This window comes from Geofilum rhodophaeum, assembly GCF_002210225.1.
Taxonomy (GTDB): domain Bacteria; phylum Bacteroidota; class Bacteroidia; order Bacteroidales; family Marinilabiliaceae; genus Geofilum; species Geofilum rhodophaeum.
This window is the reverse complement of the sequence record NZ_MWUJ01000007.1, coordinates 115344-173014: the sequence shown is the minus strand read 5'-3', so window position 1 is coordinate 173014 and position 57671 is coordinate 115344. Positions and strand designations below refer to the sequence as shown.

40 protein-coding genes (2 of these 40 cut by a window edge) are annotated in these 57671 nt (G+C 51.0%); 28 read left to right on the top strand and 12 right to left on the bottom strand.

Annotation, left to right across the window (positions count from 1 at the left end; all coding sequences use genetic code 11):
• Positions 1-478, top strand: partial view of an endonuclease/exonuclease/phosphatase family protein gene (locus tag B4W65_RS08750; RefSeq protein ID WP_240509522.1) — the 3' end only. It extends 572 nt beyond the left edge of the window; the window shows 478 of its 1050 coding nt (coding positions 573-1050); its start codon lies off the left edge, out of view; the stop codon is at positions 476-478.
• Between the two features lie 43 nt (positions 479-521).
• Here the strand turns inward: B4W65_RS08750 and nadD are convergent, their stop codons facing one another.
• The 3 genes from nadD to B4W65_RS08735 form a co-directional block, all read right to left on the bottom strand.
• Positions 522-1100 (bottom strand): nicotinate (nicotinamide) nucleotide adenylyltransferase, encoded by a 579-nt coding sequence (gene nadD / locus B4W65_RS08745; protein ID WP_088654764.1) that lies wholly within the window; start codon positions 1098-1100, stop codon positions 522-524.
• A 62-nt stretch (positions 1101-1162) separates the two neighbouring features.
• Complete coding sequence (gmk, locus tag B4W65_RS08740) at positions 1163-1738, bottom strand: guanylate kinase (protein WP_088654763.1); 576 nt, start codon at positions 1736-1738, stop codon at positions 1163-1165.
• Positions 1739-1828: 90 nt separating this feature from the next.
• Positions 1829-2701, bottom strand: coding sequence for a YicC/YloC family endoribonuclease (locus tag B4W65_RS08735; protein ID WP_205741242.1), 873 nt, complete (start codon positions 2699-2701; stop codon positions 1829-1831).
• 239 nt (positions 2702-2940) lie between these two features.
• Here B4W65_RS08735 and B4W65_RS08730 point away from each other — a divergent pair, with 239 nt between their 5' ends.
• Positions 2941-3825 (top strand): fasciclin domain-containing protein, encoded by an 885-nt coding sequence (locus B4W65_RS08730; RefSeq protein WP_088654762.1) that lies wholly within the window; start codon positions 2941-2943, stop codon positions 3823-3825.
• 94 nt (positions 3826-3919) lie between these two features.
• The gene (locus B4W65_RS08725; RefSeq protein ID WP_088654790.1) at positions 3920-4813 is read left to right on the top strand and encodes a MerR family transcriptional regulator; all 894 of its coding nucleotides are present in this window, start codon (positions 3920-3922) and stop codon (positions 4811-4813) included.
• Positions 4814-4905: 92 nt separating this feature from the next.
• On the opposite strand, the gene B4W65_RS08720 is transcribed toward B4W65_RS08725, so the two are convergent.
• Positions 4906-6237, bottom strand: a complete 1332-nt coding sequence (locus tag B4W65_RS08720; protein WP_088654761.1) for an MATE family efflux transporter — start codon at positions 6235-6237, stop codon at positions 4906-4908.
• Positions 6238-6455: 218 nt separating this feature from the next.
• Here B4W65_RS08720 and B4W65_RS08715 point away from each other — a divergent pair, with 218 nt between their 5' ends.
• The gene (locus tag B4W65_RS08715) at positions 6456-7937 is read left to right on the top strand and encodes a DUF3078 domain-containing protein (RefSeq protein WP_088654760.1); all 1482 of its coding nucleotides are present in this window, start codon (positions 6456-6458) and stop codon (positions 7935-7937) included.
• Between the two features lie 522 nt (positions 7938-8459).
• Here the strand turns inward: B4W65_RS08715 and B4W65_RS08705 are convergent.
• The gene (locus B4W65_RS08705; protein WP_088654758.1) at positions 8460-10163 is read right to left on the bottom strand and encodes a DEAD/DEAH box helicase; all 1704 of its coding nucleotides are present in this window, start codon (positions 10161-10163) and stop codon (positions 8460-8462) included.
• A 337-nt stretch (positions 10164-10500) separates the two neighbouring features.
• Between B4W65_RS08705 and B4W65_RS08700 the strand changes: the two genes are divergently transcribed.
• The 11 genes from B4W65_RS08700 to B4W65_RS08645 all read left to right on the top strand — a co-directional run bounded on the left by B4W65_RS08700 (position 10501) and on the right by B4W65_RS08645 (position 26444).
• Positions 10501-11508, top strand: coding sequence for a GntR family transcriptional regulator (locus B4W65_RS08700; RefSeq protein WP_088654757.1), 1008 nt, complete (start codon positions 10501-10503; stop codon positions 11506-11508).
• 40 nt (positions 11509-11548) lie between these two features.
• On the top strand, positions 11549-13021 hold the full coding sequence (locus tag B4W65_RS08695) for a xylulokinase (RefSeq protein ID WP_088654756.1): 1473 nt from the start codon (positions 11549-11551) through the stop codon (positions 13019-13021).
• An 18-nt stretch (positions 13022-13039) separates the two neighbouring features.
• Positions 13040-14368, top strand: a complete 1329-nt coding sequence (gene xylA / locus B4W65_RS08690) for a xylose isomerase (RefSeq protein ID WP_088654755.1) — start codon at positions 13040-13042, stop codon at positions 14366-14368.
• A 196-nt stretch (positions 14369-14564) separates the two neighbouring features.
• Positions 14565-15959 carry a D-xylose transporter XylE gene (gene xylE / locus B4W65_RS08685; protein ID WP_088654754.1) on the top strand — a complete coding sequence of 465 codons (1395 nt, stop codon included), beginning with the start codon at positions 14565-14567 and terminating at the stop codon, positions 15957-15959.
• A 331-nt stretch (positions 15960-16290) separates the two neighbouring features.
• The gene (locus tag B4W65_RS08680) at positions 16291-17835 is read left to right on the top strand and encodes an alpha-N-arabinofuranosidase (protein ID WP_088654753.1); all 1545 of its coding nucleotides are present in this window, start codon (positions 16291-16293) and stop codon (positions 17833-17835) included.
• A 554-nt stretch (positions 17836-18389) separates the two neighbouring features.
• Entirely contained in the window at positions 18390-19445 is a 1056-nt protein-coding gene (locus tag B4W65_RS08675) for a glutamate ligase (protein WP_240509521.1), read from the top strand.
• A 340-nt stretch (positions 19446-19785) separates the two neighbouring features.
• The gene (locus tag B4W65_RS08665; RefSeq protein ID WP_158522812.1) at positions 19786-21189 is read left to right on the top strand and encodes a glutamate--cysteine ligase; all 1404 of its coding nucleotides are present in this window, start codon (positions 19786-19788) and stop codon (positions 21187-21189) included.
• 12 nt (positions 21190-21201) lie between these two features.
• On the top strand, positions 21202-22953 hold the full coding sequence (locus B4W65_RS08660; RefSeq protein WP_088654749.1) for an ABC transporter ATP-binding protein: 1752 nt from the start codon (positions 21202-21204) through the stop codon (positions 22951-22953).
• A complete protein-coding gene (locus B4W65_RS08655) occupies positions 22950-24716 on the top strand; it encodes an ABC transporter ATP-binding protein (RefSeq protein ID WP_240509520.1) in 1767 nt (588 codons plus the stop codon). The genes B4W65_RS08660 and B4W65_RS08655 overlap by 4 nt, the downstream gene beginning before the upstream one ends.
• A 14-nt stretch (positions 24717-24730) precedes the next feature.
• Complete coding sequence (gene yaaA, locus B4W65_RS08650) at positions 24731-25501, top strand: peroxide stress protein YaaA (protein WP_088654748.1); 771 nt, start codon at positions 24731-24733, stop codon at positions 25499-25501.
• A gap of 232 nt (positions 25502-25733) precedes the next feature.
• The gene (locus tag B4W65_RS08645) at positions 25734-26444 is read left to right on the top strand and encodes a hypothetical protein (protein ID WP_088654747.1); all 711 of its coding nucleotides are present in this window, start codon (positions 25734-25736) and stop codon (positions 26442-26444) included.
• A gap of 514 nt (positions 26445-26958) precedes the next feature.
• Here the strand turns inward: B4W65_RS08645 and B4W65_RS08640 are convergent.
• A complete protein-coding gene (locus B4W65_RS08640) occupies positions 26959-27531 on the bottom strand; it encodes a PhnA domain-containing protein (RefSeq protein ID WP_088654746.1) in 573 nt (190 codons plus the stop codon).
• Positions 27532-27655: 124 nt separating this feature from the next.
• Between B4W65_RS08640 and xyl3A the strand changes: the two genes are divergently transcribed.
• Positions 27656-30274 carry a xylan 1,4-beta-xylosidase gene (xyl3A, locus tag B4W65_RS08635; protein ID WP_240509519.1) on the top strand — a complete coding sequence of 873 codons (2619 nt, stop codon included), beginning with the start codon at positions 27656-27658 and terminating at the stop codon, positions 30272-30274.
• Positions 30275-30431: 157 nt separating this feature from the next.
• On the opposite strand, the gene B4W65_RS08630 is transcribed toward xyl3A, so the two are convergent.
• Positions 30432-31190 carry a superoxide dismutase gene (locus B4W65_RS08630; RefSeq protein WP_088654745.1) on the bottom strand — a complete coding sequence of 253 codons (759 nt, stop codon included), beginning with the start codon at positions 31188-31190 and terminating at the stop codon, positions 30432-30434.
• 154 nt (positions 31191-31344) lie between these two features.
• On the opposite strand from B4W65_RS08630, the gene B4W65_RS08625 reads away from it, so the two are divergent.
• From B4W65_RS08625 to B4W65_RS08615, 3 genes are read left to right on the top strand one after another with little or no spacing between them, the layout of a single operon-like run.
• Positions 31345-33426 carry a beta-galactosidase gene (locus B4W65_RS08625; protein WP_088654744.1) on the top strand — a complete coding sequence of 694 codons (2082 nt, stop codon included), beginning with the start codon at positions 31345-31347 and terminating at the stop codon, positions 33424-33426.
• A 47-nt stretch (positions 33427-33473) separates the two neighbouring features.
• Positions 33474-35912, top strand: coding sequence for a glycoside hydrolase family 2 TIM barrel-domain containing protein (locus B4W65_RS08620; protein ID WP_088654743.1), 2439 nt, complete (start codon positions 33474-33476; stop codon positions 35910-35912).
• A 27-nt stretch (positions 35913-35939) separates the two neighbouring features.
• A complete protein-coding gene (locus tag B4W65_RS08615; protein WP_158522811.1) occupies positions 35940-36650 on the top strand; it encodes an FkbM family methyltransferase in 711 nt (236 codons plus the stop codon).
• Between the two features lie 77 nt (positions 36651-36727).
• On the opposite strand, the gene B4W65_RS08610 is transcribed toward B4W65_RS08615, so the two are convergent.
• A complete protein-coding gene (locus B4W65_RS08610; RefSeq protein ID WP_088654741.1) occupies positions 36728-37297 on the bottom strand; it encodes a YceI family protein in 570 nt (189 codons plus the stop codon).
• 430 nt (positions 37298-37727) lie between these two features.
• Here B4W65_RS08610 and B4W65_RS08605 point away from each other — a divergent pair, with 430 nt between their 5' ends.
• From B4W65_RS08605 to B4W65_RS08580, 6 genes are all read left to right on the top strand, one after another.
• Positions 37728-38720: a hypothetical protein gene (locus tag B4W65_RS08605; RefSeq protein WP_088654740.1), complete on the top strand. Its 993-nt coding sequence runs from the start codon at positions 37728-37730 to the stop codon at positions 38718-38720.
• A gap of 72 nt (positions 38721-38792) precedes the next feature.
• Entirely contained in the window at positions 38793-39689 is an 897-nt protein-coding gene (locus tag B4W65_RS08600) for a DUF4349 domain-containing protein (protein WP_088654739.1), read from the top strand.
• A gap of 313 nt (positions 39690-40002) precedes the next feature.
• Positions 40003-42843: a TonB-dependent receptor gene (locus B4W65_RS08595; RefSeq protein WP_088654738.1), complete on the top strand. Its 2841-nt coding sequence runs from the start codon at positions 40003-40005 to the stop codon at positions 42841-42843.
• Between the two features lie 21 nt (positions 42844-42864).
• Positions 42865-44052 (top strand): phytase, encoded by a 1188-nt coding sequence (locus tag B4W65_RS08590; RefSeq protein ID WP_088654737.1) that lies wholly within the window; start codon positions 42865-42867, stop codon positions 44050-44052.
• Between the two features lie 135 nt (positions 44053-44187).
• Positions 44188-44544: a hypothetical protein gene (locus B4W65_RS08585; RefSeq protein WP_088654736.1), complete on the top strand. Its 357-nt coding sequence runs from the start codon at positions 44188-44190 to the stop codon at positions 44542-44544.
• Positions 44545-44613: 69 nt separating this feature from the next.
• Complete coding sequence (locus B4W65_RS08580) at positions 44614-49419, top strand: RecQ family ATP-dependent DNA helicase (protein ID WP_088654735.1); 4806 nt, start codon at positions 44614-44616, stop codon at positions 49417-49419.
• 92 nt (positions 49420-49511) lie between these two features.
• Here B4W65_RS08580 and B4W65_RS08575 read toward each other — a convergent pair whose 3' ends face one another.
• Positions 49512-52559, bottom strand: a complete 3048-nt coding sequence (locus B4W65_RS08575; protein ID WP_146697754.1) for a DEAD/DEAH box helicase — start codon at positions 52557-52559, stop codon at positions 49512-49514.
• Positions 52560-52678: 119 nt separating this feature from the next.
• On the opposite strand from B4W65_RS08575, the gene B4W65_RS08570 reads away from it, so the two are divergent.
• From B4W65_RS08570 to B4W65_RS08560, 3 genes are all read left to right on the top strand, one after another.
• The gene (locus B4W65_RS08570) at positions 52679-53611 is read left to right on the top strand and encodes a DUF3137 domain-containing protein (protein WP_088654733.1); all 933 of its coding nucleotides are present in this window, start codon (positions 52679-52681) and stop codon (positions 53609-53611) included.
• A gap of 129 nt (positions 53612-53740) precedes the next feature.
• Positions 53741-54307: a LemA family protein gene (locus B4W65_RS08565; RefSeq protein ID WP_088654732.1), complete on the top strand. Its 567-nt coding sequence runs from the start codon at positions 53741-53743 to the stop codon at positions 54305-54307.
• A 32-nt stretch (positions 54308-54339) separates the two neighbouring features.
• Positions 54340-55308 (top strand): DUF3137 domain-containing protein, encoded by a 969-nt coding sequence (locus tag B4W65_RS08560; protein WP_088654731.1) that lies wholly within the window; start codon positions 54340-54342, stop codon positions 55306-55308.
• A gap of 9 nt (positions 55309-55317) precedes the next feature.
• Here B4W65_RS08560 and B4W65_RS08555 read toward each other — a convergent pair whose 3' ends face one another.
• The 3 genes from B4W65_RS08555 to B4W65_RS08545 all read right to left on the bottom strand — a co-directional run.
• Positions 55318-56556 (bottom strand): DNA recombination protein RmuC, encoded by a 1239-nt coding sequence (locus tag B4W65_RS08555; RefSeq protein ID WP_088654730.1) that lies wholly within the window; start codon positions 56554-56556, stop codon positions 55318-55320.
• Positions 56557-56787: 231 nt separating this feature from the next.
• A complete protein-coding gene (locus B4W65_RS08550; RefSeq protein ID WP_088654729.1) occupies positions 56788-57282 on the bottom strand; it encodes an outer membrane beta-barrel protein in 495 nt (164 codons plus the stop codon).
• Positions 57283-57440: 158 nt separating this feature from the next.
• On the bottom strand, positions 57441-57671 hold the end of the coding sequence (locus tag B4W65_RS08545) for a hypothetical protein (protein WP_088654728.1). The gene runs 318 nt beyond the window's last position; only the last 231 of its 549 coding nucleotides appear in the window; its start codon lies off the right edge, out of view — the gene reads right to left on this strand; the stop codon is at positions 57441-57443.

Sequence of the window (57671 nt, the reverse complement as noted above, 5' to 3'; positions counted from 1 at the left end):
GTCGCGCGGCAGAGGGGGGGAGGACTTTCGGGAACAGGCCGCTAAGCTGACCCGCAGTCTCAGCGACTCCATTCTGGCCGAAGATCGTAAAGCACGTATCGTCATCATGGGCGACTTTAACGACGACCCCACCGATTTAAGTATGCAACATTTTTTGGGTGCCGCCCTGGAGCGTGACTCGCTTGGTGACAGTCGTCTTTTCAATGCCACCGCTCCGCTATTTGCCGAAGGACAGGGCAGTTTGAAGTACCGGGGTAAGTGGAACCTGTTCGACCAGATGGTGGTGAGCAAGGGTTTGTTGAAGGAGCGCTTCAGAGGGTATTACTACCATTCGGCCCACATCTATGGTCCCGATTACCTCTTGCAGCAAGAGGGCGATTATGCCGGATATACCTGGCGCACCTACGTGGGCAATTGGTACCATGGTGGTTACAGCGATCACCTGCCGGTGTACCTGGTTTTGGAGCGCAAGCGCTGAAAACATAAGCTGCAAGCGGGTAGGGGAGTAAGCAGGCTGAATTTTACTTGTACCACCCCCTGGCTGCAATCAGGTCGTACACCCCGTGCGGCAGCAGGTAGCGCAGGTTTTTCCCCATTCGGAGACCCTCTCTGATTAAAGTTGCAGAGAGATCGAGCAGTGGCGCATCCACCACCTGCAGACCTTTTGTTTGGGGCTGCGCCTCCAGGGAATAGCCCGGACGGGGATAAATCAGCAGGCGATATTGTTTTAGAAGTCGCTCCGGCTCCTTCCACTTTTCGATGGCCAACAGATTGTCGGCGCCCATAATCAAACGAAAATCATGCTGCGGGAAAGTCGCATGCAGCTTGTCGAGCGTGTCGATGGTGAAAGAGGGACGGGGCAGCATAAATTCAAAATCGCTGGCCTTAAAGCGCTGCTCCTCCTGAAGGGCCAGCTTGAGCAGCTCCAGGCGGTGCGCCTCATCCAGTAAATCTCCCTTCTCCTTAAAAGGGTTTTGGGGGGTAAGCACAAACCAAACTTCATCCAGTCCGGCATATTCTGCCAGGTAGTTGGCCAGCACCAAATGCCCGATATGTACCGGATTAAAGGAACCAAAAAGCAGTCCGATGGTTGTGCTCATGTGCCTGGTTATTTTGATGTTTGTTGTCGGGTAGCCCAATGGGCCCGCATGACTTATGTGATTTAGTTTTTATCTGTGACAAAGTTGTGCACCACTTTTTCCGTTTCAATGCAGGCCCTTTCGAGTTGGTCGTTGACCACCACCACGTCAAATTCTGGGGCATAAGTCAGTTCCAGGGTGGCCTTGGCTACGCGTTTTTCAATGACCTCGGGGGCGTCGGTAGCTCTTAGCTCCAGTCTTTTACGCAATTCTTCCACCGAAGGCGCCTTAATGAAAACAGCCAAGGCCCTGTCGCCATAAAATTTCTTGATGTTGACACCGCCCACCACATCTACATCAAACACCACATTTTTACCTTCTTGCAGCAGGCGTTCCACTTCCTTTTTAAGCGTGCCGTAGCAGGTGCCGGGGTAGACTTCCTCCCATTCGAGAAAGGCGTTTTCCGATACTTTTTGGGCAAAGGCTTCCTGACTCAGAAAGTAATAATCGACCCCGTGGCGCTCCTGTCCGCGGGCAGGGCGACTCGTAGCCGAAATGCTGAAAGCCAGATTCAGGTCTTTTTGCAAAAGATACTTTACGATGGTGGTTTTGCCGGATCCTGAGGGGGCAGAGAAAATGATGAGTTTGCCTTGCTGCATATTGTTTGGATTTAAGTCGCTAAGCGCCGGATATCTTTAAGCTGCTTTATTCAAAAGTTTTCGTGACAGGCAATTAATGAACAATGCCAGTTAAAGCACGTTGAGCATTTGCTCCTTTATTTTTTCCAGTTCGTCCTTCATGCGGATTACCAGGCGCTGGATATCGGCATCGTTCGCTTTAGAGCCCATGGTGTTGATTTCCCTGCCCAGTTCCTGGGTGATGAAGGCCAATTTCTTCCCCACAGGTCCCTCTTCTGAAATGCATTCCTTAAAATAGTCGATGTGGTTTTTAAGGCGCACTTTTTCCTCGGTGATGTCCAGTTTTTCGAGGTAGTAAATCAACTCCTGTTCAAAGCGGTTTTCATCTACATTTTTCAGTTTTAGGTCGTCGAGATTTTCGCGAATGCGCTCCTTAATGCGTTCGAGGCGCTGTTTTTCGTAGGACTGGACTTCCAAACTCAAGCCGGCGATGGTTTCGACGCGTTGCAGGATGTCTTTTTGCAAGGCGCTGCCTTCCTGGTTGCGAAAGTCGATGATGGCTATCAGGGCAGCATCCAGGGTCTTTTCCAGGGCCAGCCACTCGGCTTCAGCCAATTCGGCCTGTTCGGTCTTCAAGACTTCGGGCAGTCCCAGTATGGCCCTCAAAAAGTCGCTCTGTTGGCCCAGGTTCAGTTTCTGAGCCATGCCGCTGAGTTGCTGGTGGTAACGTTCAAAAACAGCTTCGTTGATTTGCGGAATGCGGTCGGCGACTTCCGACTCCAGTTGGATGTTGACTTCCACCTTGCCCCGTTGCAGGCGGTCGGCAATACGGTTGCGCATTTCCAGCTCTTTTTCGCGATAGATTTGTGGAAGACGCAGGTTCAGGTCGAGCTGTTTGCTGTTGAGGGATTTGATCTCTACATGGATTTTTTTGCCGGGCAGCTCACCACTTGCCTTGCCAAAACCGGTCATCGATTGTATCATAAGAAGTCTGCTAATAATTATTACAGCGCAAAAATAAGCTTTTTTGACCGGAACGCCCCTGTTCTGGTGAAAGGATGTTGCGCGTCGCAGGCTTTGGAATTTGCCGGGCTTAAAGTAGTCCCACCCCCTGACAAAGGAAGATTGTTTAATAATTTCATTAAAAGAATGAACAAAAAGAATCTTGTATGGTTTCATTGCTACAAAACCGATTGTATCAATAACCTTAAAAATTGAGTAGTATGAAAACAAGAATGAGTTTCCGTCTTTTGGCTGTTTTAATGATGGCCGCCTTTGTCTTTGCTTCCTGTGATGACGACGATGACGACAACAAGGTTGAAACGCCACAAAGTATTGTAGATGTAGCTGTGTCAAACCCCGATTTTTCTGTGCTGGTAGCTGCTGTTCAAAAAGCGGGTCTGGTTGATGCACTTGCTGATCCCAATGCCGATTTAACCGTGTTTGCTCCCACCAATGCCGCCTTTGAGGCCTTGCTGGAGCAACTCGATTACGCCACTTTGGATGAGGTGCCTGTGTCCGTGTTGACGCCTGTTCTGCTTTATCATGTTTTGGGTGAACAAAAAACAGCCAGTCAACTCGCAGATGGTTATTATTCCACCCTTGCCGCGGGACCAGCTGAGGGCAGCCTTCTGTCGCTCTACAAAGCAGGTGCTGATTTGAATGCGTCTGCTTCCATTACGGATACAGATGTGATGGCCGATAACGGTGTGATTCACGTGATTGATGCGGTTTTGCTTCCTCCCAATATTGTTGATGTTGCCCTGGCCAACCCCAATTTCTCCATTTTGGTAGAAGCGGTTTTGAAGGCCGATTTGGCTGGTGCGCTTAGTGCTGAGGGCCCCTTTACCGTATTTGCGCCCACCAATGCTGCCTTTGAGGCTTTGTTTATCGCTTTGGAAGTAAATGGGGTGGAGGACCTGGATGTAGAGACCTTAACGGCTGTTTTGCTTTCGCACGTGGTTGAAGGTAATGTGTTGGCTGCCGATGTGAGCAGTGGGTCGGTACCTACCTTAAATGCCGAAAAGCAGCTTTTTATAGGGTGGTGTGTGCCAAGCGTTTTAAATTTGTGCCTTTGTTTTGAACAAAAGACCTTGGCCACGGTTTAAAGGACGTTGAGGCAGCCATTGAACCAGGTAGTTGTGCAGGGTGTCTTTAAGCGCCGGCTACCGTATGAATTTGTTGCAGTTACCTTTGTTTATAATGGGAAAGTATTCCATCAAAGATTTGGAAAAGATTTCGGGTATTAAAGCACATACCATTCGTATGTGGGAGCGTCGTTACGGCCTTATAGAGCCGCAACGTACCGAAACCAATATCCGTTTTTATTCCGATTGTGATTTAAAGCGTTTGTTGAATGTTTCCATCCTTAATCATAACGGAATTAAAATTTCGCATATCGCAGGACTCACCGATGCAGAGATCAAGAATCGGGTGCTCGACTTGTCGATAGATGGGCGCAGCAGTTCGGTGCAAATTGAAAGCTTGATGGTGGCCATGCTGGAGCTGGATGAAACCAAGTTTTTGAATGGCCTGTCCTCCTCCATCATTAAGCTGGGTTTTGAGGTGAGTGTTGAAACGGTGCTTTTTCCCTTTTTGGAGCGCATTGGCGTATTGTGGCAGGCCGGGACCATCAATCCGGCTCAAGAGCATTTTATTTCTAATTTAATTCGCCAAAAGCTGTTTGTGGCCATTGATAATGAAATGCAGAGTCCCGTTCAAAACGGTCCCCGCATCATTATGTTTTTGAGCGAGCATGAGCACCACGAAATTGGTCTGCTCTTCTACAATCTGCTGGCCCGAAAGGAAGGTATGAATGTGGTTTACCTGGGCGCCGGAGTTCCCCTTGAGGACCTGAGTCTGGTGCACCGTCTGCGTCCGGCCGATGTGTTCATGACTTCCTTTATCACGGCGATGGACAAACAGGAAATGGAAGACCTTTTGCGGGAGTACCACAAACGTTTCCCAGATATACCCTTTTACCTGAGTGGCCTACAGATGGAGTTGCTTCAGCCCGAATTGCCGGAAGGCTTTACTGTGGTTAATAAGGTGCGGGTATTTAAAGAACGCCTGCGTTTGCTGCGCTACGAGGCCTAGGCCTCGCAGCTTCCTTCAGGCAAAGAGGCACTTCGTCCCGATTCGCAGCTTCTGAGCTGCTGTCTCCCCGATGGGTCAGACAGGCATCAGCTTCATTTTGTTACCCCCTTCGTTTTCCAGCGCCCACTCAGGTAGTACAGCCAGGTGCCGGCCAATCCCACCACCCAGCCACTGGGTATGCTCCACCAAATGCCGCTTTCTCCCATGTGTCCCGATAAAAACCAGGCAAAGGGAATACGTATGAGCCAAAGTGAAATAAGGGTGATGAACATAGGTATGAGCGTGTCGCCGGCTCCACGCAACATGCCGTGCATCACAAACATGGATGAGAATACGATGTAGAAGCTGCTGACAATAATTAGGTATTCGTGTCCCTGACGGATCACCTCCGGATTGTTGTCGAACAGGCCTATGAGCCATTCGCCCCACATGATGACCACCAGCATAACGATGAGACTGATGGCCCAGGCCATCTTTTGGGTGGCCCAAACACCACGGCGAATGCGCTCGATTTTTTGTGCCCCCAGATTTTGTCCCACAAAAGCCGACAGGGCAGAGGCCAGATTCATCGCCGGCATGGCGGCCAGTGCGTCGATGCGACTGGCGGCGACGTATGCCGCCAGGGTTGCGGTGTCAAAATTGTTGATGATGCGGATGAGGGCCAGCATACCCAAGGCCACGAAAGTCTGCTGAAAGCCGGTAGGCAGCCCAATACGCACGCTCTGCCGAAAGGTGTAGGGATCGAATTTGAAACGGGGCAGACTAAAATGGATAAGGTGGTCGCGGCGATTCAGGTATATCACCGCTGTAATAAAGGCCCCGGTCTGCGCAATAACCGTGGCCCAGGCGGCCCCCGCCACGCCCCACTCAAACACAATTATAAAGAGCAAGTCGAGCAGCACATTGGTTACTGTGGCTATGGCCAAAAAGAGCAGCGGGGTGCGACTGTCGCCCAGTCCCCGCAGCACCGACGACGTACCGTTGAAACCAAAGAACCCTACCATGCCGATCATGTAAATGTTGAAATAGGTAAGGGCATAGGGCAGTACTTCTTCGCCGATGTTCAGGAGCGAAAAAATTTGTCGGCTAAAGCTGATGCCGACAATGGTCAGTACGATGCCGGCACCAAACATAAAGAGGTAAATGGTGCCGATGGCTTGCTTCACTTTTTCGTGGTCGCGTGCGCCGAAATACTGACTGATGACAATGGTGGCTCCGCTGCCAATGCCTATAATAAAAGCAATGAGGGTATAAAAGATGGGGAAGGAGGCGCCTACCGCTGCCAGTGCTTCGGTACCGAGGTATTTGCCTACAATAATGCTGTCGATGATGTTGTAGAACTGCTGCAACAGGTTTCCAATAATCAACGGCACCGCAAATTTAAAAATCAATTTGGCTTCGCTTCCCTGCGTAAGATCTCTCATGGCATACAAAACAAGGGAATTTTTTCGTTAGTATACATACTTTGGCAGTTTTTTTGTTGAATGCCGCCAGGGGGAGCCGATGCCAGTTTTTAAATTTCATAAAATTAGGCTAATTTTGCCGGCTAAAGAAGTGCCGGCCTTTGCAGGACTTGTTAATCCCCCCAAGATTTAGTTTTAATGTACAGCACCGAGGTGTGCTAAATGATAAGTGATTGTACATGAGAGGGATAGGTTTTTGTGCTCTGTTCGTTTTTTTTGTGGGGATGGGCCCTGTTTGGGGTCAGACTGCCGTGGAGAATTATTTTCCTGAAGGCCAAATTCCCCAGTGGTGGTTTGAAAAGACCGGAATGGAGCAGGTGGGCAGGCAAGTGGCGTTGAGACGTGCTGAATATCTCGAAAACAGGAGTCTGCGTGGATCGCGGATGCGTTTTCGTTCGCAGGAATTTTTGGATGAATCATTTATGCTGGGTTTGCAAGTGAGCCTGTCACTTAAAAGTCGTGTAGTACACGCTGCCCCGCTCAGCGAGTGGCGATTGCAATATGCACAGAGTAGGCCAAGTACCTACATGCCCCACGCCTTACCCGTTATTTACAAGGCGCCCCCGGTCCCCGATTTGATGGCCTGGCAGGAAGAGCGACCGGCTACGCCCTTCGAAGCCTTTAAAAAGGCCAGGTCACATCCTGGTGGTGGCGACAGTCTCGCCCTCCAGCTGAAGCATGGTTTTTCACGCGAAAAGTTTCTTCGCGATTTAATGGTCAGTTCGCCCGAGTTGGTGGAGCACGATTGGCACGCATTGCCCGATCCGCCCAAGGTGTTTAGGCAGGCCGACCGTGTTGAGCGCAATATGAGTACCCGAAATTTGGAGCATCTTTTTCAGGGCGGAAGTGTGGCCCGACCGGAGCGTTTGGAGAAGGTGGAGGTGCCCAAGAGACCCTGGACTTTTTCGGGCACTGAGCACATCCAGTTTTCACAGGCTTACCTGAAAAACTGGGTGCGAGGCGGACAACAATCTATTGCACTGCTCAGCGACCTGCGTTTTTCTGCGGTGTACAAAGATGAAAATACGCAGTGGGAAAACAATCTTATTCATAAAGTAGGTTTCATCGACAGTGATGGAAGCCGCTCACGCATCAACGACGATTTGTTTGAAATAAACAGTAAGTACGGCATCAATGCCAGTCGCAAATGGTATTACAGTTTGCTCTTCAATTTTAAAACCCAGTTTTTTGAAGGCTACCAGAAAGATGATGTGGATAAGAATAATCCGATATCGGCCTTTATGGCGCCGGCCTATACTTCACTGGCTGCAGGTATGGATTTTAAAACCAAGAACTTCACCTTACTTTTGTCGCCCGTTACCAGTAGGTTAACTATGGTGTTGGATACCGCCAAAATTGATCAGACCCGCTACAGCATCGAAGAAGATAAGAAGTCGGTTTTTCTTTCCGGAGCTTCTTTCCAGAACAACTTTACCTTAAACATTGCAAAGGATGTAAAGTTGACTTCTGCGATGAACGTGTTTTACGATTACTTTGCCAAGGAGGAGCAGGTGCAGGCTGAATGGGATTTGATATTGGATATGCGTATTAATGTGTTTTTGAGTACACGGATAACGACAAACTTTAGGTATTATCAGAGTGAATCGAGTAAGTTGCAGGCGCGGGAGAACCTGAGTGTGGCGCTTCGCTACCAGTTTTAGTCGCTTGGGGCGGGATTGCATCCCTTTTAACTTTTAATAACAGAAATTAGTGGACTTCCCTATGTTTAGGGTTTATATTTGTAAAGGAAGAACGAAAGTTTTTTCATAGGTTTAGGTTAGGTTAATTAGGTTTAGGAAAAAAAGAGGGCCGTGAGGCCCTCTTTTTTTGCTTTGGGCATTAGCCGCCCAAAGCCCAGGGTTAAAACCCTGGGTTATTATTGGGGCAGAAGTGGCCCAAGTCCCAGGACTAAAGTCCTGGGTGATGATTGGGGCAGAAGTGGTGCGCCCGGTGGGCGCGACAGGTAACGGGACTGAAGTCCCGGCCTTGGGCACCTGTGCCCCAAGGCTGTGCACGGTCAAAGAAGGAGATGTCTATGACCAGATTTGTCGAGGCGCTGCCTCGAACGGGACTTCAGTCCCGTTTTTTACTTCAGTCCTGGGTGGCCTTGTGTGTCGGCCCTATAAAACAAGACAGCCTCAGACGAAAGTCTGAGGCTGTCTTTGTTTTGTGTTTGCCACGTATTAGCTGCGCTGCACGAGGAGGAGCTGGCCTTTGTAACGGGCCTTTTTGAAGGCCTGGATGAGGTGCTGTTCCTGTGCGCTGTCGGCTTCGAAAAAGGACACCTTGTTTTGTATGTCGATTTTTCCGATGGCGATTTTGTGTCGCGGTGTTTGGCGGTTGATGATGCTGATGAGCTGATCGGGACGCAGGTTGTTTTTGGTGCCGATGTTGATGCAGTAACGGCCAAATTGACCACTGCTGTTGCGGCTACCAGCGCTGCCGCGTTCACCACGGGGTGTTCTTTCCCTGCGGGCTCCGCGTTCTCCCCCGCGCTCCGGGCGTTCGCCTCGGATAACACGTTCGCCTCTTACGCCGCGTTCCGGTCTGGTGCGGCGCTCATTGGTGGCATTCAGGTCGGCCGCTTTGCTGTAATCCTTGTGCAGACGGTTAAACTCCATAGCGATGAGGCGCTCCACCAGATCTTCTTTGCTGAGGTCTTTCAGCTCAGCGGCAATGGTGTTTGCGTATTGCTGAATGTCGAACTGAGTGGTATCGGCCTCGGCCACGCCACGCAGGTAGTTTTGCAGACGCAGTTCAAACACTTCGTTGCCGGTAGGTATTTGGATGCGCTCCAGTTTTTTACCTGTTTGTTTTTCCAGGAAGCCCAAACGACGGGTCTCCGAAGGGGCCAGAATGGCGATGGAAATGCCCTTGCGTCCTGCGCGTCCGGTACGTCCGCTGCGGTGGATGTAGTTTTCGGGATCGTCGGGCAGGTGGTAGTGAATAACGTGAGTCAGGTTGTCCACATCCAAACCTCTGGCCGCCACATCGGTAGCTACCAATATTTGCAGGTTGTGGTTGCGGAAACGGCCCATTACATAGTCGCGCTGCGCCTGAGACAAGTCGCCATGCAAAGCGTCGGCATTGTAACCATCGCTCATGAGCTTATCGGCAATGTCTTTGGTTTCCTGACGGGTACGGCAAAAAACAATGCCGTAAATATCGGGGGTGATGTCGGCAATGCGGCGCAGGGCCTGGTAGCTGTTTTGTGGTGCCGTCACCACAAATTCGTGGGCAATATCGTTGTTCGAAATGTTTTGACGACTTACCGAGATGGTTTTCGGTTTGTTCATATGCTTTCCGGCCATGCGGTTGATGTCGGGCGGCATGGTGGCCGAAAACAACAGGGTCTGCTTGGTGTCGGGCGTTTCCCCCATAATGGCATCCATCTCCTCCTTAAAACCCATCTTAAGCATCTCATCGGCTTCGTCCAAAATCAGGAAGCGAATGTGTGAGAGGTCGAGCTTATCGCGACGAATCAGGTCGTTTACACGACCGGGTGTGCCTACTACGATGTCGCATTTTTTGCGAATGGCCGCAATCTGGTTGTAGATGGGCGCGCCTCCGTAAACGGGCACAACCGATACGGGCAGTTGCTCAGAAAACTTGTTGAGGTCGGTGGTGATTTGAAGACATAATTCGCGGGTGGGGCACAGAACGATGGCCTGTACGCCGCGGGTGTCGGTATCCATTTTATGAAGCACTGGCAAACCAAAGGCCGCTGTTTTTCCGGTTCCGGTTTGGGCCATGGCCACCAGGTCTTCGTCGGAGTTCAATAAAAAAGGAATGGTTTCTGCCTGAATAGGCGTAGGTTTAATGAAACCCATCTTCTCGATGGATTCAAGAATCTCGGACCGCAGTCCGGTTTCAGCAAATGTCTGCATGTAAAAAATAAAAAATTAAAGAACTGCGCCCCAATTATTTATGCGCAGGAGTCCCGTTTATAAAAACCGTTCGGGCAGTTGTGTGCCCCCGAACGGCAAGCCCGGTCTCGCCACTGATTTTACTTTCCGAATAATATAGATACCATGACCGGGAGTGTGGTCTGTATCGGAAAAATCAGATTGCAAAAGTACGTACAATAATTAAGTAATCACGGATCTGGCGCTTTAGTACTTCTTGTTTTATGCTTTTTTATGGTTTTTGATAAAAAAAACTTTGTGTACGTATCGCTGCATTGGAAAATGCATTATCTTTGAACCGTAACAGACCAGAACACTTATGCGCGATACGAAGAACGAATTTCGCTTTCAGATTAATGAAGGGGCAGAGGTGCCGAAGTTTCGTCAATTGATGGACTCGGTGAATCATGCCATTGCGGAAAATCGGCTGAGTGTGGGCGATCATCTGCCCTCGGTCAACCAGGTGTGCAAGGAATATAAGCTGAGTCGCGATACCGTTTTTAAAGCCTACTCGCTGCTGAAAGAGCAGGGGGTGGTAGATTCGGTTCGCAACAAAGGTTATTTTGTGGCCCGTGAGGTACGCCGGGTTTTTCTGTTTTTGGATACTTTTAAAGCTTATAAGGAGGTACTCTACGATTCTTTTACCAAGAACTTGCCGGAGAATGTACTGTCCGATGTGCACTTTCACCACTATAATATTGATGTATTCAGGCGGCAGATAGAAGAGAGTCTTGGCAAGTACCACCGTTATGTAGTGATGCCTTTTGAGCATGCCGAAATGGAACAGATTCTGGACCTGATTCCGGCCGACAAGCTTTTGGTTATCGATTGGAATTTGTATGCACGTCCCGCTTCCAACGTCTTGTATCAGGATTTTGGTCAGTCGGTTTACGATGGATTGGAAGAGGTGTTTCCTTTGTTGAAGAAGTACCGTGAGTTGGTGTTTCTCTACCCCGAATTTACCAACCATCCTCTGGATTCGGTGCATTTTTTCGAACGCTTTTGTCGCGACAGGCAACTGACTTTTCGGGTAGAGCGGCGTTCTTCTGCCTTTGAGGTGCAGCCCGGAGTAGCCTACATCAGCGTGAGCGACCGGATGCTGGGTCGTTTTTTGGAACAGTGCAGGGACAAGGGGCTGGAGCCGGGTAGAGATGCCGGTATTCTGTCGTACAACGAAACACCTATGAAGAAGTTTATTTATAAAGGGATTACAGTCATTACCACCGATTTTCAATTGATGGGCAGCAAGGCGGCCGAGTTTGTGTCGACCGATGCGCCCATGCAATTTTGCGTGCCCACCGGGGTTTTGATACGGGAGTCCCTGTAAAAAATTTAAAGTATAAACAGAACAGAACAGACTAAAGCTTATGTACACCTTAGGAATTGATGTAGGAAGTTCGTCGGTAAAGGTGAGTCTCCTTAACCTTGAGGACGGCAGTTGTGCGGCTTCGGCCTTTTATCCTTCGGAGGAAATGCCCATTACTGCAGTAAAAACCGGCTGGGCCGAACAGGAACCGGAACAGTGGTGGAACAATATGACTCTGGCCCTTAAAGAGGTGCTGGCTCGAGCGGCTGTGCCGAAGGAGCAAATTAAGGCCATTGGCATCTCTTATCAGATGCATGGTCTGGTGGCCCTGGACAAAGAAGGCCAGGTGCTTCGTCCCTCCATCATTTGGTGCGACAGCCGCGCCGTTGAAATTGGCGACAAGGCTTTTGAGGACCTGGGTGCAGAGTATTGTTTGTCGAACTGCCTGAATTCTCCGGGTAACTTTACTGCTTCCAAATTGAAGTGGGTAAAGGACAATGAGCCCGATAGGTTTGCGCGCATTCATAAAATCATGTTGCCGGGTGATTACATTGCTTACAGGCTGAGTGGTGAAATGCAGACCACCGTATCGGGTCTTACCGAAGGCATCATGTGGGATTTTAAAAAGGACAGCTTAGCCGGTGAGTTGTTCGATTACTATGGCTTTGCTAAAGAGCTGATTCCTGAAATTGTGGATACTTTTTCGGTACAGGCTCAGGTGAGCGCTCGTATGGCTGAGGAGCTGGGACTGCCTGCCGGTATACCGGTAAGTTATAGGGCGGGAGATCAGCCCAATAATGCTTTCTCGCTGAACGTGCTGGAGCCTGGAGAAGTGGCTGCCACAGCGGGTACTTCGGGTGTGGTGTACGGCGTAAACGACACGCTGGCACGTGACGAGCAGTCGCGTGTGAATACTTTTGCGCATGTGAACCATTCACCGGCACAAAAGCGCCTGGGCGTGCTGCTTTGCATCAACGGAACAGGGATTCTTAATTCCTGGTTGCGCAAGAATGTGGCATCAAACCTCGATTATGTGCAGATGAATGAGGAGGCGATGAAGGCGCCGGTGGGTGCCGAAGGTTTGTTGGTGTATCCCTTTGGCAACGGTGCCGAGCGGGTGCTCGGCAATGCCAATCCGGGAGCTGCCTTCAAAGGAATGAGCTTCAATATCCACAATCAAAGTCACCTCTTGAGAGCTGCCCAGGAAGGCATCGCCCACAGTTTTCGTTACGGCGTGGACGTAATGGGCGAAATGGGCATCAAAACGGAAGTCGTTCGGGCCGGAAAAGCCAATATGTTTTTGAGTCCCCTTTTCCGGCAGACCGTGGCCAATGTACTGAATGCCCGCATCGAACTCTATGAAACCGACGGAGCCCTGGGTGCCGCACGCGGTGCTGCGCTGGGTGCCGGTATTTATCAATCGCCTTCCGAGGCTTTTGAGCGCCTGACCTGTCTGCAAACCATAGCCCCCGATAAGGACCAGGCTGCGGTAAATGCCAGCTACCAACTTTGGAAAGATAAGCTACAATTTTAACTGTTTAATTTTTGAATCATGAGTGTAACATTAGGAAACAAAGAGTATTTCCCCGGAATTGGTGAAATTAAGTACGAAGGCAAAGAGTCAAAGAACCCTATGGCCTTTAAATGGTACAACCCCGATCAGGTGGTGGCCGGAAAAACCATGAAAGAGCACTTGCGCTTTGCGGTGTCGTATTGGCATACCTTCTGTGGCGACGGTGGCGATCCTTTTGGTCCCGGTACCAAAAAGTATCCCTGGGCTGCCGGCAACGACGCCGTAGCTGCTGCCAAGAATAAAATGGATGCTGCTTTCGAGTTTTTTACCAAACTGGGTGTGCCTTACTACTGCTTTCACGACGTGGACCTGGTTGGTGAAGGTGCTTCTGTGGCTGAGTATGAGAAAAACATGCAAGCTATTGTAGACTATGCCAAGGCCAAACAACAGGCTTCGGGTGTTAAATTGCTTTGGGGTACTGCCAATGTTTTCAGTAATCCCCGTTATATGAACGGTGCCGCTACCAACCCCGATTTTGCTGCTTTGGCCTATGCCGGTGCACAGGTTAAAAATGCCATCGATGCCACCATTACGCTGGGTGGAGAAGGATATACCTTCTGGGGTGGTCGCGAAGGTTATATGACTTTGCTGAATACCAATATGAAGCGTGAGCAGGAGCATCTGGCCAAATTTTTGATTATGGCCCGTGACTATGCCCGTGCCAATGGTTTCAAAGGTTCGTTCTACATTGAGCCCAAGCCCGCAGAGCCCACTAAGCACCAGTATGATTTTGATAGTGCTACTGTAATTGGCTTCTTGCGTCAGTGGGGTCTGGATAAGGACTTTACCATCAACATTGAGGTGAACCACGCTACTTTGGCCAACCATACCTTCCAGCATGAGCTGCAGGTGGCTGCCGATGCCGGATTGCTTGGCTCTATCGATGCCAACCGCGGTGATTACCAGAATGGTTGGGATACCGACCAATTCCCCATCAATATCTATGAGACTGTAGAGGCTATGTTGGTGATTCTGGAAGCCGGTGGCTTTAAAACCGGAGGTGTTAACTTCGATGCCAAAACCCGCAGAAACTCTACCGACCTGGAAGATATCTTTATTGCTCACATTTCAGGTATGGATGTGTTTGCCCGTTCTTTGGTTATTGCCGACAAAATTTTGAGCGAGTCGGATTACAAGAAAATGCGTACTGCGCGTTATGCTTCTTTCGACAGCGGAAAAGGTGCTGAGTTTGAGGCCGGCAAATTGGGTCTGGCCGACTTGCGCGACTTTGCGGCTGCCAATGGTGAGCCTAAGATGATTAGTGGCAAGCAGGAATTGTACGAGCAATTGATTAATTTGTACATTTAAGCTGCTTTGTCATTTGAATAATTGATTACTTTAGCTTGTCGCAGAACCTCAGGGTTCTGTGACGAGCTATTTTTAGCAAGCCCCTTACCAAATCATTATTTTATTGTACAACCGTAGCCTGCTGTGTAGTGCCTGATTCTGTCGTCCCCCGACATGAGAGGCGGAAAGCAGGTGTGTTTCTTTAAAACTTTTTTCTATGAAAGATGGTCAAAACAAGTTGTATGTAACCGGGCTTACTTTAGTGGCTACCCTGGGTGGATTGCTTTTTGGTTACGATACAGCAGTGATTTCCGGAGCTGAAAAATCTATTCAGGCTTATTTGATCGACAGTCAGGGCCTGAGTGCCTTTATCCACGGGGCCACTACCTCGAGTGCACTTATTGGCTGTATCATTGGTGGCGCCATTTCGGGCTTGTTGTCCTCGCGCTTCGGTCGTAAGCATTCTTTGATGCTCGCAGCCTTTTTGTTTTTCTTATCTGCCCTTGGGTCGGCCTTCCCCGAAACACTGTTTTTTAACGAAGGCGAGCCAAGTATTGCTCTGTTAATGGTGTTTAATGTATATCGCGTGGTGGGCGGTATTGGTGTGGGATTGGCCTCAGCCATCAGTCCTGTGTACATTGGTGAAATTGCTCCTGCCAACATTCGTGGTCGTTTGGTTTCGATCAATCAGTTTGCCATTATCTTTGGTATGCTGGTGGTGTACTTCGTCAACTGGGGCATTGCTAATGGTCAAACCCTCGAGTGGATCAATGCTGTTGGCTGGCGTTACATGTTTTTGTCCGAAGCTGTACCTGCAGCTTTGTTTGGTGTTCTTCTCTTTTTTGTGCCTGAAACCCCACGCTATCTGGCGCTTACCAATCGGCACGACGAAGCACTTAAGGTATTGACTAAAATCAATGGGGCTGAAGTAGCCAAGGGTATTCTGTCCGATATTCGCAGCACCGTAGAACACCATTCCGGCAAACTATGGTCCTACGGAAAACTGGTGATAATCATAGGTATTCTGTTATCGGTTTTCCAGCAATTTGTCGGCATAAACGTAGCCCTTTATTATGCTCCCCGAATTTTTGAAAGTATGGGCGCGGCAAAGGATGCCAGTATGATGCAGACAGTTGTGATGGGACTGGTCAACGTGGTATTTACCGTTGTAGCTATTGCCACGGTAGATAAACTGGGACGTAAGCCCTTACTGATTGTTGGTTCTATTGGTATGGCTGTAGGAATGTTTGCTATTTCTGCGCTGTCCTTTTTCAACGTTATTGGTATCGCCACCTTGATTTTCATTATCGTATATACGGCTTCTTTTATGATGTCGTGGGGGCCCATTTGCTGGGTACTGATTTCTGAGATTTTCCCCAACAAGATTCGCGGTCGTGCCGTGGCTATAGCTGTAGCTGCGCAGTGGACCGCCAACTATTTTATATCTTCTACCTATCCGGCTATGATGGAGTTCAGCGGAGGGATGACTTACGGCTTTTACGGTTTAATGGCAGTTTTGTCGGCCCTCTTTGTTTGGAAGATGGTTCCTGAGACCAAGGGTAAGACTCTGGAAGAGATGGAAGCTTTGTGGAAGAAAAGTTCCCAGGGGTGAAAGCCTTCCCTCTGATTAAAGGCTTTAGCCTGCATTATTCATAAATTATCTATTACGATGCCCAACTACCTGCTCAATACGGAGGTCCTCAATAAAATGAATTTGAAAATAATCTATTATTCCCCTGCGTTCATCTTCTTTGCGGTTATCCATATTTATTGGTTTTTGAGCATTTCATAACGACAAGTTATGAATAAAGCAGTTAGGTAAAAAAGAGGGCGAGCGCCCTCTTTTTTGTTGTAAAGTGTTGTAGCTTTATAAAGGATGGCGTATTTTTAAGGTTAAAATTACTTTTTAAACAGTCTTTTATATTTGTACTAAATTTAAAACTATGAAGAAAGGTTTGTTATGGACCGCAGGCTTGTTGTTGACTATGGGCTTTTCAGTGCACAGTCAGGACAACAGCATGAAGCTCGATTTTGATGGAGCAGAGCAGGTAATCAACAAAAACATCTACGGACAGTTTGCTGAGCATTTGGGTCGCTGTATTTACGACGGCATTTGGGTAGGTCCCGACTCCGACATTCCTAATGAGAACGGTTATCGGAAGGATGTTTTGGAGGCGCTTAAAGAACTTCAGATACCTGTGCTTCGTTGGCCGGGCGGCTGCTTTGCCGACACCTATCATTGGAAAGATGGTGTAGGTCCCGTTTCGGAACGGCCTCAGATTAAGAATGTTTTTTGGGGAGGTACCGTTGAGAACAACAGCTTTGGTACGCATGAATTCCTGAATCTTTGTGAAATGATTGGTGCAGATGCCTACATTTCTGCCAACGTGGGCAGTGGTACCGTACAGGAAATGGTGGAATGGATTGAATATATGGTTTCAGACGATGATGTGCCTATGGCCAACTGGCGTCGTGAAAATGGTCGAGAAGCCCCCTGGGACGTTAAGTTTTTGGGTGTAGGTAATGAGAGTTGGGGCTGTGGTGGCGACATGACGCCCGAGTATTATTCTGACCTCCTGCGTCAGTACTCCCTGTACGCGCGTCAGTATGGGCAAGGTAAGTTTCAACGTGTTGGCTGTGGTGCCAATGGCTTTGATGTACGCTGGACCGATGTGGTGATGAAAAACGCACATCGCAACATGGATGCTTTGTCGGTGCACTACTATACCATTGCTACCGGCGACTGGGGTTACAAATCGCCTGCCACCGGTTTCGACGAAACCCTTTACATAAAAGGATTGTCGCAAGGTCTGCGTATGGATGATTTGATTACGCAGCATGCTGCAGCCATGGATAAGTACGATCCTGAGAAAAACATTGGATTGTTGGTCGACGAGTGGGGAATCTGGACCGAAGTGGAGCCCGGCACCGAGCCCGGATTCCTTTTTCAGCAGAACTCCATGCGCGATGCTTTGATTGCTGCTACTACTTTTGATATTTTTCATCGTCATGCCGACAGGGTGCAGATGGCTAACATTGCTCAGGTAGTGAATGTTTTGCAAGCCATGATTCTGACCGAGGGAGATAAGATGATCAAAACCCCGACCTATCATGTCTTTAAGATGTATTCTGGTCACCAGGACGCCACCTACATCCCGGTAAGTTTAAGTTCAGAAGAGTACAAAGTGGGAGATATAGCCATACCTACTGTTTCGGGTACTGCTTCCACCAAGGACGGAAAAGTAAATGTGAGTCTGAGTAACACCAATCCCCACAAAGCCATTAAAGTGATCGTAGACTTGGGCAGTGGAAAGGTGAAGAAAGTAAACAATGGGGTAGTGCTGACTGCTCCTGCCTTTAATGCCATCAATACTTTTGACAAAGCAGATGTGGTTGCTCCTGCTGCTTTCAAAAACTATAAGTTGTCCAAGAACACTTTGGAAGTCACCTTGCCGGCTATGGCTGTGGTGAATCTGGAGTTGCAGTAGGTCTTTGCATAGTTCGTTTTAGGAGAGCGGCTGCCCTGGTGGGTGGCCGCTCTTGCTTTAGCAGGGCTATGGGTCCCCATAGCCCTGCTAAAGGCCCAGGACTGAAGTCCGCGGCCTCGGGGCACCCGTGCCCCAATGCTTATGGGCCTGTCAAAGAAAGAGATGTTTATGACCAGATGTATCGAGGCTCTGCCTCGAGCGTGACTGAAGTCCGCGGCCTCAGACTAAAGTCTTCGACTGTACAGGGGAGGGAGTGCTGGGGAGGGAGGCGAGGATGATCTCGCCTTTTTTTGTGGGGGCGTGCCTTTGCGATTTGTCGCTTTGTGTTTGGCTGCAAGCAGAAAGGAAAAGAGCCATAAGTGCAAACACTATGGGCAGTACCTTTGTTTTAGTTCTTTGTCTGGGCATATTGGTGCTGTATTTTGTGCTAATCCAACAAATTTAAGGGATTTTTGCCTAAAGCGCATTTTTTATGATAAAAAGCTATGGGTAACTTTGCATTTCTTTGATGGATACACTTTTTGTCGGCGTAGGCTGCTGTATATTTTATGCATATGGAGAATACTTTTCAGTTTGTACCCTTAAAGGGCTATGAGCAATTTGAGGCAACGACGCAAATCATTATTGCTGAACTGCTTCGACGGAATATTCCCTTTGAGGTGATCGATGCGGACAATAATCTGCTGGCTGTTACCTGGAAGGGTAAAGAATACATCATTTTGGAGGGTACCATCTCGGATGGCAACAGTCTGATCGCTTATTGGATTTCGAACGATAAGTGGATGACTAAGCAGTTTTTAGCGCGCAAGGGGGTGCGTTCGGCCAAGGGTGTATTGTTGAAAAAACAGGCGCTTTTTGTAGACCGGAAGAAGGGCGAGCTGGTGTTGGATGCAGCTGCTCTTGAGCGTGTGGACTTGCCTGCCTTTCCTTTGGTGGTTAAACCGGCCGATACCGACCACGGTATCGCCGTGAGTACGGCCATCGACTCAAAGGAGGCCTTGCTTGGGGCGCTGGATCGGGCTTTTCGTCATTCTACGAAAGTCATTGTAGAAGAGCAGCATGCCGGCAGGGAATTCCGCTTTTTGGTGATTGAAGGGGTGGTCAGGGCCATCGCTTATCGGGAGCCGGCCAATGTAACGGGCGATGGATGCGCTACGGTTACTGAGCTGATTGCGGCTAAGAATGTGGGACGCGGTGACGATTACCGTTATCCCTTGTTGAAGATAAAGGTGGATGAGGAAGTGGAGCGGCATTTGGCCGTGGAGGGACTTTCTTTGGACACGGTCTTGACTGACGGCAAGAAGGTTTATTTGCGCAAGAATTCGAACCTGAGCACGGGAGGTGACAGCATAGATGTGACCGATGAGATGCCTGCTTTCTATAAAGAGAAGGCGGTGCTGGCTGCGGCTGCTGCGGGTCTGCGGATAGCCGGAGTAGATATGATCATCAGTGATTGGGAGGCGGAACCGGCGGAGGAGAACTATATTGTGGTGGAGCTCAACGCGCCGGCGATGCTGTCGATGCACGATTTTCCTTATGTGGGGAAGAACCGGCAAGTGGAGAAGTATGTGCTGGCGTGTGTTTTGGGAGAGCCGGTAGGAGAGCTTTAGGGGCTCTGGGGCGGGCTCTGGCGAGCTCTGGCGGCTCTGCGGGCTCTCCCGTCTCTGCGGGCTCTCCCAAAACCCCAGGGTTGAAACCCTGGGTTATGATTGGGAAGGATAGGTCAGCGCTTCGCGCTGTTCTGGAAAGCGGACTGAAGTCCGCGGCCTCGGGGCCAAGTCCCAGGACTGAAGTCCTGGGTGATTATTGGGAGGGATAGGTCAAGCGCAGAGCGCTTGTTTTTGTAAGCGGGTTTAAACCCGCAGCCTCAGACTAAAGTCTTCGGCTATTATTAGAAGGAAGTGGTATAAATAAAAGGGGACTTTGGTCCTTTAAACTGGAGATATTGAAATGAAGAAAGAGGATTTGGTGGCGTGGTTTAGGGCCGGAGAGAAGGGGCCTGAGCACTGGGGGATTGGGACGGAGCACGAGCAGTTTTTGTTTGAGCGGGGGACCAACAGGCGCTTGTCGTACGAGGGAGGCGCCGGTGCTGATGCTGATGCTGATGCTGGTGCTGATGCTGGTGCTGATGTTGGTGTTGGTGTTGCGGGTGTGGACTTGAAGGCTGAGGGGTCGCCCGGTATTGCTGCGCTGCTGAAGCGTTGGGGAGGCGACGATTGGGCACCTATGACAGAACGTGGACAGGTGATTGGTCTGGAGAAGGAGGGTGCGAGTATTACTTTGGAGCCGGGGGGACAGTTTGAGCTTTCGGGGGCTAAGCACGAAACGGTTCATGCTACCTGGACGGAGACGAAGGAGCACTTTGAGCGCTTGGGCGATTTGGGTAAGGAGATGGGCTTCTATGCTTTGCCCATGGGCTTTGACCCCTTTACGCCTCGTGAAGAGGTACCCTGGATGCCGAAGGAGCGTTACCGTTACATGCGGGCATATATGCCTAAGAAAGGCAGTTTGGGTTTGGATATGATGACACGGACCTGTTCCATTCAGGTAAATGTAGATTTTGAGTCGGAGCAGGATATGGTACGTAAGATGCAGGTGGGGCAGGCTTTTCAGTCGGTCGTTATGGCCTTGTTTGCCCATTCGCCCCTGACTGAGGGTAAAGCTAATGGTTACTTGTCGTACCGCTCACGGGTGTGGGACGATACCGACGACGACCGATGTGGTTTTCTGCCTTTTGTCCTGGATGAGGATTTCAGTTACGCCTCGTGGGTGGACTACCTGCTGGATGTGCCGATGTATTTTATTTACCGCGACGGAAAGTACTACGATGCGGAGGAAATGACTTTCAGGACTTTTATGGCGGGTGGTGCCAGGGAGAAATATGGTTTTGAGGCGGAGCTGGCCGACTGGGAGGTGCATGTCTCCACGGTGTTTCCGGACATTCGTCTGAAGCGTTTTATTGAGCTGCGTGGTGCCGATGCGGGGAGTCCAGAAATGGTTACGGCCCTGGCTGCCTGGTGGGTCGGCCTTTTGTACGATGCCGAAAGTCTTTCAGCTGCCCACCAGATGGCGGTGGACCTGGGCAGGGAGGCGATTTTAGGTCTGCGGAAGGAGGTGCCCAAAATGGGCCTGGAGGCCCGATTTGGGGCCCATCGTCTGCACGATATTGCCCGCAACTTGTTAACTTTGGCCCAACAGGGCCTGGAGCGACGGGCTTTAAAATTGGGCATGGCTTCGGAGGCCCCCTATCTGGATGTGCTGGATGAGCTGTTAACGACCGGCAAAACGCAGGCGCATCAGGTGCTTGAGGCGCACCAATACGGCACTTTCCAGGAACCTTGTTCCTGCCATTAAGGACAAACATTTATGTGGTCGAAACTTAAATTTTTATTGCGTTACACGCACCGTTACCGATGGTGGTACACCGGGGGCATTGTGTTCCTGGCCCTCACCATTTGGGCCTCGGTGACCATTCCTGAATACATTCAAAAGAGCATCGATGCCATTGCACTGGGGCGGGTGGACAGCAGCGGCGATTTTTATCAATATGTGGGACTTATTTTGCTCCTGGCCTTAGGGCTGATGGTGGTCCGCTCCCTGTCGCGCGTTCTCTTTTTTGTGCCGGGGCGTTTGGTGGAGCGGCAACTGAAGGGAGAGTTGTTTCGCAAGCTTTCGACTTTTGGGAAGGCCTACTACGATGCCAACAGCAGCGGGTCGATCATTTCGCGAATCAACAACGACATTAACGGGGTGCGGATGATTACCGGTTTTGGTTTGTTGCAGATTGGCAACATACTGTTTTCTCTGTCGGTAACGCCTTACAAAATGTGGGCGATGTCGCCCACATTAACCCTGTACTGTATGGTACCGCTGGTGGTCATCTTCATCATTGTGCGCTTTGGTATGGTTATCATGGTGAAGAATACCCATCTGCGCATGGAAGCCCTCCAGCGGCTTTCCGGTCGCACCGTATCCTTCCTCTCGGGCAATGCCGTCATCAAAAGTTACAACATTCACCATTGGGCCGAGGATAAGGTGGAGGAGGAAAATGTTTCGCTGTTGGGTTTTACGCTGAAAATTGCCTGGATTCGGTCCTTCATTATGCCGCTGTTGGGCAGCATGGAGCAGGTGCTCAAAATTGTGGTGCTGTTTGCCGGTGGACTGCTGGTAATCAGTGGTGAGTTTACCATTGGACAGCTGACTGAGTACATTGCTTATGCGGCGTTGCTGACTCATCCGATTATGGGACTGGGTTGGGTGTTGACCGTGTTTCAGCAGGGCTTTGTCGGAATTACCAGTCTCCAAACCATTATGAACCGCAAGGGGGAGGACGACGACAAACCGGCGCTGGCGGCTGAGCAGAGGGCGCATTTGCTGGATGAGGGCGTGCACGCCACGGATTTGACTTTTCAGTACCACAATGGGGAAGCACCGGTCTTGAATAATTTGAACTTCCGGATTAAACCCGGACAGGTCGTTGGCATTACCGGTCCCTTGGGGGCCGGAAAATCTACCCTGGTGAATCTGCTCAACGGTTATTTGAAGCCGGAGGCGGGACAACTCTTTTACGGGGCCACGGACGCTGCCGGTCTGCGTGGCCAGGATGTGCGCACCCGGGTCAGGACGGTGAGTCAGGATGTGTTTTTGTTTTCGGATACGGTGGAGAACAACATCGCTTTTGGCAAGGAACTGCAGGTGGACCCGCCGGAAATAAAAAAGGCGGTATTTCGCAGTGCCCTGGCCGATGAACTGGACCGCTTTCCTAAAAAGGAGCAGACCATGGTGGGCGAAAAAGGCATCATGCTGTCGGGGGGACAAAAACAGCGAATCAGTCTCGCCCGCGCTCTCTACGCACCGGGGCAGTTGCTGGTGCTCGACGATGTGTTTTCGGCCGTAGATGCCGACACCGAACGTTTCCTGATTAAGCAACTCTTCGACAACAAAGTAGCCTCCATGCTGGTGCTGGTCTCCAATCGCATGAGCGTGCTCGAGCGCTGCGACTTTAACCTTGTACTGGAAGACGGTCGCCTGACCGCTATGGGCACGCACGAGGAGCTGTTGAAAAAATCCGATTTTTACCGCACCACCCAAATGGTGCAGGAAGGAGGGGAGCAATGAGATTTTTGAGAAAGTTTTTGAAGAGTAAGGACTTGTGGCTGATGCGTCGCTTCGGGACTTATTTTGGTCCCCATAAAAAGTGGCTGATTCTGAGCATCGCCTCCATTCCCCTTACCACCGCTGCCGGCATCGCCTTCTTATGGCTGGTAGAGCGCATCATCGACGATTTCATTCTCCCCGGCGATGCGGAGGGCCTTAAAACCTACTCGCTGATCTTGGGCGGGGTGCTGCTGGTGAATTTTCTGCTCGACGGACTCTACAGTTATGCCTTTGCCAAAGCAGGAGGCCATGCCATTCTGGATATGCGGCGCGATTTGTTCGGCAAGGCCCTGCGCTTTCCGATGCGCTACTACGACCGCCATCCCATCGGCGTCACCCTTTCGCGGCTCACCAGCGATATGGAGAGTATTGCCGAGAGTTTTGCCGCCGGTATTTTGGGCCTCCTGGCCGACACGGTAAAGACCCTGGCCCTGGTGGGCTACCTCTTCTACCTCAACTGGCAGCTCACCCTGGTCTTGCTGCTGGTGGTGCCCCTGATTGTGCTGGTGATGCGCTTTCTGCGCCGTAAAATCCGCCGCGCCTTCGACCAGAGTCGCAACAGTCTCGCCCGCTCGGCTGCCTATTTGCAGGAAACGCTTTACGGCATGAAGACCATCCAGCTCTATGCCGCTGAGGACACGGTATTTAATAAGTACGACCGGCTCAACAAGGAGTACTCCGATGCGCAAAATCGATCCAACGTGTACGATGCCGCCCTGTATTCGGTGGTAGAAGGCATCACCTCCATCGCCACCGCCCTCGTTATTTGGTACGGCGCCGTGCAGGTGTGGGACCTTAACTTTACCATTGGGGTATTGATTGTCTTCGTCACCACCCTCGGCCGCCTCTTTATCCCCGTTCGACAGTTTGCCCAGCAGGTCACGACCATACAGCGCGCCCTCTCGGCCCTGGAACACATCAGTTCGCTGTTTGAGCAGGAGGAAGAAGAGCCCGCCCATTGTGTTCAGCGGCGCGACGTCGCGCCGCTGGCGGTAGCCGACATCGTTTTTAAAGACGTCTCCTTCCGTTACAGTCCCGATGGCGAAGACGTCCTCAAAAACGTCTCTTTCACCCTCCGCAAGGGCGACCGCATTGCCCTGGTCGGCACCACCGGCTCCGGTAAGTCCACCATCATACGCCTGCTTACCAAGACCTACACCGGTTACCGGGGTTCCATCACCATCAACGGGAAAGAGCTGCGCGATTTGCCCCTGCGCCAGATTCGTGAAACCGTGTCGGTGATGCAGCAGGATATTTTCCTGTTTAACGACAGCATACGCTTTAATATTGGACTGGGCAGACCCGGCATCGACGATGAGGCCATTGAGGATGCCGCGCGCTTTGTGTATGCCGAACCCTTTATCCGGCAGCTGAAAGGCGGCTACGATTTTGTGGTGCAGGACAATGGCGACAACCTGTCGAAGGGTCAGGGTCAGCTGCTGTCCTTTGCCCGCGCCCTTTGTGGCAATAAGGAGCTGATTATTCTGGATGAGGCCACCAGTGCCGTTGATTCCATTACCGAGCAATACATTCAAAAAGCCATTGAGAACATTTTTGCGACCCGTACCGTAATAGCTGTTGCACACCGCTTGAGTACCATCAAGCACAGCGATTTGATACTGGTGCTGGAAGAGGGGCGCATTATTGAGCGCGGCAATCACCAGGAGTTGATGCAGCAGGGTGGTAAGTATGCGGGACTGGTGCATCAGTTGGCACAGGATTAAAAGGAGCAAGACTTATGATGATTATTATTTCTCCGGCCAAGACGCTGGACTACGAGCGAGAGGTGCCCGATTACAAGGGCAGTAAAATTCGTTTTGCCCGTGAGGCCAGCGAACTGGCCGAATTGTTGCGGGGCCATTCGGAGGATGAACTGGTGCAGTTGATGAAAATAAGTGAACCGCTGGCGCGACTTAATGCCGAGCGCTATCTCCAGTGGCAATGGCCCTTTAAGCAGTCCGATTCCCGTGCCGCCCTCTTTGCTTTTAAAGGCGACGTGTACAACGGGATGGATGCCCTGTCTATGGAGCCAGGCTCAGTTGATTATGCGCAGGAGAGCCTGCGCATTTTGTCGGGTTTGTACGGACTTCTTCGTCCCCTCGATGAGATTTTGCCCTACCGCCTGGAGATGGGCAGTCGTTTAAAGAACGCCGGGGGCAAAGACCTTTATGCCTTTTGGGGCGACAAGCTCAGTCGCCAGCTCGACAAAGACATTCAGGAAGGCGGGCACCGCTTTTTGGTTAACCTGGCCAGTCAGGAATACTTCTCTGCCATCGATCCGCAAGCGCTTTCAGTGCCCGTAGTCAGTGCCGTTTTTAAAGATTTTAAAAACGGAAAGTATAAAATCCTGAGTTTTTATGCCAAGAAGGCGAGGGGACTGATGACGCGCTACATCATAGAAAATCGTTTGACCTCGCCCGAGGAGCTGAAGGCTTTTAATCTGGATGGCTACGGCTACAACGAGGAGTTGAGTGCCGAAGAGAACAGTCTGGTGTTTACCCGGGACTAAGATTTTGAATCAGGCGAGTGGCTTCTTGTGCAGACGCTTAAGGTAGCACACGCACCTGCCTGGTGGTCATCTGTTGTTTTGTTTTAGGAGGTGTTTGTCCTTATTTATCAGATTTTTGACCATAGAAGGGCCTGTAGTCCCCGAAAATTGTGTTGTAGGGTGCTTGTGATTGGTTGGGGGAATTTATATCTTTCAGAGACTGGATCGATATTATAAACAAAAACCATATACTATGAATGCGTCACCCTACATTGAACGGTACGGGAATCTCCTGAAGCAGGAGTCGCTGCGTACCCTCGACGATCAGATTCTGCCCAACACCTTTGTGATGGAGGCACCGGAGCCTTTCCCCGGTTTTTTCGATTATTACAGCGATCATCCGGTGGACAGTCGCCCCTTGTACGTTTACCTGGTGGTGAAACAACTTTACACCCTGGAGGAGATTACCCGGGCTACGCAAAGTATTCGCAAGTATTTTCAGGGAGACTTTAATGCGGCTGCCGGGGTGGTGAATATTTACAATAAGGAGTACCATGTGGTGCGGGTTCGTCATTTGCAGGACTATTCCCAGATTTCGGAGTTGCAGCAGTGCTATGTAGATGAGGGAATTGAGTTCAGGAAGAAGCCGGGTGGCAAGCCCGACGGTCCCGCCATTATCCGTATTAAAAAGTTTTTCATTCTGGATGAGAAGCATCCCGGGGTGTATTTCGATGTAACGGAAAAGGACCATGGCTATTTCACCATTCCCAAGAAATTGAACTGGAAATTTTTTGAGGACATAACCAAAAAGGTGAAGTTCAACTGGGAGCGGCCTGCTTTTGATGCGGCAATTGGGCATTTCCACGTGAATTTTGGGATTCAGGATATGATTCGGATTTATAATCCGAAGATGGATCCGGAGTATTTGATGGAGGTGAGGCGAATGTTCATGGAGAGGTTGTAAGTGAACTCCGCTCGTTGTGACGCTCGGCCTTTGTAAGTCGGCGCTACCGTAAATTTCCTACAAAACAGTTTTCTTCGCTAAAATCCTGGAACTCGCCTTCGGCTCAGACAGCCAGGATTTTTACGCTTCGAAAGCTGTTTTGCTTTACGGAAATTTCCTGAGGCTTGACTTACAAAGGCCTTCGCTTGTGAGTTGGAGTTCACTTATTGGAGGGCAAGAGAGTTGAGCGGCCTTTGTAAGTCGGCGCTGCCTTACTCGGTCTTTGTAAGTCGGCGCTACCGTAAATTTCCTACAAAACAGTTTTCTTCGCTAAAATCCTGGAACTCGCCTTCGGCTCAGACAGCCAGGATTTTTACGCTTTGAAAGCTGTTTTGCTTTACGGAAATTTCCTGAGGCTTGACTTACAAAGGCCTTCGCTTGACGAGCTGGGAATGGCTTGCAGGACGTGGATTGTGGGATGTGGGGTGCAGGACGAGATGGGGGAGCTGGTGGGGGCGAAGGATGTAAAAAAGGCCTAGGCCTTTTTTACATATTTGGTGAGGATGACGATTTGCTGGCCATCAACTTTTCCTTCGATGAATTCGTTGTTGTCCGGGTCGAGTCGGATGTTGCGGACAGTGGTGCCGCGTTTGGCGGTGAGACTGCTGCCTTTAACGTCCAGGTCTTTGATCAGGACTACGCTGTCGCCGGCGCTGAGTTCCGCGCCATTGCTGTCGACGTGTTTTGGGGCGGCTTCTTCACCTTCGCCGGTGGCACGGGCCAGGGCCAGGGTCTCTTCGTCGATGTAAAACATGTCGAGGAGGTCTTGCGGCCAGCCTTCAGCGCGAAGGCGGGTGAGCATGCGCCAGGCTACGATTTTTACGGCGGGGACTTCGCTCCACATGCTGTCGTTGAGGCAACGCCAGTGGTTGGCATCGGTCGCCTCCTGATTGTCAATTTGGCTACTGCAGGTGCTGCAGGCCAACAGACTGTTGTCCACCGTCTCGTGGGTGGCGGGTGCAGGGGTATATACGGCCAGATTATCGGTCGCACCACACAACTCGCAGCTGTGCTTGCTGCGTTCTTCTAAAGCTTTTAAAATACTCATGGTTTTATTTTACGGAAGCCGCAAAGATAGCGCTTTTGATCACAAAACTAAAAACTACCCCTTCTTTGCTCGATTATTCCCCCTTTGATTGGACGTTTTTGTTTAAAATTGTTACGGATTTTAAATGATACTTGACATGATGCTGAAGTCGATGTTGCGCGTGAGTCTGGCGGTGATGGGTTTGCTGTTACTGTCCTGCTCCACCGAAGTCTGGAAGGACAACAATTATACCCCCGAAGAACGGGCCGATGATTTGTTGCAGAAGCTGACCCTGGAAGAGAAGGTCCAACTGATGGTGGACCAGAATGCGCCCATTGAGCGATTGGGCATACCCGAATACAATTGGTGGAACGAGGCCCTGCACGGGGTGGCCCGTGCAGGAAGGGCAACCGTGTTTCCTCAGCCGGTTGGTTTGGCCGCTTCCTTTGATCGCGATTTGGTGCTGGATGTGTTTTCTGTAGCCTCTGATGAGGCAAGGGCGAAACACCACTATTTTAAGGCTCGAGGCGAGCGGGGTCGCTATCAGGGACTGACCATGTGGACCCCAACCATCAATGTGTTTCGTGACCCGCGTTGGGGCCGGGGAATGGAAGCTTATGGCGAGGATCCCTATATGAACGGGGTGCTGGGTGCTGCAGTGGTGAATGGTCTGCAAGGCGTGCGGGGTGAGGGCTACGACAAGCTTCACGCCTGTGCCAAACACTTTGCTGTGCACAGCGGTCCCGAATGGAACCGCCACTCCTTTGACGCTCGCGATATTGCACCACGCGATTTGCACGAAACGTATTTGCCTGCTTTTAAGAAGTTGGTGATGGATGCCGATGTGCGTATGGTCATGTGTGCCTATAACCGCTTTGAAGGAGAACCCTGTTGTGGCAGCGATCGCTTAATGATTGATCTGCTGCGCAACGAGTGGGGCTTCGACGGGGTGATGGTCTCCGATTGTTGGGGCATAAATGATTTTTACAATCCGGAAGCCCACGGCACCCATCCCGATGCAGAAACCGCCTCGGCCGATGCCGTGCTCAGTGGCACCGACCTGAACTGTGGCAGCAGTTATCCTTCTCTTGTTGAGGCAGTAGCCAAGGGACTGATTAGCGAAGAACAGTTGGACGTATCGGTACGCCGTCTGCTCATTGCCCGCTTTCAGTTGGGCGAATTGGACCCGGACGAGAAGGTGGAGTGGTCAAAGATTGCGCACGATGTAGTGGCTTCTGAAGCGCACCATCAACAGGCCCTGGAAGCCGCCCGCAAGTCCATCACCTTGTTGCAGAATGTGGATCATGCTCTTCCGCTGAAAAAGGAAGGATTAAAGATTGCCGTTATGGGTCCCAATGCCAACGATTCCTTGATGCAGTGGGGCAATTACAACGGAACTCCGGCTGCTACCAGCACTCTTTTACAAGGCATTGAAAGCGCTGTAGGATCCAACGCTCAGGTTGTTTATGAGCAGGGTACCGAATGGGTGGGCAATCGAATTTTTAAGAGTGCTTTTAATCAGTGCGTAAGCGAAGGACAGCAAGGCTTTAAAGCCGAGTACTGGAACAATCCCAATCGCGAAGGCAGCGCCGATGTGGTAACCCTCGAGCAAAACCCTTTTCACTTTTGCACCGCCGGAGCCACAGTCTTTGCACCCGGTGTTGAACTTACCGGATTTTCGGCGCGCTACACCAGTACCTTTGAGGCCAGCCAGAGTGGGGAAGTCTATTTTCACTTTTACATTAACGGGGCCACCGAATTAAAAATAGACGGGAAATCTGTTTTTGAATACCTTTCGAAGCACGGCGGTCGCAAACGTGAATACAAGATGAATGCAGAGGCCGGGAAGTCCTACAACATAGAGTTGAATTTTGCCCATCACATGTCCGAAGCCGAATTGGATTTTAACATCGGTTATCGCAGCGAGGTGGACATTCCGGCTTCGGTAGCTAAAGTGAAGGATGCAGATGCAGTGGTGTTTGCTTCGGGCATTTCGCCCTTTTTAGAGGGCGAAGAAATGGGGGTGAATTTGCCCGGCTTCAAGGGGGGTGACCGTACAGATATTGCGCTCCCTCAGGTACAGAAAGACATCCTGCGTGCCTTGCACCAGGCAGGCAAAAAAATTATTCTCGTGAACTTCTCCGGTTCGGCCATCGGTCTGGAAGAAGAAGCCGGTTACGTCTCTGCCATTATCCAGGCCTGGTACCCCGGTCAGGCCGGGGGCACCGCCCTGGCCGAAGTGCTGTTTGGTGATTACAATCCCGCTGGTCGCCTCCCCGTAACCTTCTATAAAAATATTGAGCAGTTGCCCGATTTTGAAGATTACAGCATGAAGGGACGCACCTACCGTTATTTTGAAGGCGATGCACAATTTCCCTTTGGTTACGGACTCAGCTATACCACCTTTAGTTACGACAGGCCCCAATTAAGCAGCACAGAAGTGGCAGCAGATGGCTCAGCTACCCTCAGCGTTAAGGTGAGCAACACCGGCAATTACGATGGTGAGGAGGTGGTTCAACTTTATCTGCAAAAACCCGACGATGCCGACGGTCCCACCAAAGCCCTGCGCGGTTTTGAGCGCGTGTTTGTGCCACAGGGTGAAACCGTGGAGCTGCGCTTTGCCTTAAGTGCGGAGGTACTGGAGTGGTGGAATCCCCAAATAGAGCGCATGACCCCCTTGGCGGGCGACTATCGTTTGCTGGTCGGCAGCTCCTCACGAAATGAGGACTTGCAGGCTTTAGATTTTAAAGTTGTTGTAAATTAAACGTTCGGCTCTGAAAAGAAGCAAAAGCTTAAGATCTGAGCGGTAATAGTGGGTTGAGTCTTTATCGACGGTGGGGTCTTAGATTAGTTCCTGAGACTTAATAAAAAAAAGCCGGGCAGGTGCCCGGCTTTGCAGTATCGTTCTACTTGTCTTGTGCTTAGTTGATGGCCATCAGGTAGCGGTGGTTTACTTCTTCCCAATTGATCAGGTTCCAGAAGGAAGCCACATAATCGCCCCGCTTGTTCTGGTACTTCAGGTAGTAGGCGTGTTCCCACACATCCAGAGCCAGAATGGGCGTGCCACGTACTTCGGCTACATCCATCAAGGGATTGTCCTGGTTGGGGGTGCCGCTAACGGCCAGACTGTCGTCGGTCTTCACCAGCAGCCAGGCCCAGCCGCTGCCGAACTGACCCGTAGCTGCCTTGTTGAACTGCTCCTGAAAAGCCTCCATAGAACCAAAGGCCTCTTCGATGGCCGAAGAAAGCTCAGGCGACGGAGCTCCTTGTCCCCCCGGCGCCAATACCGACCAAAACAGGGTATGGTTGTAGTAACCGCCCCCGTTGTTGCGCAGGGCCGTAGGCAACTTACTCATATGTTCAAAAATAAATTCCAGCGAGGCGTTTTCGAGTCCCGTCCCCTCCACAGCCTTCATAAATTTGTTGTAATAGCCCTGGTGGTGGCGACTGTAGTGCAATTCCATAGTCTGCGCATCGATGTAGGGCTCAAGGGCATCGTAGGCATAGGGCAGGGCAGCAAAGGTATGCTCCACGGCGATGCCGCTGTATTCGGGAACGGTGCCGGTCTCGGTCTGCACGGCCTCCGCCTGACTGTTGTTGTTTTGTTGTCCCGAGGGACTGCCACAGGCTGTGAGTGCAGTCAAGGCTAAAGTTGTAAATACAAAGTGTTTCAATTTCATAGTTGTATGTGTTTTTGGGTTACTATTAACGCTAAGAAAAACAGCTGGTAAGGCTCTTTTGTTCACCGGATGCTCCGTTTATCCGCTTGGGTACTAAGCGAAAATTCCGTATTATTGAGACGCGAAATTATTTTGGGTTAAAACTACCTTTCTTATGTATCGAATTTTGCTGATTACCGCGCTGGCCTTGCTGTTTGCTGTATATGGACAAGCTCAGGACTGGAAGCGCTTTTTTCCGGAAGAGGATTTAATGACCGTAGGCGCCTATTACTACCCCGAGCATTGGCCCCAGGAGCAGTGGGACCGCGACCTGGCGAAGATTGCGGAGATGGGCTTTACTTTCACCCATTTTGCTGAGTTTGCCTGGGCTCAGCTGGAGCCCGAGGAAGGGGTTTACGATTTTGCCTGGCTCGACAAAGCAGTGGCCCTGGCCGACAAGCACGGACTAAAGGTCATTATGTGTACCTCCACGGCTACCCCGCCGGTATGGCTCGTACGCAAACACCCCGAAGTATTGATAACCCATGAGGACGGCACCCGCATGGACCATGGTGCCCGTCAGCATGCCTCTTTCTCCAACGAATACTACCGCAGCTACTCGCAAAAACTGATCGCCGAACTGGCCCGCCGTTACGGCCAGGATGAGCGCATCATTGGTTGGCAGCTTGATAACGAACCCCGTTCTACCGTCGATTACAGCGAAGATGCCCTGAGGCGTTTCAGATTGTGGTTACAGAAGAAGTACGGAAGCATCGACGACCTGAACCAAGCCTGGGGCACCAACTTTTGGAGTGTCGTATTCAGTGATTGGTCGGAAATCAATCTGCCACAGCATCAGCAGTGGGGAATGAACCTGTATCAGCGCCTCGACCACGGTCGCTTTGCCGATGAGGAGACTTCCTCGTTTTTGGATGAGCAGGCCCGCACCATTCGGCAGCATGCCGCCGAATGGCAGTGGATCACCACCAACTACATTCCCATGTACGATGCCCGCTTTATCGGACAAAGTAAGGAACTCGACTTCATTACCTACACCCGCTACATGGTTTATGGCGAGCACGAGGGACTGGGCCCCAAAGGCTATCGGGTAGGGGAGTACTCCCGCATCGCCATGGCCAACGATTACTTCAGGCCCCTTTCGCCCCTCATGGGCGTTATGGAATTGCAGCCCGGTCAGGTCAACTGGGGCAGCATCAATTCCCAGCCCCTGCCTGGTGCCGTACGTCTTTGGCTGTGGCATATTTTTGCCGGTGAGGGAAAATTCGTTTGTACCTACCGTTTCAGAGCCCCCATTTACGGTTATGAGCAATACCACTACGGCATTGTGGGACCCGATGGCGTTAGTCCCACAGCAGGCGGACTCGAATACCAGCAGTTTATAAAAGAGGTGGCGCAAGTGCGCCAGGAAGCCCGGCAGGGTGAGGTGCCGGCGGCCTATGCCGCCAGGAAGACCGGCATCTTGTACGATCCAGACAATTATGTGGCCATGCAACAGAATAAGCAAACCACCGAGTGGGATACCGAGGCTCATGTGCTGAAGTATTACAAAGCACTGAAATCGCTTGGTGCTCCCGTTGATTTTGTGCGCGACAGCATGGACTTCTCGGCCTACCCTGTGCTGGTCGTCCCGGCCTACCAGCAAATGAGCAAGCCCCTCATCGACAAGCTCACGCGCTATACCGAGCAGGGCGGTCATCTCGTGATGTCGGTCCGCACCGCCCACCAAAACGAAAAGGGTCACCTTTGGGAAACCCCTCACGCAGCCCCCATTTATCACTTGTTGGGCGCCAGCATTCCCTTTTACGACCTGTTGCGCCCCCATGCACCCGATACCGTAGTGATGGAAGGGGAGCGTTATGGCTGGACCAGCTGGGGCGATGTGTTGGAACCAAACGAAGGCACCGAAAGCTGGGCCCGCTTTGTCGGCGACTTTTACGAAGGTAAGACTGCCGTCACGCACCAGGCTTACGGACAAGGGAGTGTTACCTACGTGGGTGCCGACAGTCACCAGGGGCGTCTGGAGCAGGCCGTGTTGACCAAGCTTTTCGAGCGCCTGAATCTGCCCATCGAAAACTATCCCCCCGGAGTGCTTGTTGAGTACCGTGACGGACTCGGCATTGCCATGAATTACAGCGATAAGGATTATGAAATGACCCTGCCCAAAGGCAGCAAGATTATAATCGGCCAAGCCAGCCTTTCCACCGCCGATGTGCTGGTATGGCGCCTACCCCGATAGCGAAGCATGACATACAGTAACAACATAAACACTAAATATTGAACATTATGCGCAAAACATTTTTGCTCCTTTCCTTTATTTTGAGTCTGGCAGTATTGCCCGCAAGCGCCCAGCAACGCAGCTTACAAACGCTGGACAAGGACTGGTATTTTATTCGGCAGGATGTACCCGATGCCCATCAGCCTCAGCTGGATACTAAAGAGTGGGAGACCGTAAGCGTTCCCCACGATTGGGCCATTGCCGGTCCCTTCGACCGTGATGTAGATATGCAGGTAGTCAAGGTAGAGCAGGATATGGATACCGAAGCCCGTTTGCGCACCGGCAGAACCGGTGCCCTGCCGCACATAGGAGTCGGCTGGTACCGCAAGACCTTTAAAGTGCCCGCCTACCAGGAAGGCAAGAAAGTCCTCCTGACCTTCGACGGCGCTATGAGCGATGCCCACGTTTGGGTAAACGGAGAGAAAGTCGGCAATTGGCCCTATGGCTACAGCTATTTCTACTTCGACATCACCGATTATCTGAAGCCCGGTCAGGAAAACCTGTTGGCCGTCCGCCTCGAAAATCAGCCCGAATCCAGCCGCTGGTATCCCGGTGCCGGACTGTTCAGAAAAGTCCAGGTGCTGGTCAAAGATGAGGTCAGTTTTGATCATTGGAAGACCTTCATTACCACTCCGCTTGTAGCCGAAGAGCAGGCCCAGGTGAATATAAAGACCGAAGTCACCGGCAACAACCTGCGCCTGGAGGCCGAAGTCATTGCCCCCGACGGGAAAGTAGTTGCCCGGGAGACCAGCAGCCAGCAGTTTGGTAAAAAAATGGAACTCAACCTCGGAGTAGCCCATCCCCAGCTTTGGGATCTGGATCACCCTCATTTGTACCACGCGCGTTTGCGTCTCTATCAGAACAACGAATTGCGCGATGAGGAAACCGTACGTTTCGGTATTCGCAGTGTGGTTTACGAGCGCGGTAAAGGTCTGGTGTTGAACGGCCGCGTCGTTAAATTCAAAGGCGTTTGCCTCCACCACGATTTGGGTCCCCTCGGTGCCGCCGTCAACGAAGCCGCCCTCGAGCGTCAGTTGCGCATCATGAAAGATATGGGCGCCAACGCTGTGCGATCGGCCCACAATATGCCGTCCCTGGAGCAAGTCGCCCTGGCCGACGAAATGGGCATCCTTTTTCTGGCCGAGAGCTTCGACGAATGGGCCCGAGCCAAAGTCCCCAACGGTTACAACCGCTGGTTTAACGAGTGGGCCGAGAAGGATGTGGTCAACCTGGTGGGTGCACTGCGCAACCACCCCAGCATAGTTATGTGGAGCTCCGGCAACGAAGTGCCCGACCAGCATGGTGCCGCCGGCGTTAAGCGCGCCAAGTGGCTGCAAGACATCTTCCACCGCGAAGATCCCACCCGACCTGTTACCGTGGGTATGGATCAGGTAAAAGCCGTTATGGAAAGTGGATTTGGTGCATTGGTTGACATTCCCGGATTAAATTATCGTGTACACCTGTACGAAGAGGCCTATGAGCGCTTTCCCCAAGGCTTCATCCTTGGATCCGAAACCGCCTCTACTGTTAGTTCCCGAGGTGTTTATAAATTCCCCGTCGAAACACATAAAAATAAAACCTACAACGACGGACACAGCTCCTCGTACGATTTGGAATACTGCCCCTGGTCGAATCTCCCCGAAGACGATTTTGTACTTCAGGACGACCACGATTGGGTAATTGGTGAGTTTGTATGGACCGGCTTCGACTACCTTGGAGAGCCCACTCCCTACAACGAGTACTGGCCCTCGCGCAGCTCCTACTTTGGCATAGTGGACTTGGCGGGACTGCCCAAGGACCGCTACTACCTCTATCGCAGTCGCTGGAACACCCAGGACAAAACCCTGCACATATTGCCCCATTGGAACTGGGAAGGACGAGAGGGAGAAGTCACCCCCGTATTTGTGTACACCAATTACAACAGCGCCGAGCTCTTCATCAACGGCAAGAGTCAGGGTATCCGTACCAAAACCAAAGACGGCAGTAAGCAGGAGCGTTACCGACTGATGTGGATGGACGTGAAGTATGAGCCCGGCACCGTTAAAGTCGTCGCCTTCGACGACGAAGGACGCCCCGCCGCCGAGAAAGAAATCCGCACCGCCGGCAAGGCCCACACCGTTAAATTAGAAGCCGACCGCCCCGTAATTAAAGCCAACGGCAAAGACCTCAGCTACGTTACCGTTTCGGTTGTGGATAAAGACGGTAATTTCTGCGCCACCGCCGCCAACCAGCTCAACTTTAAAGTAAGCGGAGCCGGTAAATTCAAAGTGGTTTGCAACGGCGACCCCACCTCCCTCGAAATGTTCCATAAACCCACCATGAAAGCCTTCAGTGGACAACTCGTGGTTACCGTGGAATCGACCGGGCAGGCCGGCGACATAACCCTTCAGGTGAGTGGCAAAGGACTAAAAACACAGAAACTCACCCTTCGCAGCACAGCAGAATAGGCGTTAAGCATGCATTATTTATCGCACATGGCAATAAAAGCAAAGCTCAAGCACTTCCTGTTACAACTGTCCGGGAAATACAGTCACCTACGAAAAGGATTGAGGTTGAAACACGAGTGGTACGGTAACGACTACGGCGGGTTTTATCTGTATCCCAATTTGTTGAACGAAGCATCGCTTGTGTATTCCTTTGGTATAGGAGAAGACCTGTCTTTTGACCAGGCGGTAATGGCCAGACACCAGTGTCGGGTTTATGGTTTCGACCCCACCCCCAAATCCATCCATTGGGTAAGGGGACAAAACCTACCCGACAATTTTCGGTTTTTTGAAGTCGGCATCAGTCCGAAGAACGACCTTGTTGATTTTTTCCTTCCTTCCAACCCCGAGTATGTGTCGGGCAGTTTGATTGAGCAGAAGAATACCGATTCGCAAAAGGTAGTTCAAGTAGAAGTGAAAACATTGGAAACCATTATGACCCAACTGGGGCATAAGCATATTGATGTGTTGAAGATGGATATTGAGGGGGCTGAGTACGATGTCATTGAAAACATCCTGAGTGCCCAGCTGCCTATAACGCAAATCCTGATCGAATTTCACGACCGTTGCTTTGTAGATGGAATGCTTAAAACAAAAGCTGCAGTAAAGGCTCTAAAACAAAATGGTTATAAGGTGTATGCCGTATCAGAAAGTTTCGAAGAAGTATCTTTTATAAAAGCGGACGTCCTTAAGGCCACATAGGCAGCATCCGGAAATTTTGAAGCAAGAAGCAAAGCGCCCCGTGTCGACAAGAAGTTGGCACGGGGCGGTTTTGTATGTTACTGCTTAGCAAATTGCAGGTGCACCTTAATGTGCACATCTTTGCCAATACCCGCAGCGGTGGGATCAAAATCAATGTTGTAGTCGAAGCGGTCAATCACCGCCTCGGCCTTTAAACCAATTTTTACACCCTGGTCAGATTCAGCCTTGCCACCATAGTACAGGTCGGCCACCACATCTTTGGTTACCCCCTTAATGGTGAGTTGGCCATACAGTTTGTACTGGTCTGCATTGGCCGTTTTCTCAATCTTTGTACTTTTAAAAGTCATTTCGGGGTAGGTCTCCACCTCAAAAAAGTCGGCACTCCGCAAATGCTCGTCCCTGGCATCCACAGCAGTATTGATGCTTTTTACCTGCACGGTAAAATCAAAAGCCGCATCCTTTAGTTCCTCCCCCTGCGTGGTTAAAGTCCCCGTATAGTCGGTAAACTTACCATTTACCATGCTGATGCCCGAATGCTTAATTTCAAAATTCAGCGAGGAGTGATAAGGATCCACCTTCCACTGTGTCTGGGCATAGGTGCCAACCGTAAGCGCAAGCATTGCGCCAATAATCATCAGTTTTTTCATTTTTCTTCTGTTTTAGTGTTTACAATGCGCTGTTGTACCATTGTTTTTAACCCTCCCGGGTTACTGATACAAACAGATGGATGCCTGAAATGTTTAAACAGCTGGTTTTTAATGGATGTAAGGCCTCTGGTGCTTCTGGAAGTCAGTTGTTTGTAAGGGGCCCGTGACGAGGTGGAGGTTGCGGGGGGGGAGGGTGTTTTTTTCGCTTTTTAGTGTAGTGTTTTTCTTTAGCCCGGCTTTAATCAAGGGCTGCGAGTGTATTTAATGGTTTTTTATTATATTAGAAAACGATATTTTTCATTAATCCAATAGAGCCCTGTAATAAAGTTTTTGCGGGGCATAATATGCTGCGCTGAAGAAATGCTGCAGTAGCTTTGGGTGAAATTTAGAAGCTGGATTGCGCTATTATTAAATTGGAGAGTACACACTTATGTGGTTTGAGCAATTAACGGGCTTTAAAGAAGAAAGCCCCGATCAGGTTAGGGCCAACCTTTATGTTGAAGGCGAGCATCTTATTTCGAGAGTGAATAACGCTGCTTTTTCGTACGGAAGGCTTGATCAGCCATCGTTGGAAGAACTCAGAAGAACGGTGCTTTTGGATCCGCTTAATGGCCACATTAAGCTGTCCGAAGTGGTTGCTGATGTTCAAAAGTTGCATACGCTTCCTGAGAACAACGGAGCCACCTTTCAGGTAGCGTCACAGTTTAATTTGCTTGAAATGGCCAGTCCCGATGTAACGCCCGAACAGGGCGTCAACGGCTATTATTTCGATAAAACACAAGGTCCTGCCTGTGCCATTGCATGCGGAGCAGGAACCATCTATAGAAACTATTTTGTTGATTTAGGCACTCAAATTGGGCAAACAGCGCACAAACAAATTGATTGCTTAAGCGATGTGGGGGCCATTTTAAATAACCGTGAGCGAAAACTCTGGGCCATGACCAACGGCTACGCATTGGCAACTAGTGAGGGGCTTAAATCAATAAGCAGGGAACTGAGCGGGCTAACTGAAACTGATTATGAAGCCTTAAAAGGAAAATTGCGTATTGGCGTGCAAAACAATGCTGAGGTCACCATTAGTGCCGACAAGATTAAAGTAAGTCAGTGCTATTGTTCCGCGTTGCCGGTCGGTTATTCAAATATCCCCGCTCTGCAATGGGAGGCATTTTCCCGATTTGTCCTTGAGGCCACCTACGAGGCCACATTCTATGCCGCCTTACAAAATTTCAAAAAGACCGGGAACAAGCGCTTGTTTTTAACTCTTGTAGGTGGTGGTGTATTTGGCAATAAGTCCGAATGGATCTTCGATGCGATAGGGTTGGCACTCTCCAGGTTTGCCAAAGCGCCCCTGGATGTTAAAATTGTCAGCTACGGCGCTTCGAATGGCCAAGTTCAGGATTTTATTGCTGCCCGAAGAGATTAGCGATTTGGCTGGTATTTGGATTTTTTTTCGTTATTTTGATAAGATAAATCAGCAACTATAAATCAACCCAAAATGAGAAACCCAATTCCTTCGCTTTTGTCCCCATCCGTGGCCGCAGGCGTGTTTTTGTTCCTTTTGCTGACCGCCTGCGGCCAGCAAAATTCCTTTCCGGATGACAATGCCCTCTACGACATGGAAGTTGAGGAAGAAATCATTCCCATTACCCGTCAGGCGGAAGTCGTACCACCGCCACCATCCTTTTCCGAAACAGGCGATGACCAAGATCCCGCCGACGAAGTTGTTAAGTCTCTTATTATCCGGCAGGGGGACATGGAAATTGAGGTAAAGGAAGTGGAAAAAGCCAAGGCCGGCCTCGATGTATTGGTCCAAACACACAAGGGCTATTATTCTAATGAGCAATACCAGGATGCCTGGAACCGCTTGTCGTACACCTTAAGTATTCGTATTCCCAGCGACCGCTTTGAGGCCTTTGTGAAAGGTGTTGAAGAAGGGGAAGGACGCATTGTTTCCAAGCAAATTACTGCCCGTGATGTAACCGAAGAGTATCTTGATTTAGAACTGCGGCAAAAGAACATACTCAGCTTTCTGAAACGCTATAACGAAATGTTGAAGCAAGCCAAGAATGTGGAAGAAATGCTGCAAATACAGAAGCGCATAGACGAACTCGAGAACGGGGTGGAACGTGTTGTTGGTCGCCTCAAATTTTTAAACGACCGTGTAAAATACAGCACGCTTAACATCGAAATTTACCAACACATAAAGCATGAGAAGGCCCAGGTTGAAGAAGACGGCTTCTTTACCCGCCTCTGGGAAGGCCTGACCAAAGGGTGGGACCGCTTCCTCAACTTCATCATTGGTCTTGCTACCAACTGGTCTCTTTTCCTGATCCTGGCAGTCATCGTTTACTTTGTTATGAAGCTGTGGAGGCGGAGAAAGGGCAGGAAGTAGGCGTAATGTAGTCGACTTTCTGTTTTTGAATTTGAAATGAGCACAGAGGGCTGGGTCCAATTGACGCTATAGCTGTGTTGTAGGCCAATAGTAGAGAAAACAAAACCGGAGGGAGACAATTTTTGAGATTGGCTTAAGAAATTGATGTTTTAGGAGACTGAAACATTAGGCCGTAGGGACTTACCGTCCTCTGTTAACGCCAGGTTAACAGAGGACGTTTTTGTTTAAACTTTTCTTAAAACGGATTTCAGGTTTACTTTTTATTGGGCGGCTACCTTGCGCCGCGAAAACAATAACCACAAAGTAAGCTGAAATGAGAAAAATTTGGATGACCCTGGCGGCGGTATTGCTGCTGGGATGGAACCTGGAGGCGCAGCGCGTTTCCGTTAGCGGTCGTGTAGTTGATTCGAGCGACTTGCCACTGCCTGGAGCAGTGGTTTATTTGGCGGGCAATACCATTGGTACGGTAACCGATGCCAATGGCTTTTATCGTTTGAGTAATTTGCCGAGGGGGCAGCACCGTTTGGAGGTGCAGTACATTGGCTACGAAACGGTGGGTGAGCCGCTGGCGGTGGCAGAGACTTCGGCGGAGACTTACGAGTTGAATTTTAAGCTGGTTGAGGGGATAGAGCTGCAGGAGGTGAAGGTGAGTGGTTCGCTGCAGGGCCGTGTGAAGGCCATGAACAGTCAGAAAAGCAGTGTCAACATCAATAATGTGATTGCTTCGGACCAGGTGGAGCGTTTTCCCGATGCGAATATCGGAGATGCTTTAAAGCGGATTCCGGGTATTAATGTGCAGTACGACCAGGGGGAGGCGCGTTTTGGGCATATTCGGGGGACGGCCCCCGAATACAATTCTGTGACCATAAATGGAGAGCGTATGCCTTCTGCAGAAGCGGAGATTCGTTCGGTTCAGCTTGATCTTATTCCTGCCGACATGGTGCAGATGGTTGAGGTGAATAAGGTGGTTACGCCCGATATGGAGGGCGATGCTATTGGGGGTTCGGTGAATTTGGTGACGCGTTCGAACCCGGTGTCGCGTCGTATTTCCGGTCAATTGGGCTCAGGCTACAACTTTTTGATGGGCAAGCCTATGGCTACAGGTTCGCTGATGTATGGCGACCGCTTTTTTAAGGAGCGACTGGGTTTGGTGATATCGGGTTCGTACCACAATCATCGTCTGGGCTCGGACAATATTGAAGCGGAATGGGATCGCCTGGCGGACAAGGTGGAGAAGCCTGAATTGTTGCAGGGTGAGGAGCGTTCGGCGGTGTTCGCAAGTGATTTTCAGGTGCGGACTTACCATGTGCAGCGGGAGCGGCAGAGTTACAGTATGGCTCTGGATTATGCTTTTAACAATAATCACCGTTTGGAGGCGAAGGGTATTTACAACTGGCGTAAGGACTGGGAGAATCGTTTTCGGTTGAACTACAAGGATATTGAGGTGATGCACGATGAGAATGACGATGTGTTGCGGCATAACGATGGGCGTCTGGCCTGGCAGAGTGAGATCCGCAGGGAGACGAAAGGGGGCGTGGAAGAAAATAAATACCGACGTTTGGAGGACCAGATGGTGATGAGCTACTCCTTGGGTGGGGCGCACCATTTTGGTCGTGTGGGACTGGATTGGAATGCGGCGTATTCGAAGGCTTCGGAGGAGCGGCCCAATGAGCGTTACATATCCTTCAGTGCTGAGGATGCGGTGGTGCAACCCCTGTTGAACGATACGCGCAAGCCAAATATGTTGGTTGAAGATGCGGAGGTGGCCGACCTGAATGCTAATTTCGATTTGAAGGAGCTGACGGAGGAATTTCAAATTACGGAGGATGTGGACCGCAGTTTTGGTTTTAAGCTGAGTGTACCTTTGAGTGATAATGGGGAGAATGCTTTGTTGTCGTTCGGGGCGAAGTTGAAGCAGAAGGAGAAGATGCGTAAGAACGATTTTTATGAGTTTGAGCCGGTAAATGAGGCGACCTTTTTGCAGGAGGCTTTGAATGGGGAGCAGATGAGGGACATGTCGCGGAGCGATTTTATGGCGGGCGATTATGCGGCGGGTCGTTTTGTAAAGAAGGAGTTCCTGGGCGACCTGGACCTGAACGGTGGTGCTTTTGAAAGGGAGCAGTTGCTGGAGGAGCTGGCGGGTAATTTTGAAGCAACGGAGCAGGTGCAGGCAGCCTTTGTGCGCTACGACCAGCGTTGGGGCACTAAGTGGCAGACTGTGGCTGGAGTGCGTTATGAGCAGACGCAGGTCGATTACAGTGGTTTTACTTATTTGGTAGATGAACAGGGCGATGAGCAGTTGAATGCCACGGGCAGTCGCAGTGAGCGCTATGCCAATGTGCTGCCTTCGTTGTTGCTGAAGTACAATGTGAGCGATGCGCTTAAGCTTAAGGCAGCGTGGACCAATACTTTGAGTCGTCCCCGCTATTTCGATCTGGTACCTTATCGGCAGGTGAACTACGAGGATATGGAAATAAGTGTGGGTAATTCGGATTTGGAGGCGGCTACTTCGATGAACCTGGATGTGATGGGGGAGTGGTACCTGAGCGGACTGGGTTTGGTGTCGGCGGGCGCTTTTTATAAGGACATCAACGACTTTTTTGTTAACCGGGTGTATTTTGATTACGGTTACGAGGGTACGGTGTACAAGACTTTTAGTCAGCCCATCAATGGGGGCGATGCGCAGTTGTTTGGTTTTGAGGCGGCTTTTGAAAGGCGCTTGGATTTTTTGCCCGGCTTTTTAGGCAATCTGGGCGTTTACACCAATTATACGCATACGCAGAGTAAGGTGAAGAATTTTCAGTTGGAGGGCAGAAGCGATGATGAGGTGCAGTTGCCGGGTACGCCGGAGCATGCACTGAATGCGGCGTTGGATTACGAGTCAAAGCGTTTGACCTTGCGCGCTTCGCTCAATTATGCCGGGGCTTTTGTTGACGAGTTTGGCGAGGAGGCCTTTTACGACCGGCACTACGATAAGTCCACGCATTTGGATTTGAGTGGTTCGTACGACATTACGCCCAATTTTAAGTTTTATGCCGAGGCCAATAATCTGCTTAATACCCCTTTACGTTATTTTCAGGGAGAAGAAAAGTACACCATGCAGGAGGAGTTTTACGGGGTGCGTGTGCAGGCCGGTATTCGTTTTAGTTTTTAATGATTATCAAGGATTTAAGATATGAAGAAGTTTTTTTATTTGTTTGTGATGGGGACTTTGATGGCGGCCTGTGCGGGTCGTTCGAACAGCGGACAACGGGAGCGAACGCCTGGTGAACTGGAGGCTATTGAAGATTCGCTGGAGTATGCGGCTGCTCTTGCCGATCAGGCCAGGATCAGGGTGTCGGTTCAGGCTGCGGCGGAGACCGCGCCTGTGCCTTCCGTGGCTGGCGAAGATGCGGCCGACGACCCGGCCATCTGGTACAATGCGGTTCAGCCTGAGCAGTCGCGCATCATCGGTACCGATAAAAAGGGGGGACTGGCCATTTATAATTTGGCGGGTGAGGAGTTGCAGTATTACGCCCTGGGGCGCATCAACAACGTGGATGTGCGCTATGGTTTTGAGCTGAATGGGCAAAAGGTGGATGTTGTGGCGGCTTCGGACCGCAGCCTAAATACCGTTCGCTTACTTACCATTACGGCAGATACGCTGGTGGAGGTGGGTACGCCTTTGGTGAAATTGGACCCTTCGGTGGTGGATGAGCCTTATGGTTTGTGCATGTACCGCCACAAGCCCGACAACTCGTTCTACGTTTTTGTAGGGGGTAAAGATGGCGGCGTGCAGCAATTGCGCTTAAAGGCAAGTGGCGACAGTATTGAACTGGAGAAGGTGCGCGCCTTGCGCGTGGCCACCCAGGCCGAGGGTATGGTTGCCGATGACGAGACCGGCTTGTTTTACCTCGCGGTGGAAGAAGGGGGCATTCATAAATTTGCTGCAGCGCCCGATGGCGGCACCCGGAGTGAGGTGCTGCCGATGAGTCACGGCAGGGACAATACTGCGCTGGTGGCCGATTTGGAGGGCTTGGATGTATATTACGGTCGAGATGGTAAGGGTTTCCTTATTGTGAGCAGTCAGGGCAATTTCAGCTATGCCTTGTTCGACCGTGAAGCGCCGCATGCTTACCTGGGCAGTTTTAAAATTGTTTCGGGTACGTTTGATGGGGTTGAGGAAACGGATGGACTGAGCATCTTTAACGGGGCACTTGGGGAGCAGTTTCCGAAGGGCTTGCTGGTGGTGCAGGACGGTTTTAACAGGGCGGGCGACAGTGCGCTGCCTCAAAATTTTAAGTTGGTAGATTTGATGGTGCTTGATGGTGCCTTGCAAGAGGCTTTGCCCCTGGCGCCGGATTATTTGGACTGGATGAAATAACTCCTGATTGGGGTGGATTTGGGATCAGCTCTTCGGAAGGCTTCGGCTTTTCGGAGGGCTGTTTTTTTGTGGGGCGACACACTTTGGCGGGGGTGGTGCATAGCTTTGGGTTATTAACCTTAAAAACCCATTGTGATGAATGCTTTTCAACAAATGCTTTACATGAATTATTTGAAAATGGTTTTGCTGCGCCGCCTGGGCTTTAAAAGGATAAGGGTGGATTTGCCGAATGTGATGACGCGTGGGGCCATATTGAGAATTGGCCGGGAGTACATTTATAAGGAGGGCAATTACCTGAGACGGGTACGCCTGGAGGATATGCGTTTTAAGGAGGTGTTTGTGCACTTGCATTTGTGCTTTTTGGATGAGGAGCATCGGCGTTGTGTGTGCACGCAAAAGGCAACACAGTACGGGGTGTACCGGGGCATGTGGCAGTTGTGGGACGAAAAACTGCTGCAAAAGAGTCGCCTCCGGTACCGGGAGCTGCGGTGAGGGCTTGTATTGTAGGTGCTTACTCTTATATTTGTACACAGCATTGGTTTTTAACAATTGTGTTGTGTTTTGAAGCACCTTGTTTTTATCGATATGGAAGCCGACACGGAGGGCAGTCAGATCAGGGACGCCGGAGCTGTGGATATTTCGGGCAGGTCTTTTCACTCAGGGGCTTTGTCCGATTTTAAGGCTTTTGTAGCTGCTTACGATTACGTGTGCGGTCACAATTTGGTGCGGCACGACTGGCCTTTACTTTTAAGGGCTGGGGCCGGGGAGCTGGGCGACAAGCAGCTGATTGATACGCTCGTTTGGTCGCCTCTTTTGTTTCCCAAACAGCCCTATCACGCCTTGGTGAAGGACGATAAGTTGCAGACCGATGCTTTGAACAATCCCTTGAACGATGCGCAAAAAGCCCGGGAGTTGTTTGAGGATGAGGTGGGGGCTTTTCGGGGGCTGGACGAGGATTTTAAGCAGATTCTTTATGGCTTGTTGCACGAGACGGTCGGTTTTGACGCTTTCTTTTTGTATGTGAATTTTGTGGGGGAGGGGGGCGATCTGGTGGCAGGTATCCGAAGCCGCTTTAAAGGAGCGCTATGTGCGGATGCGCCTTTGGCTTTGCTGGTGGAGCAGCATCCGGTGGATTTGGCTTATGGTCTGGCCCTGATTGCGGCCGACAGTCCCCATTCCATTACGCCGCCCTGGGTGTTGAAACAGCATCCGGATGTGGAGCGTGTGTTGTTTTTGTTGTGCGGAAAACCCTGTCTTAGGGGCTGCGGTTATTGCGACCAGTGGTTGGATGCACGCAGGGGATTGAAGCGCTTCTTTGGTTTTGATGCTTACCGCAGTTACGGGGGCAAGTCGCTGCAGGAGGATGCGGTAAATGCCGCGCTGCTGAACAAATCCTTGCTGGCGGTCTTCCCTACCGGTGGCGGCAAGTCCATCACCTTTCAGGTGCCTGCATTAATGAGTGGCGAAAATGTAAAGGGCCTCACGGTGGTGATTTCGCCTTTGCAGTCGCTGATGAAAGATCAGGTGGACAATCTGGAGCGGGCCAACATTACCGAGGCGGTGACCATCAATGGCTTGCTCGATCCCATTGAGCGGGCCAAGTCGTTTGAGCGGGTGGAGAACGGTTCGGCTTCCATTTTGTATATTTCACCGGAGTCGCTGCGCTCACGCAGCATTGAGCACTTGTTGCTGGGGCGCAATGTGGTGCGTTTTGTTATTGACGAGGCGCATTGCTTTTCGGCCTGGGGGCAGGATTTCAGGGTGGACTATTTGTATATAGGAGATTTTATACGGCAGTTGCAGGAGAAGAAAAACCTGTCGGAGCCCATTCCGGTATCCTGCTTTACGGCTACCGCTAAGCAGAATGTGATTCAGGACATCAAAAACTACTTCAGGGACAAGCTGGGGTGGGAGTTGGAGACTTTCAGTACGCAGGTGTCGCGCTCCAATCTTCAGTTTAAGGTCCTGCCGAAAAACACGGAGGACGAAAAGTACCAAACTCTGCGTGGCTTGATCGATGCGCGTAATTGTCCCGCCATTGTTTACGTATCGCGCACGCGCCGGGCCTTTCAGTTGGCGGAGCGTTTAAGTAGCGATGGCTATTCGGCCAGGGCCTATCACGGTAAAATGGATAAGCAGGAGAAGTCGGACAACCAGGATGCTTTTATTCGCGGGGAGGTGCAGGTGATGGTGGCGACTTCGGCTTTTGGCATGGGGGTAGATAAGAAGGATGTGGGACTGGTGGTGCATTTTGAGATTTCGGATTCGCTGGAGAATTATGTGCAGGAGGCGGGCAGGGCCGGTCGTGATGAGAACATCACGGCGGAGTGTTTTGTGCTCTACAATGAGGAGGATTTAAGCAAGCATTTCATTCTGTTGAATCAGACCAAGCTGAGCATTAAAGAGATTCAGCAGATTTGGCGGGCGGTTAAGGACTTGACTAAGCTGCGGCTGACGGCTTCTAATTCGGCTCTGGAAATTGCCCGCAAAGCGGGATGGGACGATAATGTGGCCGATATGGAGACGCGGGTCACCACAGCCCTGGCTGCCTTGGAGGAGGCGGGTTATGTGAAAAGGGGACAAAACATGCCGCGCATTTTTGCCAACAGCATTTTGTCGCCCAACGCGCAGGAGGCTATCGATGCCATTATGGGCTCGTCGCGTTTTAACGACCGCCAGCGGGAGCAGGCGGTACGTATCATTAAGAAACTCTTCTCGAGCAAAACCCGTCAACAATCGTCCGATGAGGTGGCCGAATCGCGCATCGACTATATTTCTGATCATCTGGGCATTGTTAAGGAGGAGGTGATTCAGGCCATCAATTTGCTGCGTGAGGAGCAGGTTTTGGCCGACACGAAGGATTTAACGGCTTATTTGCGTAGGGGCGAGAACAGCAATCGTTCGCTGGAGGTGGTCTTGCGCATGGGGCGTCTGGAGGGATGTTTGCTGGAACAGTTGCGTGAGCAGGAGCAGATTTTTCACTTAAAGGCTTTGAACGAGCTGGCGCTGGAAAAGGGCTGCACGGATGTTTCTCCACAGCACATACGAACGCTGCTTAATTTTTGGGTGATAAAAAACTGGGTGAAGCGCAAAACCCAGCCTTATGCAGGCCATCAGGTGAGTCTGCTGGCCAACTATCCTCTGGAGGATTTGAGGGATAAAATGAAGAAGCGGCACGATTTGGCGCGTTTTATTGTGGATTTGTTGTACGCCAAAGGGGCGGGGGTGGCGGTCTCTGAGGCTTCGGGACTGCAGCTGCTGTCGTTTTCGGTGCATGAGTTGAAGCAGGCCTATGAGCAGTCGCCCCTTTTGTTTAAGCATACGATTTCGGTGCAGGATGTAGAAGATGCGCTTTTTTACCTGTCGCGCATTGAGGCTTTGAAGTTGGATGGCGGGTTTTTGGTGGTGTACAATAAGTTGAGCGTGGAGCGGCTGGAGACGGACAATAAGAAGCGCTACAAGGCGGAGGATTATGAGCGTCTGAAGCAGTTTTATGAGAACAAGGTACAGCAGATCCATATTGTTGGGGAGTACGCCCAAAAGATGATCAGCGATTACCGTGGGGCCTTGCAATTTGTGGAGGATTATTTTCAACTCAACTACAGCTCTTTTTTAAATAAGTATTTCAACGGCAGTCGGCAAAAGGAGTTGTCGAAAAACATCACGCCGGCCAAATTTCGCCAATTGTTTGGCAGCTTGTCGCCCGCCCAGTTGAGTGTGATTAAAGACAGCAGTTCGCCCTACATTGCGGTTGCTGCCGGTCCGGGCAGCGGAAAGACCAAGGTGTTGGTGCACAAGCTGGCTTCCTTGTTGCTGATGGAGGATGTAAAGCACGAGCAATTGCTGATGCTGACCTTCTCGCGGGCCGCCGCTACGGAGTTTAAGTCCCGCCTGCAGGCGCTCATAGGCAATGCTGCGGCTTTTGTTGAGATAAAGACTTTTCACGCTTATTGTTTCGATTTGTTGGGTAAAATGGGAACTTTGGAGAAGTCGGAGACCATTATTGCGCAGGCCATTGCGCAAATCAGGGAGAACAATATTGAACCCAACCGCATCAACAAGGCGGTACTGGTGATTGATGAGGCGCAGGATATGGATGCCCGGGAGTATGAGCTGGTCCGTCTGCTGATGGAAAGAAATGAGGAGCTGCGTGTCATCGCCGTAGGCGATGACGACCAAAACATCTATGCCTTTCGTGGTTCCAGCTCGGTGCATCTGGAGCATTTCATCAAAGATATGGGCGCGCGTAAGTACGAGCTCAACGATAATTTTCGCAGCGCATCCAACCTGGTGGCCTTTACCAATGCTTTTGTCCCCCAAATTACCCATCGCCTGAAGGACTTGCCCATAGTGGCCCGAAGGAAGGAGGAGGGGCGGGTAGGCGTGACCCGTTACGAACAGGGGCGTTTTTTGCCGGCAGTGGTGCAGGAGGTACTGGGGACCGATTTGAAGGGAAGTACTTGTGTGTTGACGCCCAATAATGAGCAGGCGCTGCAAATGGCGGGCTTGCTGACGGCGGGGGGCCTCCCGGCTCGCTTGATTCAGAGTAATGAGGGTTTTTCGTTGCTGCAAATGCTGGAGCTGCGCTTTTTTATGGATGCGCTTCGTCGGCAAGGTGGTGCTGCACACCTTAACGATGAGCTGTGGCAGGCGGCAAAGAAGCTGTTGTGGGACCGTTACCGCAACAGTTCTAAGATACAATTGTGCATCAATCTGATTAAGGCTTTTCAGGTGAATTATCCCCGCCGGCGCTACTATTCCGATTTGGAGGTTTTTGTCAGGGAATCGCGCCTCGAGGATTTTGTCGATATGGATGGGGAGAAGGTGTTCGTCTCCACCATGCACAAAGCCAAGGGACGGGAGTTCGATAATGTTTTTGTGATGCTGGAGGGCTTTGTGCCCGACAACGACGAAAAGCGGCGCCTGCTGTATGTGGCCATGACCCGCGCCAAAAACTCCTTATCCCTGCATGTGCAGGGTACTTATCTTGAGGGAATGGACTGCGAAGGTTTGCAGCGGCGGGTGGACCGGCGAAGTTATGCGGAGAGTGATGTGTTGGTCTTGCATCCGGGGCACAAAGATTTGTGGCTCGATTATTTTCTGAATCGCCAGGGTTTGATCAAAACCCTCATGAGTGGGGATCCTCTGGAGGTGGATGCGGAGGGTTGTATGGATGAAAAAAAGCGCTCCCTGCTGAAGTTTTCTACTGCGTTTAAAACGCAATTGACTGCCTTTGAGGCCAAGGGCTACCGGCTGAATTCGGCCCGGGTGAATTACGTGCTGTACTGGAAAAAGGAGGGGGCCGATCAGGAGTCCTTAATTGTACTGCCCGAGCTGAGCTTGCTGCGGCTGATCCAGCATCATTAGTTCAAAGCGTATTGTGTTCAACATAAAAGGGAAAAGCTTCTCGGTGTTACATCAATAAAGGATTATCTATCGGGTTCAAGAGCAGCGATGATTTAATGCGCTCCATCCAGACTGTTGCAACTCTCCATCAATGCTTTGTAGAGCGTATCGCTTTGCAGCAGTTTGGGGTTGCCGGTCATGATGAACTGTTCTTTGGCCCGGGTGAGGGTGACGTTGAGTTTGCGGTCGATGAGAGCGGGGTGGACTGCCTCGCCGGCCGGGCGCTGCAGTTCCACGCGTGCGTTGCAGAGGGCCTGCATTTGGGCGGGGGCGTTGATGGCGGGAGAGAATAGGATGACTTCTTTTTGGCTGCCCTGGTAGCGCTCTACGGTGTCGATCTGAAGGTGCTCGAAAAAGGGAATGCCGTCTTGTTCGAGTTGTTGGCGGATGCAGGCGATTTGATTGCGGTAGGGGGTAATGATGCCGATTTGTTCGCGCATTTTGGCCGCACTGTCGATGCCGCGCAGGCGGATGAGGCGGGCCAGTACTTGTGCAAGGATTTGGGCCTCATGGCGGTTCGATTTTTCGGTGACTTCTTCGGGCGCGGTGGTGGAGGGCACAAAAAGGGTGCGGCTGTTGCAGAGTGCCTGGTCGGTCTCGTCTGTGGGAGTGCCAGCTGTTTGCAGACATTGGTTTTGGTGCTGCAGTTGGGCAGTTTTGAGTTTGCCCTGGTAAAAATAGCGGTTCGGGAAGTCGGCCACATTGGGATGCATGCGTCCCTGATGGGTCATTTCGCCCCAGGCCCAATGCCAGTTGTTTTGTTGGCAAAGGGTCAGGAGGCGCTCGAAAAGGGAGTTGCGCCGGTCTTTAAGGCCTAAGGCCTGCAGACTGGGGGTGCTTACGGCAGAGCTTTCGGGGGCCTGGGTGACTACGGCGGGCAACTGGCGCTCGTCGCCTATCATTACAAATTTTTGGACGCGACTCAGCAGGTTGATGATGGCGGGCTCCAGCAACTGGGAGGCTTCGTCAACGATGGCCCAGTCGAAGCGCTTCATTTCAAACAATTCGTTTTTGCCTTGCAGTGCGGCTACGGTGCCGGTAAACACTCTGGTGGAGGTTATCAGGTCCTGGATTTCGGCACGCGTGTGCAGGGCTTTTACGCGCTGATCGAGCAGCAGGTCGCGGTGCTCAGGGGCACAACCCAGGGACGAGCCAATGCGCAGCAGCTGGTCCTGCAAGTCGTCGCGCACCGAGGCGCACATCTCGTCCACCGCCCGATTGGTGTAGCTCAGCAGCAGAATGTTGGCGCTGCTCTGGTGGGCGATTTCGCGCACCAGTCGCTTTAAAAACAGACGGGTTTTGCCCGTTCCGGGCGGTCCCACCAACAAAAAGTAATCTTTACTCAGCCAGGCCTTCGACAACACCTGGTTTTGCTCCGCCACACTTTCGGGGGGCGAGGGGGAGGTGTCGGGGTTGACGAAGTTGAGATGCTGATAAGCAATGGGCTCGGGGGTGCGGAGACCCAGCAGCAGGTCTTTCTTGGGGTTGTTCACATCCAGGAGCTCCAACAATCCGCTGTGCATCTGGTCAAAACCGTGGTCGAGGGAGTCCGGCTCCAGGGCCCAGGTGGCGTGTCGACTAAAATAGTTGTCGGAGTTTTGTTGTTGGCGTAGGACGACCGTAAGGGACTCGGAACTGAGGGCGCTGATGCTGCATTTAAGGATGCGGTGCTGCACAGCGAGGGGTTGGACAGGGGTGTCGGGATAGAGGACGCAGATGTCGCCCACCCTGAAATTCACAAAAGCAGCAGCACTGCTTTTGTCGCGCTGCAGCACCAGGGCGGCTTCGGGTTGGTTGGCCCTGTTTTCGATGATGCGCAGACCGCGGAGTTGACTGAACAGGTTTTCTTCTGGCAGGTCGGTCTTGTTCCAAAGGGCCGACAGTCCCCTGGTATTGTGCCCGTCGCCCACCTTGCTGATGAGTTTTTCGCGGGCCAGAAAGTTCACAAAAGCAAAATAGTAGTCCTGCTCGAGGGGCGACATTTGTTGCACCTTTTTAGGGTACTCGGCAAACTTGTCGTACAGCCAGTTTCTCGAAGTCTTAGCCTGGGGCTTCAGGTCGTAGTGCTCGCCGGCTATGCCCATAACAAACTCGCGCGAGGCGGTATAGGGCGCCTGGTCGCCGGCCAGCATAAATTCCCAGGCTACGATGAGGTTGCGTACATTCAGTATGCGTTGTTCTTCCCTGGGCTGCAGATCCACGGCGCGCAGCGCCTGTCCGGGTACGGAGGCTGCGGAATAGAAGATGGCGTTGTAGATGGCGTGCGGGGCGTAGCCCAGTACCCGGGAGGCCAGCATGTTGTAGAGGCGCACCTGGGTGGCGTGACTGTAATCAATTTGTAGGGGATCGCTGGCCGGATAGGGGAGGCGACCCGATTTAAGTTCGATGATTTTGGCCTGGTAGCTGCCGTTGGCCGAAGGCGAGTCGTCGAACAAGTCCATTCGTCCCTGCAGACCCAGTTCGTGACTGATCAGGAAGACTTCGAGATTGCTTTTTGCCGGGTCGATGGGGGCTTGTGGGCCTGACTGAAAATCGGTGGTGACGGTGCGTTGTATGTTGTGGTACTGCTCCTGCATTTCGTGGTAGAAGTGGCCCAATTGCTGCGAGAGCGCGGTGTAGCTGAGCGCGTTGGTCTTGAAGGAGCGTTTCAGACTCTCGTCGTAGCTTCCTCTGGCATCGGCTTTTTCGTTTATTATTTCGTCGAAGAAAAAGTTGGCTACATTTCCCTTGAGCAGGGGCACGCTGGCTTTGCGCTTTTCGGCCTGGGCCGAAAAAAAGAGCTCCGGGGCACGCAGGGCTTTGTTGTCGAACACGAGAAAACAAGCCGCCACGCGGGTTACATCCACCAGGTAATCGGGCTCCAGTACCAGCAGTTGGGGAAGGAGGGCTTCTTCCTCGCGTTTTACTTTGAGCAGTTGAACGGTGGCGCCGGCCCGGAGACAGGCCAGGGTGGGCAACAGTTCGTTTTCCCCTTCAGCCTTGCTCAGGCCTACCCTGGTCTCGGTGGGCAGCTCGGCGCTTTGCACCCAAAATGCCTGATTGATGTGATCGACGGCGCTGATGGTGCAGCGCAAACTTTCCCATTCGGTGGTTTCTTGCACGGAGAGCAATCTTTTTGAAGTTTTTTGCGCGCCTAAAGATAGGCTTTTTATGTAAGCTTTTTGAAAGTGGCACTGGAGTGACTATATTCGCAGGAGTAAAAACCTGATACCCTGATCCCGTGAGTCAGAAAGAGAAAACTTTTGATGAGGTTTATGACGAACTGCTCCCGCAGTTGACGTCCCTGGAAGATTTAAGAAAAAAGTGGGTGAAACGTGCCCGGTGGCACCTGGATGCAGCCCTGCTTTTGATCGGCTTGTTTATCGTACTTACCGCGTTGGAGTTGTATGTTTTTCTGTGGATATTGGTCATATTAATTCCCGTTTGTTTTGCCAATTACGATTTGAAAAAAGGGGAAGGCCGGAAGGAGCTGGCCCCGCTGTATAAGAAGATTGTAGTTGGGCCCCTCCTTGATTTTTATTTCGATAAGGTTTCCTATATCCCCAAACAGAAGATGAACCTTGGACTCTTGCGAGACAGTCTTTTGTTCGACAAGCCCATTCACATATTTAAAGGGGAAGATTTTATTGAATGCAACATTCTTGAAAAGGATATTTATCTGTCGGAGGTTACCGCTTACAACCTCATTGATGACGGAATGATTTTTAATGGCGTTTTTATTGCGGTTTTGTTTAATAAAAGGTTTAACACCAAGACCATTGTTCTTAATCGCAAGAAGGCCGGAGGGGCGCGAAAGGTAAAGATGAATCGTCAGGGAAAAATGATGGGGGCCGATCGTGTTAAACTGGAGAATGTGGAATTCAATAAGCAGTTTTTGGTTGTTGCAGAGGATCAGATTGAGGCCCGTTACAAGCTCGCGCCTGCACTCATGGAACGGATGTTGGATTATAAGCGAAAGTTGAATACCGACGTAAGCTTTTCCTTTGTGAATAATTACCTCTATGTGGCGATCAATTCAACCCTTAATTTGTTTGAACCGCACTTGTTTAAGCCGCTAACTGACAAGGATTTTGTTGCGAGGAATCTGGTTTATTTTGATTTGTTGACTTGTGTGGTGGAGGACTTGGATCTGAATACCAGTATATGGGCCTGAGGGGATTCGAATGTTTTTGGGTGCGGTGCTTGTTCATCAAGGGTTTGGTGACTTTTATCGAAAATCTGTGGGGGGGGCTGGGATTTTACTGTATTTTTAGAATGTTTATTAATAAAACCTTGACTATACATGGAAACTGGAACTATTGTTTTGTTGGTGGTGGGCGGCCTGGTGCTTTTGATGGTGGTGGGCCTGTACAACAACCTGATTAGAAAGCGCAATGAGGTGGATTTTGCCTTTGGGGGTATGGATGCGCAGCTGAAGAAGCGCTACGATTTGATTCCCAATTTGGTGGCTACCGTTAAGGAGTACGCCACGCACGAAAAAGAATTGTTGACACAGGTAACGGAATTGCGCGCTAAAGCGGTTTCGGGCAATCTGAGTCAGGATGAGCAGGTGGCGGTAGACAATCAGCTGTCGGCCGGCATGCGTAATCTGATGGTGGCCGTGGAGGCTTATCCCGACCTGAAGGCGAGTGAGAGTTTTGTGAATTTGCAGCGGAACCTGACGGAGGTGGAGTCGCAGATTGCTGCGGCTCGTAGGACTTTCAATGCGGTGGTGACGGATTACAACAATGCGATTCAGGTTTTTCCGGCCAACTTGCTGGCCGGGATGCTGGGTTTTACTTCCCGACAACTTTTCAGCATTCCAGAGGAGGAACGTCAGAATGTAAATGTAAAGCAGCTCTTTTCCTGAGCTGCTTTAGTGTTTAAAAAAGGAGCAGGTTTATGGTTGATCAGGACAACTTAAAGGAAGTTTACGAGAGGGAGTTAAAGCCAAAATTGCAGGTCTTGGATGCTTTGCGCAAGAAGGTGGTAAGGCGACAGTTGTTGGTGTTGCTGTGCATTGTGTTGCTGGCAGGCTGGTTTTTAAGTGGAACGATAGAGACCCAGCCGGTGTTTTTTTGGATTTTGTTTGCTGTATTGGTGGGTGGCTCGATTTATTTTGGGGTGAAGGCTGGAAGTATGTGGCGCGATTACCGCGGCAAGTACAAGGAGGAGGTGGTAAGGGAGATTGTACGCTTGATCGACCCGGAATGGACCTATGCGCCCGATCAGATGATTAGTCCCCACGAATACCAACAAAGCGATTTGTTCCGGCGCTCATACGATCGGTATAGGGGCGACGATCTGATTTCAGGAACTTTGGATAAAACGGATTTTCGTTGCTCGGAGCTGCATACCGAGTATCGCGATGTGAGCTACGATAAGGACGGTAAGCGCAAGGAGCGGTGGGTGACCATTTTCCGGGGTTTGCTTTTTCATGCCGATTTTAATAAGCACATTAAGGGGCAGACTTACATAGAACCGGATACGGCGGAGCGTTTGTTCGGTAAATGGGGGCAGAAGTTTCAGATGAGCAGCAAGGGCAAGTTGGTGAAGTTGGAGGACCGCGACTTTGAGAAGTTGTTTGCGGTGTACGCTACGGACCAAACGGAGGCGCGTTACATTCTTACGCCGGCCATTATGGAGGCTTTGGTGAATATCCGAAAGCAATTTGGCCGCAAAATGCACCTTTCGTTTATTGGTGCGCGGGTTTTTGTGGCCCTGCATTTTTCCAAGGCGCTTTTTGAGCCACGCATGTATTCTTCCTGTCTGCGTTTTGAGGACGTTTCCTTTATGCACGCTCTTTTTATGATGAATGCCATCATCATTAAGGAGTTGAACTTGAATACGCGTATATGGACCAAAGAATAAAGGCCGGGTTTATTCTTCTTGCGGCTTTGTTTTTGGGTTTTCCTTTGCCTTTGAATCGTCGCTTATATCGGGCAGACCGTCATCGCTTAATTCGGTATCGGGCAGGTGCTTGTCGGGCAGGGTTTTGGAAGGATTGAGTCCCATCCCCCTCAGGGTTTCGGCCTGAGCAATGAGGTTGCCGCGCCCGGTTTTTAGTTTGCCCAGGGCACTGTCGTACTTGTCGGTGGCTTTGCCCAGGGCTTTTCCCAGTTCGTCGAGGTCGTTTACAAAGCCTACGAATTTGTCGTAGAGTAACTCGCCACGTCGGGCAATTTCCAGGGCATTTACGTTTTGTTTTTCGCGGTTCCAGATGTCGGCCACCATTTTGAGGGCGGCAATGAGGTTGGTGGGACTGATTAGTAGTATGCGCTTTTTGTAGGCGTAGTTCCACAATTCGGGGTCGTACTGCATGGCGGCCAGGTAGGCGGGTTCTATGGGTACAAAGAGCATGACAAAGTCGAGGGTGCGTTCCATTTTTTCGTAGCCTTTGGCGCTGAGCTGGTCGACGTGCGTGCGCAGGGAGCGCAGGTGCTCATCGAGGTGCTGCTTTTGTTCCTCGCTGTCGTCGGCGTTGACAAAGCGCTCGTAGGCGGTGAGGGAGACTTTGGCGTCGATGATGATTTTGCGGTCGTCGGGATACCTGATGACCACATCGGGTTGTTTGCGCTTGCCGTCGCTGTCGCGGTACGACTGTTGTACAAAATATTCGCGGTCCTTGCCCAGGCCCGATTGCTCGAGAATGGATTCGAGTATCATTTCGCCCCAGTTGCCCTGGGTCTTGCTTTGTCCCTTCAGCGCTTTGGTGAGGTTGGTGGCGTCTTTGCTGATTTGCTGGTTCAGGGCCACCAGTTCTTTGATGCGGTCTTCGAGACTGAAGCGTTGCTTGGATTCCTTGTCGTAGGTCTCCGCCACCTGCTTTTTAAACTCCTGCAGGTTTTCTTTGAGTGGGTTAAGGAGGTGACTGATGCTTTGCAGACTGTTTTTGCTGAAGCGGTCGGTCTTTTCTTCAAAGATTTTATTGGCCAGGGTTTCGAATTGCAAGAGGGTCTTTTGATGGAGGGCTTCCATCTCCTTTTGCTGCCTTTGCAGGCGTTCCTGCAGGTCGCTTTCGGCCTGGCGGGCCCGTTGTCGGCTTTGTGCATACAGGGCGGCAAGCAGACCGGTGGCCAGGGCAAGAGTCAGGAGGATGATCAGCAAGAGGGTATCCATAGCGTTTGTTTTTGGATGAACGATGTGGCTAAGATAGCAAGGAGGGGCGACAAATGGTGTCGCAGGGGTGGGGAAAGTAGTGTGGTGCTGTTAAACGCTTGTGGGTGAAGTCGGACTGGCGCCGATCAACTGGCCATCAGTTTGCGGAAATGGGGGCTTTGGTCTGAAAAAAAACAAGGACGCCCCCTTATTGGGGAGCATCCTCGCAGCATTAGTTGTTATAACTTGGGTCTAGAAGCTGTACTGAACGGTGGCGCCCAGTCGCGCAAAGCTGCCGTCGAGTACGGTGAAGCGTAATTCCGGTACCAGACGCAGATTGCTGCTCAGGAGGTAGTTCATACCAACACCCAGGTTCAGACCGGCATCCGATCCGGTGGCGGATCCACCAAACCACTCGTTATCCCCAAAATCCACTTTCCAGAAATTCAAAGCGAGTCCGGCCAGTCCGTAAAAGCTCATTTCGTCGCTGGTCTGTGCAAAAACGTAGTGGGCATCGAGGTCCACAATGTTGTAGCTGACGTAGTCTTTTTTGAGGATGTGGGTAAAGCCAAAGGCACCTTCCCATTCGGGTGTAAAGGTGTACACTCCTTTAAGGGCAAGGCCCAGATTGTTGATGTCGGTGGCGTAAACGAGTCCCGCACCGGCTCTGATTTTGCTTTCCTGAGCCTGAAGACTTACGCTTGCACTCAGCAAGAGTAGAATTAAGGTAAAAATGGTCTTTTTCATGATTTTGTGTTTTGATTTATAGTAACTGCAAGTTATGGAGTTTTTTTTAAATGATATTTATATCTTTTTATCCTGTTTGACCAACGGCCACTTCCAACTGGTGAAAGGGGGCGTGTTGGTTTGTTAATGCCCTGACCTTACGGGCGTCGGGGACAGTTTTAAAACTCTTCGCGCGGTACGTTGAATTTTCCGTCGATGTTGAGCTCGGCCTGGTGTTCATCGTATTCCGAGGTCTTCATGCGCAGGATGATTTCTCCCCTGATTCGCTCACTGCTGATCTGGGTAATGCGTAGAATACCGTTGCTTACCTCCGGATAGATGGTGGCATTGCGTTCCTCGTCCCACCAGGTTACACCTACGCCAAAGGAGTTGGTATCGCCACCGGCCAG

Excerpts from the sequence above, each read along its gene's own strand:
- nadD (WP_088654764.1), bottom strand. The coding sequence starts at position 1,100 with ATGAGCACAACCATCGGACTGCTTTTTGGTTCCTTTAATCCGGTACAT.
- gmk (WP_088654763.1), bottom strand. The coding sequence starts at position 1,738 with ATGCAGCAAGGCAAACTCATCATTTTCTCTGCCCCCTCAGGATCCGGC.
- B4W65_RS08735 (WP_205741242.1), bottom strand. The coding sequence starts at position 2,701 with ATGATACAATCGATGACCGGTTTTGGCAAGGCAAGTGGTGAGCTGCCC.
- B4W65_RS08730 (WP_088654762.1), top strand. The coding sequence starts at position 2,941 with ATGAAAACAAGAATGAGTTTCCGTCTTTTGGCTGTTTTAATGATGGCC.
- B4W65_RS08725 (WP_088654790.1), top strand. The coding sequence starts at position 3,920 with ATGGGAAAGTATTCCATCAAAGATTTGGAAAAGATTTCGGGTATTAAA.
- B4W65_RS08720 (WP_088654761.1), bottom strand. The coding sequence starts at position 6,237 with ATGAGAGATCTTACGCAGGGAAGCGAAGCCAAATTGATTTTTAAATTT.
- B4W65_RS08715 (WP_088654760.1), top strand. The coding sequence starts at position 6,456 with ATGAGAGGGATAGGTTTTTGTGCTCTGTTCGTTTTTTTTGTGGGGATG.
- B4W65_RS08705 (WP_088654758.1), bottom strand. The coding sequence starts at position 10,163 with ATGCAGACATTTGCTGAAACCGGACTGCGGTCCGAGATTCTTGAATCC.
- B4W65_RS08700 (WP_088654757.1), top strand. The coding sequence starts at position 10,501 with ATGCGCGATACGAAGAACGAATTTCGCTTTCAGATTAATGAAGGGGCA.
- B4W65_RS08695 (WP_088654756.1), top strand. The coding sequence starts at position 11,549 with ATGTACACCTTAGGAATTGATGTAGGAAGTTCGTCGGTAAAGGTGAGT.
- xylA (WP_088654755.1), top strand. The coding sequence starts at position 13,040 with ATGAGTGTAACATTAGGAAACAAAGAGTATTTCCCCGGAATTGGTGAA.
- xylE (WP_088654754.1), top strand. The coding sequence starts at position 14,565 with ATGAAAGATGGTCAAAACAAGTTGTATGTAACCGGGCTTACTTTAGTG.
- B4W65_RS08680 (WP_088654753.1), top strand. The coding sequence starts at position 16,291 with ATGAAGAAAGGTTTGTTATGGACCGCAGGCTTGTTGTTGACTATGGGC.
- B4W65_RS08675 (WP_240509521.1), top strand. The coding sequence starts at position 18,390 with ATGGAGAATACTTTTCAGTTTGTACCCTTAAAGGGCTATGAGCAATTT.
- B4W65_RS08665 (WP_158522812.1), top strand. The coding sequence starts at position 19,786 with ATGAAGAAAGAGGATTTGGTGGCGTGGTTTAGGGCCGGAGAGAAGGGG.
- B4W65_RS08660 (WP_088654749.1), top strand. The coding sequence starts at position 21,202 with ATGTGGTCGAAACTTAAATTTTTATTGCGTTACACGCACCGTTACCGA.
- B4W65_RS08655 (WP_240509520.1), top strand. The coding sequence starts at position 22,950 with ATGAGATTTTTGAGAAAGTTTTTGAAGAGTAAGGACTTGTGGCTGATG.
- yaaA (WP_088654748.1), top strand. The coding sequence starts at position 24,731 with ATGATGATTATTATTTCTCCGGCCAAGACGCTGGACTACGAGCGAGAG.
- B4W65_RS08645 (WP_088654747.1), top strand. The coding sequence starts at position 25,734 with ATGAATGCGTCACCCTACATTGAACGGTACGGGAATCTCCTGAAGCAG.
- B4W65_RS08640 (WP_088654746.1), bottom strand. The coding sequence starts at position 27,531 with ATGAGTATTTTAAAAGCTTTAGAAGAACGCAGCAAGCACAGCTGCGAG.
- xyl3A (WP_240509519.1), top strand. The coding sequence starts at position 27,656 with ATGATACTTGACATGATGCTGAAGTCGATGTTGCGCGTGAGTCTGGCG.
- B4W65_RS08630 (WP_088654745.1), bottom strand. The coding sequence starts at position 31,190 with ATGAAATTGAAACACTTTGTATTTACAACTTTAGCCTTGACTGCACTC.
- B4W65_RS08625 (WP_088654744.1), top strand. The coding sequence starts at position 31,345 with ATGTATCGAATTTTGCTGATTACCGCGCTGGCCTTGCTGTTTGCTGTA.
- B4W65_RS08620 (WP_088654743.1), top strand. The coding sequence starts at position 33,474 with ATGCGCAAAACATTTTTGCTCCTTTCCTTTATTTTGAGTCTGGCAGTA.
- B4W65_RS08615 (WP_158522811.1), top strand. The coding sequence starts at position 35,940 with ATGGCAATAAAAGCAAAGCTCAAGCACTTCCTGTTACAACTGTCCGGG.
- B4W65_RS08610 (WP_088654741.1), bottom strand. The coding sequence starts at position 37,297 with ATGAAAAAACTGATGATTATTGGCGCAATGCTTGCGCTTACGGTTGGC.
- B4W65_RS08605 (WP_088654740.1), top strand. The coding sequence starts at position 37,728 with ATGTGGTTTGAGCAATTAACGGGCTTTAAAGAAGAAAGCCCCGATCAG.
- B4W65_RS08600 (WP_088654739.1), top strand. The coding sequence starts at position 38,793 with ATGAGAAACCCAATTCCTTCGCTTTTGTCCCCATCCGTGGCCGCAGGC.
- B4W65_RS08595 (WP_088654738.1), top strand. The coding sequence starts at position 40,003 with ATGAGAAAAATTTGGATGACCCTGGCGGCGGTATTGCTGCTGGGATGG.
- B4W65_RS08590 (WP_088654737.1), top strand. The coding sequence starts at position 42,865 with ATGAAGAAGTTTTTTTATTTGTTTGTGATGGGGACTTTGATGGCGGCC.
- B4W65_RS08585 (WP_088654736.1), top strand. The coding sequence starts at position 44,188 with ATGAATGCTTTTCAACAAATGCTTTACATGAATTATTTGAAAATGGTT.
- B4W65_RS08565 (WP_088654732.1), top strand. The coding sequence starts at position 53,741 with ATGGAAACTGGAACTATTGTTTTGTTGGTGGTGGGCGGCCTGGTGCTT.
- B4W65_RS08560 (WP_088654731.1), top strand. The coding sequence starts at position 54,340 with ATGGTTGATCAGGACAACTTAAAGGAAGTTTACGAGAGGGAGTTAAAG.
- B4W65_RS08555 (WP_088654730.1), bottom strand. The coding sequence starts at position 56,556 with ATGGATACCCTCTTGCTGATCATCCTCCTGACTCTTGCCCTGGCCACC.
- B4W65_RS08550 (WP_088654729.1), bottom strand. The coding sequence starts at position 57,282 with ATGAAAAAGACCATTTTTACCTTAATTCTACTCTTGCTGAGTGCAAGC.